60 protein-coding genes (1 of these 60 cut by a window edge) are annotated in these 54,604 nt (G+C 70.5%); 16 read left to right on the top strand and 44 right to left on the bottom strand.

The window, feature by feature from the left end; translation table 11 throughout:
* The 8 genes from Q9S36_RS39400 to infC all read right to left on the bottom strand — a co-directional run.
* Nucleotides 1-58 carry the 5' end (the start) of an amino acid ABC transporter permease gene (locus tag Q9S36_RS39400; protein ID WP_311290208.1) on the bottom strand. Its footprint begins 896 nt before the window's first position, so only the first 58 of its 954 coding nucleotides appear in the window; it begins with the start codon at nt 56-58; the stop codon falls past the left edge of the window.
* Nucleotides 55-702 (bottom strand): amino acid ABC transporter permease, encoded by a 648-nt coding sequence (locus Q9S36_RS39395; RefSeq protein ID WP_251449302.1) that lies wholly within the window; start codon nt 700-702, stop codon nt 55-57. Before Q9S36_RS39395 ends, Q9S36_RS39400 begins: the two co-directional genes overlap by 4 nt.
* Before the next feature lie 69 nt (nt 703-771).
* Nucleotides 772-1,641: a glutamate ABC transporter substrate-binding protein gene (locus Q9S36_RS39390; protein ID WP_251449300.1), complete on the bottom strand. Its 870-nt coding sequence runs from the start codon at nt 1,639-1,641 to the stop codon at nt 772-774.
* A gap of 81 nt (nt 1,642-1,722) precedes the next feature.
* Nucleotides 1,723-2,520: an amino acid ABC transporter ATP-binding protein gene (locus Q9S36_RS39385; protein ID WP_251449298.1), complete on the bottom strand. Its 798-nt coding sequence runs from the start codon at nt 2,518-2,520 to the stop codon at nt 1,723-1,725.
* Between the two features lie 81 nt (nt 2,521-2,601).
* Nucleotides 2,602-3,405, bottom strand: a complete 804-nt coding sequence (locus tag Q9S36_RS39380) for an RNA methyltransferase (protein ID WP_311290207.1) — start codon at nt 3,403-3,405, stop codon at nt 2,602-2,604.
* 68 nt (nt 3,406-3,473) lie between these two features.
* Nucleotides 3,474-3,857, bottom strand: a complete 384-nt coding sequence (gene rplT / locus Q9S36_RS39375) for a 50S ribosomal protein L20 (RefSeq protein WP_251449294.1) — start codon at nt 3,855-3,857, stop codon at nt 3,474-3,476.
* A 29-nt stretch (nt 3,858-3,886) separates the two neighbouring features.
* Nucleotides 3,887-4,081 carry a 50S ribosomal protein L35 gene (rpmI, locus tag Q9S36_RS39370; protein ID WP_191718014.1) on the bottom strand — a complete coding sequence of 65 codons (195 nt, stop codon included), beginning with the start codon at nt 4,079-4,081 and terminating at the stop codon, nt 3,887-3,889.
* A 70-nt stretch (nt 4,082-4,151) separates the two neighbouring features.
* On the bottom strand, nt 4,152-4,841 hold the full coding sequence (infC, locus tag Q9S36_RS39365; protein ID WP_311290206.1) for a translation initiation factor IF-3: 690 nt from the start codon (nt 4,839-4,841) through the stop codon (nt 4,152-4,154).
* 207 nt (nt 4,842-5,048) lie between these two features.
* On the opposite strand from infC, the gene Q9S36_RS39360 reads away from it, so the two are divergent.
* Complete coding sequence (locus Q9S36_RS39360) at nt 5,049-5,459, top strand: DUF1844 domain-containing protein (protein ID WP_251451403.1); 411 nt, start codon at nt 5,049-5,051, stop codon at nt 5,457-5,459.
* 31 nt (nt 5,460-5,490) lie between these two features.
* On the opposite strand, the gene Q9S36_RS39355 is transcribed toward Q9S36_RS39360, so the two are convergent.
* The 6 genes from Q9S36_RS39355 to Q9S36_RS39330 are packed head-to-tail and all read right to left on the bottom strand — an operon-like array spanning nt 5,491 to nt 9,806.
* Nucleotides 5,491-6,270, bottom strand: a complete 780-nt coding sequence (locus tag Q9S36_RS39355) for an SseB family protein (RefSeq protein ID WP_311290205.1) — start codon at nt 6,268-6,270, stop codon at nt 5,491-5,493.
* Entirely contained in the window at nt 6,254-7,000 is a 747-nt protein-coding gene (gene priA, locus Q9S36_RS39350) for a bifunctional 1-(5-phosphoribosyl)-5-((5-phosphoribosylamino)methylideneamino)imidazole-4-carboxamide isomerase/phosphoribosylanthranilate isomerase PriA (RefSeq protein WP_251449288.1), read from the bottom strand. The genes Q9S36_RS39355 and priA overlap by 17 nt, the downstream gene beginning before the upstream one ends.
* A gap of 55 nt (nt 7,001-7,055) precedes the next feature.
* Nucleotides 7,056-7,706 carry an imidazole glycerol phosphate synthase subunit HisH gene (gene hisH, locus Q9S36_RS39345; protein ID WP_311290204.1) on the bottom strand — a complete coding sequence of 217 codons (651 nt, stop codon included), beginning with the start codon at nt 7,704-7,706 and terminating at the stop codon, nt 7,056-7,058.
* Nucleotides 7,703-8,311, bottom strand: coding sequence for an imidazoleglycerol-phosphate dehydratase HisB (gene hisB / locus Q9S36_RS39340; protein WP_311290203.1), 609 nt, complete (start codon nt 8,309-8,311; stop codon nt 7,703-7,705). The genes hisH and hisB overlap by 4 nt, the downstream gene beginning before the upstream one ends.
* Nucleotides 8,308-9,393 carry a histidinol-phosphate transaminase gene (locus tag Q9S36_RS39335; RefSeq protein WP_311290202.1) on the bottom strand — a complete coding sequence of 362 codons (1,086 nt, stop codon included), beginning with the start codon at nt 9,391-9,393 and terminating at the stop codon, nt 8,308-8,310. Before Q9S36_RS39335 ends, hisB begins: the two co-directional genes overlap by 4 nt.
* Before the next feature lie 44 nt (nt 9,394-9,437).
* The gene (locus tag Q9S36_RS39330; RefSeq protein WP_311290201.1) at nt 9,438-9,806 is read right to left on the bottom strand and encodes a LysM peptidoglycan-binding domain-containing protein; all 369 of its coding nucleotides are present in this window, start codon (nt 9,804-9,806) and stop codon (nt 9,438-9,440) included.
* 251 nt (nt 9,807-10,057) lie between these two features.
* Here Q9S36_RS39330 and lexA point away from each other — a divergent pair, with 251 nt between their 5' ends.
* Nucleotides 10,058-10,732: a transcriptional repressor LexA gene (gene lexA, locus Q9S36_RS39325; protein WP_251449280.1), complete on the top strand. Its 675-nt coding sequence runs from the start codon at nt 10,058-10,060 to the stop codon at nt 10,730-10,732.
* 53 nt (nt 10,733-10,785) lie between these two features.
* On the top strand, nt 10,786-11,808 hold the full coding sequence (locus Q9S36_RS39320) for a hypothetical protein (protein ID WP_311290200.1): 1,023 nt from the start codon (nt 10,786-10,788) through the stop codon (nt 11,806-11,808).
* Here Q9S36_RS39320 and metE read toward each other — a convergent pair.
* Nucleotides 11,727-14,063: a 5-methyltetrahydropteroyltriglutamate--homocysteine S-methyltransferase gene (gene metE / locus Q9S36_RS39315; RefSeq protein ID WP_311290199.1), complete on the bottom strand. Its 2,337-nt coding sequence runs from the start codon at nt 14,061-14,063 to the stop codon at nt 11,727-11,729. The two genes, Q9S36_RS39320 and metE, sit on opposite strands and share 82 nt — an antisense overlap.
* Nucleotides 14,060-15,019 (bottom strand): methylenetetrahydrofolate reductase, encoded by a 960-nt coding sequence (locus Q9S36_RS39310; RefSeq protein WP_311290198.1) that lies wholly within the window; start codon nt 15,017-15,019, stop codon nt 14,060-14,062. The genes metE and Q9S36_RS39310 overlap by 4 nt, the downstream gene beginning before the upstream one ends.
* A gap of 297 nt (nt 15,020-15,316) precedes the next feature.
* On the opposite strand from Q9S36_RS39310, the gene Q9S36_RS39305 reads away from it, so the two are divergent.
* The gene (locus Q9S36_RS39305) at nt 15,317-17,227 is read left to right on the top strand and encodes a prolyl oligopeptidase family serine peptidase (RefSeq protein WP_311290197.1); all 1,911 of its coding nucleotides are present in this window, start codon (nt 15,317-15,319) and stop codon (nt 17,225-17,227) included.
* A gap of 15 nt (nt 17,228-17,242) precedes the next feature.
* Here Q9S36_RS39305 and hflX read toward each other — a convergent pair whose 3' ends face one another.
* Nucleotides 17,243-18,793 (bottom strand): GTPase HflX, encoded by a 1,551-nt coding sequence (gene hflX / locus Q9S36_RS39300; RefSeq protein ID WP_311290196.1) that lies wholly within the window; start codon nt 18,791-18,793, stop codon nt 17,243-17,245.
* 100 nt (nt 18,794-18,893) lie between these two features.
* Here hflX and Q9S36_RS39295 point away from each other — a divergent pair, with 100 nt between their 5' ends.
* Nucleotides 18,894-19,535 (top strand): methyltransferase, encoded by a 642-nt coding sequence (locus tag Q9S36_RS39295; protein ID WP_311290195.1) that lies wholly within the window; start codon nt 18,894-18,896, stop codon nt 19,533-19,535.
* 6 nt (nt 19,536-19,541) lie between these two features.
* On the opposite strand, the gene dapF is transcribed toward Q9S36_RS39295, so the two are convergent.
* The 17 genes from dapF to Q9S36_RS39210 all read right to left on the bottom strand — a co-directional run bounded on the left by dapF (nt 19,542) and on the right by Q9S36_RS39210 (nt 35,388).
* The gene (gene dapF, locus Q9S36_RS39290; protein ID WP_311290194.1) at nt 19,542-20,414 is read right to left on the bottom strand and encodes a diaminopimelate epimerase; all 873 of its coding nucleotides are present in this window, start codon (nt 20,412-20,414) and stop codon (nt 19,542-19,544) included.
* 39 nt (nt 20,415-20,453) lie between these two features.
* The gene (locus tag Q9S36_RS39285) at nt 20,454-20,876 is read right to left on the bottom strand and encodes a GNAT family acetyltransferase (protein WP_311290193.1); all 423 of its coding nucleotides are present in this window, start codon (nt 20,874-20,876) and stop codon (nt 20,454-20,456) included.
* Entirely contained in the window at nt 20,873-21,820 is a 948-nt protein-coding gene (miaA, locus tag Q9S36_RS39280) for a tRNA (adenosine(37)-N6)-dimethylallyltransferase MiaA (protein WP_311290192.1), read from the bottom strand. Before miaA ends, Q9S36_RS39285 begins: the two co-directional genes overlap by 4 nt.
* A complete protein-coding gene (miaB, locus tag Q9S36_RS39275; protein WP_311290191.1) occupies nt 21,817-23,367 on the bottom strand; it encodes a tRNA (N6-isopentenyl adenosine(37)-C2)-methylthiotransferase MiaB in 1,551 nt (516 codons plus the stop codon). Before miaB ends, miaA begins: the two co-directional genes overlap by 4 nt.
* Before the next feature lie 45 nt (nt 23,368-23,412).
* On the bottom strand, nt 23,413-24,129 hold the full coding sequence (locus tag Q9S36_RS39270; RefSeq protein WP_311290190.1) for a regulatory protein RecX: 717 nt from the start codon (nt 24,127-24,129) through the stop codon (nt 23,413-23,415).
* Nucleotides 24,129-25,181 (bottom strand): recombinase RecA, encoded by a 1,053-nt coding sequence (recA, locus tag Q9S36_RS39265; RefSeq protein ID WP_251449258.1) that lies wholly within the window; start codon nt 25,179-25,181, stop codon nt 24,129-24,131. Before recA ends, Q9S36_RS39270 begins: the two co-directional genes overlap by 1 nt.
* 282 nt (nt 25,182-25,463) lie before the next feature.
* Complete coding sequence (locus Q9S36_RS39260) at nt 25,464-25,685, bottom strand: DUF3046 domain-containing protein (protein ID WP_311290189.1); 222 nt, start codon at nt 25,683-25,685, stop codon at nt 25,464-25,466.
* A gap of 22 nt (nt 25,686-25,707) precedes the next feature.
* The gene (locus Q9S36_RS39255; RefSeq protein ID WP_109211855.1) at nt 25,708-26,016 is read right to left on the bottom strand and encodes a helix-turn-helix domain-containing protein; all 309 of its coding nucleotides are present in this window, start codon (nt 26,014-26,016) and stop codon (nt 25,708-25,710) included.
* A gap of 153 nt (nt 26,017-26,169) precedes the next feature.
* Nucleotides 26,170-26,637: a nicotinamide-nucleotide amidohydrolase family protein gene (locus tag Q9S36_RS39250; protein WP_311290188.1), complete on the bottom strand. Its 468-nt coding sequence runs from the start codon at nt 26,635-26,637 to the stop codon at nt 26,170-26,172.
* Nucleotides 26,634-27,206 (bottom strand): CDP-diacylglycerol--glycerol-3-phosphate 3-phosphatidyltransferase, encoded by a 573-nt coding sequence (gene pgsA, locus Q9S36_RS39245; RefSeq protein ID WP_311290186.1) that lies wholly within the window; start codon nt 27,204-27,206, stop codon nt 26,634-26,636. The genes Q9S36_RS39250 and pgsA overlap by 4 nt, the downstream gene beginning before the upstream one ends.
* Entirely contained in the window at nt 27,203-29,896 is a 2,694-nt protein-coding gene (locus Q9S36_RS39240; protein WP_311290185.1) for a DNA translocase FtsK 4TM domain-containing protein, read from the bottom strand. The genes pgsA and Q9S36_RS39240 overlap by 4 nt, the downstream gene beginning before the upstream one ends.
* A gap of 70 nt (nt 29,897-29,966) precedes the next feature.
* Nucleotides 29,967-30,461 (bottom strand): GNAT family N-acetyltransferase, encoded by a 495-nt coding sequence (locus tag Q9S36_RS39235; RefSeq protein WP_311290184.1) that lies wholly within the window; start codon nt 30,459-30,461, stop codon nt 29,967-29,969.
* A gap of 37 nt (nt 30,462-30,498) precedes the next feature.
* Nucleotides 30,499-32,175, bottom strand: a complete 1,677-nt coding sequence (locus tag Q9S36_RS39230; protein ID WP_311290183.1) for a ribonuclease J — start codon at nt 32,173-32,175, stop codon at nt 30,499-30,501.
* A 72-nt stretch (nt 32,176-32,247) separates the two neighbouring features.
* On the bottom strand, nt 32,248-33,225 hold the full coding sequence (gene dapA / locus Q9S36_RS39225; protein WP_251449243.1) for a 4-hydroxy-tetrahydrodipicolinate synthase: 978 nt from the start codon (nt 33,223-33,225) through the stop codon (nt 32,248-32,250).
* A 57-nt stretch (nt 33,226-33,282) separates the two neighbouring features.
* A complete protein-coding gene (locus Q9S36_RS39220; RefSeq protein ID WP_311290182.1) occupies nt 33,283-34,047 on the bottom strand; it encodes an SDR family NAD(P)-dependent oxidoreductase in 765 nt (254 codons plus the stop codon).
* Between the two features lie 4 nt (nt 34,048-34,051).
* Nucleotides 34,052-34,576, bottom strand: a complete 525-nt coding sequence (locus tag Q9S36_RS39215) for a dihydrofolate reductase (protein ID WP_311290181.1) — start codon at nt 34,574-34,576, stop codon at nt 34,052-34,054.
* Complete coding sequence (locus Q9S36_RS39210; protein ID WP_251449237.1) at nt 34,573-35,388, bottom strand: thymidylate synthase; 816 nt, start codon at nt 35,386-35,388, stop codon at nt 34,573-34,575. The genes Q9S36_RS39215 and Q9S36_RS39210 overlap by 4 nt, the downstream gene beginning before the upstream one ends.
* 82 nt (nt 35,389-35,470) lie before the next feature.
* On the opposite strand from Q9S36_RS39210, the gene Q9S36_RS39205 reads away from it, so the two are divergent.
* The 4 genes from Q9S36_RS39205 (at nt 35,471) to Q9S36_RS39190 (ending at nt 37,933) form a co-directional block, all read left to right on the top strand.
* Entirely contained in the window at nt 35,471-35,908 is a 438-nt protein-coding gene (locus Q9S36_RS39205) for a thioredoxin family protein (RefSeq protein WP_311290180.1), read from the top strand.
* The gene (locus tag Q9S36_RS39200) at nt 35,901-36,488 is read left to right on the top strand and encodes a DUF4395 domain-containing protein (protein WP_311290179.1); all 588 of its coding nucleotides are present in this window, start codon (nt 35,901-35,903) and stop codon (nt 36,486-36,488) included. The genes Q9S36_RS39205 and Q9S36_RS39200 overlap by 8 nt, the downstream gene beginning before the upstream one ends.
* Nucleotides 36,489-36,597: 109 nt before the next feature.
* A complete protein-coding gene (locus Q9S36_RS39195) occupies nt 36,598-37,023 on the top strand; it encodes an OsmC family protein (RefSeq protein WP_251449231.1) in 426 nt (141 codons plus the stop codon).
* The gene (locus Q9S36_RS39190; protein WP_311290178.1) at nt 37,016-37,933 is read left to right on the top strand and encodes a TIGR01777 family oxidoreductase; all 918 of its coding nucleotides are present in this window, start codon (nt 37,016-37,018) and stop codon (nt 37,931-37,933) included. Before Q9S36_RS39195 ends, Q9S36_RS39190 begins: the two co-directional genes overlap by 8 nt.
* Before the next feature lie 9 nt (nt 37,934-37,942).
* Here Q9S36_RS39190 and Q9S36_RS39185 read toward each other — a convergent pair whose 3' ends face one another.
* Both Q9S36_RS39185 and dapB read right to left on the bottom strand, forming a co-directional pair.
* Entirely contained in the window at nt 37,943-38,389 is a 447-nt protein-coding gene (locus tag Q9S36_RS39185) for a hypothetical protein (RefSeq protein ID WP_251449227.1), read from the bottom strand.
* Nucleotides 38,386-39,198 carry a 4-hydroxy-tetrahydrodipicolinate reductase gene (dapB, locus tag Q9S36_RS39180; protein ID WP_311290177.1) on the bottom strand — a complete coding sequence of 271 codons (813 nt, stop codon included), beginning with the start codon at nt 39,196-39,198 and terminating at the stop codon, nt 38,386-38,388. The genes Q9S36_RS39185 and dapB overlap by 4 nt, the downstream gene beginning before the upstream one ends.
* 57 nt (nt 39,199-39,255) lie before the next feature.
* On the opposite strand from dapB, the gene Q9S36_RS39175 reads away from it, so the two are divergent.
* Complete coding sequence (locus tag Q9S36_RS39175; protein ID WP_311290176.1) at nt 39,256-39,747, top strand: GNAT family N-acetyltransferase; 492 nt, start codon at nt 39,256-39,258, stop codon at nt 39,745-39,747.
* Here Q9S36_RS39175 and Q9S36_RS39170 read toward each other — a convergent pair.
* The 3 genes from Q9S36_RS39170 to Q9S36_RS39160 form a co-directional block, all read right to left on the bottom strand.
* Nucleotides 39,735-40,337 carry a histidine phosphatase family protein gene (locus tag Q9S36_RS39170; protein WP_285814528.1) on the bottom strand — a complete coding sequence of 201 codons (603 nt, stop codon included), beginning with the start codon at nt 40,335-40,337 and terminating at the stop codon, nt 39,735-39,737. The genes Q9S36_RS39175 and Q9S36_RS39170 overlap by 13 nt on opposite strands.
* 120 nt (nt 40,338-40,457) lie before the next feature.
* A complete protein-coding gene (locus tag Q9S36_RS39165; protein ID WP_311290175.1) occupies nt 40,458-41,495 on the bottom strand; it encodes an aldo/keto reductase in 1,038 nt (345 codons plus the stop codon).
* 207 nt (nt 41,496-41,702) lie between these two features.
* Nucleotides 41,703-43,994, bottom strand: coding sequence for a polyribonucleotide nucleotidyltransferase (locus Q9S36_RS39160; RefSeq protein WP_251449219.1), 2,292 nt, complete (start codon nt 43,992-43,994; stop codon nt 41,703-41,705).
* A gap of 287 nt (nt 43,995-44,281) precedes the next feature.
* Between Q9S36_RS39160 and Q9S36_RS39155 the strand changes: the two genes are divergently transcribed.
* Complete coding sequence (locus tag Q9S36_RS39155) at nt 44,282-44,464, top strand: DUF5302 domain-containing protein (protein WP_251449217.1); 183 nt, start codon at nt 44,282-44,284, stop codon at nt 44,462-44,464.
* Nucleotides 44,465-44,515: 51 nt separating this feature from the next.
* On the opposite strand, the gene Q9S36_RS39150 is transcribed toward Q9S36_RS39155, so the two are convergent.
* A complete protein-coding gene (locus Q9S36_RS39150; RefSeq protein ID WP_311290174.1) occupies nt 44,516-45,916 on the bottom strand; it encodes a cation:dicarboxylate symporter family transporter in 1,401 nt (466 codons plus the stop codon).
* Nucleotides 45,917-46,061: 145 nt separating this feature from the next.
* On the opposite strand from Q9S36_RS39150, the gene Q9S36_RS39145 reads away from it, so the two are divergent.
* Together Q9S36_RS39145 and Q9S36_RS39140 are read left to right on the top strand one after the other, a co-directional pair.
* Nucleotides 46,062-47,324, top strand: a complete 1,263-nt coding sequence (locus Q9S36_RS39145; protein WP_311290173.1) for an ATP-binding protein — start codon at nt 46,062-46,064, stop codon at nt 47,322-47,324.
* Nucleotides 47,321-48,007, top strand: coding sequence for a response regulator (locus Q9S36_RS39140; protein ID WP_311290172.1), 687 nt, complete (start codon nt 47,321-47,323; stop codon nt 48,005-48,007). Before Q9S36_RS39145 ends, Q9S36_RS39140 begins: the two co-directional genes overlap by 4 nt.
* A 13-nt stretch (nt 48,008-48,020) precedes the next feature.
* Here Q9S36_RS39140 and Q9S36_RS39135 read toward each other — a convergent pair whose 3' ends face one another.
* Nucleotides 48,021-49,991: a GDSL-type esterase/lipase family protein gene (locus Q9S36_RS39135; protein WP_311290171.1), complete on the bottom strand. Its 1,971-nt coding sequence runs from the start codon at nt 49,989-49,991 to the stop codon at nt 48,021-48,023.
* Between the two features lie 136 nt (nt 49,992-50,127).
* On the opposite strand from Q9S36_RS39135, the gene Q9S36_RS39130 reads away from it, so the two are divergent.
* Nucleotides 50,128-50,328, top strand: coding sequence for a hypothetical protein (locus tag Q9S36_RS39130; RefSeq protein ID WP_311290170.1), 201 nt, complete (start codon nt 50,128-50,130; stop codon nt 50,326-50,328).
* A 22-nt stretch (nt 50,329-50,350) separates the two neighbouring features.
* The gene (locus Q9S36_RS39125) at nt 50,351-51,169 is read left to right on the top strand and encodes a DNA/RNA non-specific endonuclease (protein WP_311290169.1); all 819 of its coding nucleotides are present in this window, start codon (nt 50,351-50,353) and stop codon (nt 51,167-51,169) included.
* A gap of 70 nt (nt 51,170-51,239) precedes the next feature.
* Here Q9S36_RS39125 and Q9S36_RS39120 read toward each other — a convergent pair whose 3' ends face one another.
* Nucleotides 51,240-51,887, bottom strand: a complete 648-nt coding sequence (locus Q9S36_RS39120) for an FMN reductase (protein ID WP_311290168.1) — start codon at nt 51,885-51,887, stop codon at nt 51,240-51,242.
* Nucleotides 51,884-53,098: an LLM class flavin-dependent oxidoreductase gene (locus Q9S36_RS39115; RefSeq protein WP_251451400.1), complete on the bottom strand. Its 1,215-nt coding sequence runs from the start codon at nt 53,096-53,098 to the stop codon at nt 51,884-51,886. Before Q9S36_RS39115 ends, Q9S36_RS39120 begins: the two co-directional genes overlap by 4 nt.
* A 135-nt stretch (nt 53,099-53,233) precedes the next feature.
* On the opposite strand from Q9S36_RS39115, the gene Q9S36_RS39110 reads away from it, so the two are divergent.
* Nucleotides 53,234-54,421 carry an acyltransferase family protein gene (locus Q9S36_RS39110; protein ID WP_311290167.1) on the top strand — a complete coding sequence of 396 codons (1,188 nt, stop codon included), beginning with the start codon at nt 53,234-53,236 and terminating at the stop codon, nt 54,419-54,421.
* A 77-nt stretch (nt 54,422-54,498) separates the two neighbouring features.
* Here Q9S36_RS39110 and Q9S36_RS39105 read toward each other — a convergent pair.
* A partial coding sequence (locus tag Q9S36_RS39105; RefSeq protein WP_311290225.1) for a 30S ribosomal protein S15 occupies nt 54,499-54,604 on the bottom strand: 106 nt, incomplete at its 5' end.

Below are 54,604 nucleotides of genomic sequence, written 5' to 3'. Positions count from 1 at the left end.
GCGACACCCGCTTGGCCCGGGGACCGGGGACGTCGAACAGGACGCTGTTGCCGCTCATCGGCTGACCACCCATCGCTTCTCGAGTTGCCCGGCGGCCAGGCCGAGCGGCACCGTGATGACCAGGTAGAGCGCTGCCGCCACGAGGAGGAGCGGGATCACGATGTTCCCGTTGTCGTTGGCCAGCTGGCGCGTGGAGGCGAAGAGCTCCACGACGAAGAATCCACCCGCCACCGATGTGTTCTTCGTGAGGGCGATGAAGACGTTGATGAGCGGCGGGACCGTCATGCGGAACGCCTGTGGCAGGACCACGAGCGATACGGTCTGGCCGAAGCCGAGTCCGATGCTTCGAGCGGCCTCGGCCTGACCGACCGGCACACCGTTGATGCCGGACCGCAGCGCCTCCGCGACGAACGGCGAGGTGTAGTACGTGAGCGCGATGAAGGCCAGCAGCAGATACGGGGCCCGCACGCCCAGCATCGGCATCACGAACGCGGTGAAGAAGAAGACCAGCGTGAGCGGGGTGTTGCGCGCGATCTCGGTCCAGAACGCCGCGAAACCGCGCAGGACGGGAACCGGCGATATCCGCATCGCGGCGATCACGGTTCCGAGGACGAGGGCCAGGATGCCCGAGACGGCCAACAGCAGCAGCGTGACCCGGAAGCCCTCCCAGAATTCGGGCATGAGCGACCACAGCTGGTCCATGCGGTGTCCTTTCGCGTGCGAGGGGATCGCCTCCCGCCGGCATGCGGCGGCGGGAGGCGATCGGGTCGATCAGTAGCGGTCGGGCGCCGGCGGGTCGACGAACGGCAGGACCGTTCCCGCGGTGCTGTTCCACGCCTCTTCGTACCGGCCGTCCTCGTACGACTCCTCGAGCACGTCGTTGATCCACATGCGGAAGTCGGTGTCGTCCAGCGCGAGGCCGATGCCGTAGGGCTCCTCGGTGAACGGCTCGCCGGCGACCTTGAACTCGCCCTCGTTCTGCGCGGCGAGGCCGGCCAGGATGACGTTGTCGGTCGAGACGGCCACGACGGTGCCGTTGCGCAGCGGCTCGAGGCAGTTCGAGTACGTGTCGGTGAGGACCGGCTCGGCGCCGATCTCCTCGAGCATGGCGGCCGGCGTCGAGCCGGTCACCGAGCACACCGGCTGGCCGACGAGGTCGTCCTCGGTGGTGATGTCGTCGTTGTCCGCCAGGACGAGGATCGACTGACCGGCCATGTAGTACGGCCCCGCGAACGACACGACCTCCTTGCGCTCGTCGTTGATCGTGTAGGTCGCGATGACGATGTCGACCTGGCCGTTCTCGATGAAGGGCTCACGGTTGGCCGAGACCGTCTCGACCCACTCGATGTTGTCTTCGGAGATGCCGAGCTCGGAGGCGATGATCTTGCCGATCTCGACGTCGAAGCCCTCCGGGACGCCCGAGGGGCCCATAAGGCCGAACAGCGGCTGGTCGAACTTGGTGCCGATGGTGATGGTGCCCGCCTCATTGAGCTCCGCCATCGTGGTGCCCTCTTCGAAGCTGACGTCTTCGGGCTCGGGAGCGGCGTCGTCGCCCGGCGTGGTCGTGCCGCCGGCACATGCCGACAGTGCGAGCGCGCCGGCCGCGGCCAGCGCGATGAGGGGAAGTCTGGATCGCTTCATGTTCTCGTCCTTTGCTGTGGTGCGGGCCGCGCGTGGCGGCCACCTCCGGTTTCCCGTCGCTGATGGCGGCGGGGGTCTGGGTCAGTGCTCGAGGATCTTCGAGAGGAAGTCCTTGGCCCGATCACTCTGCGGGTCGGTGAAGAACTTCTCGGGGGTCGCCTCCTCGACGATGGCGCCGTCGGCCATGAAGAGCACGCGGTCGGCGGCCTTGCGGGCGAAGCCCATCTCGTGGGTGACGACGATCATCGTCATACCCTCCGACGCGAGGCCCACCATGACGTCCAGGACCTCGTTGATCATCTCCGGGTCGAGTGCGCTGGTGGGCTCGTCCATCAGGATCAGCTTCGGGTTCATCGCGAGCGAGCGGGCGATCGCCACTCGCTGCTGCTGTCCGCCCGAGAGCTGAGCGGGCATCTTGGACGCCTGATTGGCCACTCCCACGCGGTCCAGAAGCTGCATGGCCTTCTGATCGGCATCCTTCTTCTTCATCCCCCGCACGCGCATCGGCCCGAGGGTGACGTTCTCGAGGACGGACTTGTGGGCGAACAGGTTGAACGACTGGAACACCATGCCGACGTCCGCGCGCAGGCGTGCCAGGTCCTTCCCCTCGGCGGGGAGCGGCTGCCCGTCGATCGTGATGACGCCGGAGTCGATCGTCTCGAGCCGGTTGATCGCGCGGCACAGGGTGGACTTCCCCGATCCCGAGGGACCGATGACCACGACGACCTCACCGCGGTTGACCACGGTGTTGATGTCGCGCAGCACGTGCAGCTGGCCGAAGTGCTTGTCGACGTTCTCCACGACGACGAGGGGCTCGCCGCGACGGACGTTGATGTTCGAGGTGCGCGGCGAAGCCGCCGGGGCATCAGGAGTCGCCATGGGGTTCACCCTAGGACCGCGAGGCATGCCGCCGCAGGAGCCCACGCAACCCTTTACCGATCTGAAACAAACGGGGGCGGGTCAGATCCCGGCAGCGCGCTGGGCGAACGCGGTCTCGTACAGGCACACACTGGCCGCCGTCGCGAGGTTCAGCGACTCCGCCTTGCCGAAGATCGGCAGGCGCAGCGCGTCGTCGGCAAGGGCGAGCGCGTCTTCGTCGAGGCCTCGCGCCTCGTTGCCGAAAAGCCACGCGGTCGGCTCCGCCAGGCGGTCGCGGGCAGCGAGGAAGTCGCCGCCGCCCACGTCAGCGGCGATGACGCGCATGCCTGCGCCGTGCGCTCGCTCGATCGCGGTCGACAGCTCCACCCCGACGGCCACGGGCAGGTGGAAGAGCGAGCCGGTGGTGGCCCGCACCACCTTGGGGTTGTACGGGTCGACCGTCCGACCGGTCAGCACGACGGCGTCGGCCCCGGCCGCGTCGGCCGCGCGGATGATGGTGCCCAGATTGCCCGGGTCGCGGACCTCCTCGCAGATCGCGACGAGACGGGGCGATGCCGCGAAGACGTCACGGACGGAGGTCGGGGACTGGCGCGCCACCGCGACGATCCCCTGCGGTGTTACGGTGTCGGCCATGGCGTCGATGACCGCCTCGGCGGCGAACACGATCTCGATCCCCGCCTCGTCCGCCCCGGCACGGACGTCCGAGTGCCTCTCGAGCGCCGTCGGCGTCGCGTAGAGCTCGACCAGCGTGTCAGGGCGATACGCGAGGGCCTCGCGCGCGGATTGGGGGCCTTCGAGGAGGAACAGCCCCGTCTCCTGCCTGGCCGCCCGTTTGGTCAGCTTCGCGACGGCGCGCACGCGCGGGGACCGGGGGTTCTCGAGCACGCGACCAGTCTAGAGACACCGAAGGCGCCCTCCGTATGGAGGACGCCTTCAGTGAGGAGAACTGCGGGTCAGGCGCTCTTGGGAGCGTTGACGTTCTCGGGCAGCGCGTTCTTCGCGGTGGCGACCAGCGACGCGAACGTGGCCGGCTCGTTCACGGCGAGCTCGGCCAGCATTCGACGGTCCACCTGCACGCCGGCAAGACCCAGACCCTGGATGAAGCGGTTGTAGGTGAGGCCGTTCTGACGGCTCGCGGCGTTGATGCGCTGGATCCACAGACGACGGAAGTCGCCCTTGCGCTTGCGACGGTCGCGGTACGCGTAGACGAGCGAGTGGGTGACCTGCTCCTTCGCCTTGCGGTACAGGCGCGAACGCTGACCCCGGTAACCGGAGGCGCGCTCGAGGATGACGCGACGCTTCTTGTGGGCGTTGACAGCCCGCTTGACTCTAGCCATTTCTTCTGTTTCCTATCGTGCGTCGGCGCTCAGAGGCCGAGGAGCTTCTTGGCGACCTTCGCGTCACCGGGGGCCAGGACCTGCTCCTGGTTGAGGCGACGCGTGCGACGGCTCGACTTGCCCTCGAGGTTGTGCCGCATGTTGGCCTGCTGCTTCATCAGCTTGCCGCTTCCGGTGACCTTGAAGCGCTTCTTGGCGCCCGAGTGGGTCTTCTGCTTCGGCATCTCTTCTTCCTTCGTTTCACTTCCCGCCCAGGCGGGAGTCGGTGTCCCGCGGTGCGGGAGTTCGTGGGTCCTACTCGGCGGATGCCGGCTCGGACGTGGCTTGGGGCTCGTCGTCGGCGTCCGGGGCGCCGCTGCGGGCGGACCGCGCGGCTTCCTTGTTCGCTGCGCGCTGAGCGTTCTGCTCGGTCTTCACCTCGGACTTGTTCTTGTGCGGGGCGACCACCATCACCATGTTGCGGCCGTCGATCGTGGGGTTCGACTCCACCGTGCCGAACTCCGCGACGTCCTCGGCGAACTTGCGGAGCAGCCGCACGCCCTGCTCGGGACGCGACTGCTCGCGACCGCGGAACAGGATCATCGCCTTGACCTTGTCGCCGGCCTGCAGGAAGCCCTCGGCGCGCTTGAGCTTGGTGATGTAGTCGTGCGCCTCGATCTTCAGTCGGAACCGGACCTCCTTGAGGACCGTGTTCGCCTGATTGCGACGCGCTTCCTTGGCCTTCTGCGCAGCCTCGTACTTGAACTTCCCGTAGTCCATGATCTTGACCACGGGGGGCTTCGAGTTGGGGGCCACCTCGACGAGATCGAGGTCGGCCTCCTGGGCCAGGCGCAGCGCCACCTCGATGCGGACGACGCCGACCTGCTCACCCGCGGGTCCGACGAGGCGGACCTCGGGGACGCGGATGCGGTCGTTGGTGCGGGGATCGCTGATGCGGAACTCCTCTTTCATGCGGGTGATGACCACCGCGACACGGGCTTGCATCGCGAGTGGAAGAGGAGTCCATTCCACCCGCACGGCGATCGAGCGCCGGCTGCACCCTGGTCGACCCCGGCCGCAAGCGGTCGGGGCGGAGTGCGTGACCCGGTAGCCTGGAGCGGCAAGCGCGGGTGGGATGTGATCCTCTTTCGATTCCGAGACACATGGCCTCGGAGCCCGCCATAGTCTAGCAGAGAGCAGCACGTGGACACGATTCGGGATGCCGGCACCCCCTCGCACGACGAGCAAGGCCCACGCGACGCGTCGCGCGAGGCCCGGTGGGAGGAGCAGGAGCGCGCCGCCGCATCGGCCACGCGCGACATCGCCGACGTACCGGCGGTCGAGGTCATCACCACCACCGCCGTTCACCTGATGAGCGCTGCCGCAGTGAAGACCGGCCTCGCCGACGACCCCGCTCACCAGCTCGATCTGGACGAGGCGCGCAAGCTCATCAATGCCCTCGCGGGCCTCATCACCGCCGGAGCCCCGGAGATCAGCGACATGCACGCCCGTTCGCTGCGCGACGGACTCCGCTCCCTCCAGCTGGCCTTCCGCGAGGCATCCACGATCCCCGATCCGATCGGGAAGGGTCCCGGCGAGAAGTGGACCGGACCCGTCACCTGAGACGGACCGCCCCTGGCCGGCGTTGCCCCCTTCAGCGGCTGCGCACCAGCTTCACCGTCAGCGAGTCCACCAGCACGGCGATGCGGTCATCGGCCGCCCAGCGCTGAGCCAGCCGTGCGAGGACGGCGTCCAACGCGTCCTTCTCGAGGCCGTGGACGAGCTCCAGTCGCACGATGAGCTCCGGTCCGCGCAGCCGCGCGTCGGGGTCGCCGGCCTGCACCGCCAGGTCGAGCACCGCCAGCTCCGATCCGATGCTCTCCTGCAATCCGGCGTAGACCTCGGGAGACGTGAAGCTGGGCTCCCAGCGCTGGCCCTGGGCGATCGCCCAGACCGCGGGGCGGCGCAGCACGAACTCGGTGTCGCTGCCCGGGTCGACGACGATCAGATCGGTGTCGTCCTGCATCGCCGCAGCGGCCGTCCGCACACCCTCGGCGGGGATGGGCCGGGCGGTCGGATCCCACACGCCCATCGTCGCGACCGAGGTGAACACCGGCAGCACGCGGCGACCGTCGGGAGACGCGACGGTGACGATCGACAGCTCCTGCGTCTTGTCCACCGTCAGCCCACTGGGCGCGGTCCCCTCGTCGCCGCGTTCGGCCACGAGAGGAATCAGCAGGCGTGCCCGGCGGTACGCTTCGACGACCGACTCTTGGTCGCCGGACCCCTCGCGGAACGAGGTCAGCGCCGCCAGCAGCTCCGCGTCCGCCGAGCCGTCGTCGGACGCGTGGGGATTGCTCTGGAAACTCCGCCCCTCCCACGGCACACCCGCGGAGTCGGACGGACGCGAGTGCGGGTCAGTACCCGGCGACATCCAGCGCCTCGGCGAGCGTGAACGCGCCCGCGTACAGGGCCTTGCCCATGATGGCCCCCTCGACGCCCAGCGGCACGAGCTCGCGGAGCGCGGCGATGTCATCCAAGCTCGAGATCCCGCCCGAGGCGACGACGGGCTTGGGCGTGCGCGAGGTGACCTCGCGCAGCAGATCGAGGTTCGGGCCTTTCAACGTTCCGTCCTTGGTGACGTCGGTGACGACGTAGCGGCTGCACCCGGCCGCTTCCAGCCGCTGCAGGACGGTCCACAGGTCGCCGCCCTCCTGCGTCCAGCCCCGCGCGGCCAGCGTCGTGCCGCGAACATCCAGCCCCACGGCGATGACATCGCCGTAGCGCCCGATGACGTCGGCCGCCCACTCGGGGTTCTCGAGCGCGGCGGTACCCAGGTTGATGCGGGCGGCGCCCGATTCCAGGGCCGCCTCGAGCGAACGGTCATCGCGGATGCCGCCGGACAGCTCCACCTGAACGCCCTTGACCTGCTTGATGACCTTGCGCAGAAGGCCGGCGTTGCTGCCGCGACCGAACGCCGCGTCGAGGTCCACGAGGTGGATCCAGTCCGCCCCCTGCCGCGCCCATTCCAGAGCGGCGTCGACCGGGTCGCCGTAGTTGGTCTCGGTCCCCGCCTCTCCCTGAGTGAGGCGGACCGCCTTGCCTCCCGCGACGTCGACGGCGGGCAGCAGGGTCAGCATGGGCGTGGACGCGAAATCGTTCATGGCTCCTCGTGCGGGCAGGATCACGGGAGCGGACGCTCCCCGGGACGGCACGAACTCAGAGGGTAGCCCCGCTGAGCCCGTCGATCCAATTGGAGAGAAGTCGGATGCCGGCGTCGCCGGACTTCTCGGGATGGAACTGCGTCGCCGCGAGCGGTCCGTTCTCGACCGCGGCGAGGAATGGCTCTCCGTACCGACACCACGTCAGCACTGGCTCGGGGAAAGGCGGCTGGACCTCGAGGGTCCACTGCCTGGCCCCGTACGAGTGGACGAAGTAGAAGCGCTCGTCCTCGAGGCCCGCGAACAGCCGCGAGCCGGAGCCTGCCTCGACGGTGTTCCAGCCCATATGGGGCAGGACAGGCGCCTCGAGCTGCGTCACCGCCCCGGGCCACTCCCCCAGGCCTTCGGTGTCGACGCCGCCTTCCACGCCGTGCTCGAACAGCACCTGCATGCCGACGCAGATGCCGAGGACGGGGCGCCCGCCGGCCAGCCGGCGACCGATCAGCTCGTCGCCGCGGCTCGCGCGCAGCGCCGCCATGACCGCCTGGAACGCACCCACGCCCGGGACGACGAGACCGTCCGCGTCCATGATGAGCCGGCGGTCGGCCGTGAGCCGCGCGTCGGCCCCCGCGGCGGCGAGGGCCTTCACCGCGGAGTGTACGTTGCCCGAACCGTAGTCGAGGACCGCCACGAGCGGCTTCGAGGTCACAGAGCGCCCTTCGTGCTCGGGATGCCCTCGACCTGCGGATCGAAGGCCTTCGCCTGACGGAACGCCCGGGCGAACGCCTTGTACTCCGCTTCGGCGATGTGGTGGGGGTCGCGGCCGCCGAGGACGCGGACATGGACGGTCAGCGCCGCCTGGTACGAGATCGCCTCGAACGTGTGACGGACGAGGCTCCCGGTGAAGTGCCCGCCGATGAGGTGGTGCTCGAAGCCGTCGGGTTCGCCGGTGTGAACGAGGTACGGCCTGCCGCTGATGTCGACCACGGCCTGGGCGAGCGCCTCGTCGAGGGGCACCAGCGCGTCGCCGTAGCGGGAGATGCCCGCCTTGTCGCCCAGCGCTTCGCGGACCGCCTGCCCGAGCACGATCGAGATGTCCTCGACGGTGTGGTGCGCGTCGATGTGCGTGTCGCCCGAGGCCCGCACCGTGAGGTCGGTCAGCGAGTGCTTCGCGAACGCCGTCAGCAGGTGGTCGAAGAACGGGACGGAGGTGTCGATGCGGCTGCGGCCGGTGCCGTCCAGATCGAGGTCGAGCTCGACCGTCGACTCGCTCGTCGCGCGCCGGACGGACGCGGTGCGGTGCGCTGCGTTCATGAGCCCGAGTCTATCGACGCCAGCGCATCGAGGAATGCCGTCGTCTCGCTCTCGGTGCCCGCGGAGACCCGCAGGTGGTGAGGGATGCCGACGTCGCGGATGAGCACCCCCCGGTCGTAGAGTCGCCGCCACGTGTCGGCCGGGTCGTCGACGTCGCCGAACAGGACGAAGTTCGCCCACGACTCGTACGGCGCGTACCCCAGCGCTTCGAGTGTCGCCGAGATCCGGTCGCGCTGTTCGACGATCTCATCCACCATCCCGAGCATCGTCGGAGCGTGAGCCAGAGCGGCGACGGCTGCGGCCTGGGTGAGCGCGCTGAGGTGGTACGGCAGCCGCACCAGACGCAGCGCGTCGATGAGCGCGGGGTCGGCCGCGAGATACCCGACCCGAGCCCCGGCGAACGCGAACGCCTTGCTCATCGTCCGCGACACCACCAGTCGCTCACGGCCGGGCAGGAGAGTCAGGGCGGACTGCTGCTCGTGCGGTGCGAACTCGTGATAGGCCTCGTCGACGATCACGACGCCGGGCGTCGCGTCGTACACCGCCTCGATGACGTCGAGCGACATGGGGGTGCCCGTCGGGTTGTTCGGCGAGCACAGGAACACCACGTCCGGCAGCGCGTCCGCCACCTGCGCGGCGGCGCTGTCGGCGTCGAGCGTGAAGGAGGCCCCGCGCACCCCCTCGACCCACGCTGCGCCGGTCCCCCGTGTGAGCAGCGGGTACATGGAATAGGTCGGAGAGAAGCCGAACGCCGTCCGTCCCGGTCCGGCGAACGCCTGGAGCACATGCTGCAGGACTTCGTTCGAGCCGTTGGCCGCCCAGATCTGCTCGCGGGAGAGCCCGTGGCCGAGGTACTCGGCGAAGGCCTCGCGAAGCGGGGTGAACTCGCGATCGGGGTAGCGGTTCACGTCCCGCAACGCCCGCGCGATGCCGTCGAGGATGTCGTCGGCGACCTCCTGCGGAACGGGGTGGGTGTTCTCGTTCACGTTCAGAGCCACCGGCAGGGACGCCTGAGGCGCGCCGTACGGGGTCCGGCCGCGAAGATCGTCGCGAAGAGGGAGGTCGTCGAGTCGAGCGCTCATCCCCACCATGGTAGGGCCGCCCGGCCTTCCGTCCGCGACGCGGCTCAGCCGGCGGGAGCGTACTCGGCCGGGATCGCGAGCCGCTGCCCCGCCTGCAGCCCGACGCCGTTCAGGGCGTTCAGGCTGGAGATCGCGGCCACGACGTCGCGCGGGTCAGCCGACGGCGCGACCTCTTCTGCGATCGACCACAGCGAGTCACCCGGGTCCACGGTCACCGTCGCGAACGTTCCTGCAGGAGCGCCTTCTTCGCGACCCGCCAACGCGGACCCGCCCCCGATGATCGCGCCCGCCAGCACCGTCGCCGCAGGAACGGCCGCGAGGACGGCCAGGACGCGGCGTCCGCGCGTCGTCAGGCGCAGCCGGGTCTCGGGCACGCGGTCGGTCAGGGGGATGTCGATGCTCAGTGCGGTCATTTCTCCTCCAACGGGGAAGAGTTCGCATCCGTCGATCGGCCGGGACCGGCGGATGCGAACCTCTCTTCCGAAGCTATCTTCGATACAATCGGGTGTCAAGCGACGAATCGGCGATCCTTCCGTCGAAGCGACACGCGGGGCGTCCTGCCCTGTGCCGCCCGGCGAACCGGATACCGTTTCGATAGCGACAGCCCACCACGGGCCTCCGACATTCGAAGAGACGCAGCGGAATCAGGGCGAGAGGAGCCGACATGAGCGAGGCGACCGGGACAGGGCGGACCCGTCGGCGCAAGAGCCTGAGCGACAAGCAGATGGCGATCCTGGAGGTCATCCAGCGCTCCATCGGCAAGCACGGCTACCCGCCGAGCATGCGCGAGATCGGGGACGCCGTGGGCTTGAAGTCGCTGTCGAGCGTCACCCACCAGCTGAACCAGCTCGAGCTCAGCGGTTATCTCCGGCGCGACCCCGGAAAAACGCGCGCCATGGAGGTGCTGATCGACCTGCCCGGGTCGGCCGCCGAGAACCCTGCCGACTCCGCTCCGTCGGTCGGCGACGCGGCACTGGTGCCCCTCGTCGGCCGCATCGCCGCCGGCGTTCCCATCACCGCCGACCAGCAGGTCGAGGAGATCTTCCCCCTCCCCCGCCAGCTCGTCGGCAAGGGCGACCTGTTCATGCTGAAGGTGTCGGGCGAGTCGATGATCGACGCCGCGATCTGCGACGGCGACTGGGTGGTGGTGCGCTCCCAGGCCACCGCCGACAACGGCGACGTGGTTGCCGCGATGCTCGATGGCGAGGCGACGGTCAAGACGTTCCGTCAGCGCGACGGGCACACCTGGCTGCTGCCCCGCAACTCCGCGTTCGAGCCGATCCTCGGCGATGAGGCGGTCGTGCTGGGCAAGGTCGTCGCCGTGCTCCGCGCCGTCTGACGCCCGCCGCCGCGTGCGGCTAGGGTGGGCCCAGCAGCCGAGAGGAGCCCCGCATGACCCGGTTCCGGCGCGTGGTGTCCCTGGTCTGCGTCATCCTGATCGCACTCCTCGCCCCCGTGTCTATCGCCGCGAGCTGGGTGCGGGCGCAGCTGGTGGACGAAGACGCGTTCGTCGCCACTCTCGCACCGTTGGCGGACGACGCCGACGTGCGCGGACTCGTCGCCGATCGCACGTCGGAGGTGATCCTCGAGACCGCCGACGTCCAGGGCCTGACCGACGACCTCTTCGACGGGCTGCAGACACTGGACCTCCCCCGGCCGGCTCTCCGGGCGCTGGACCTGCTCCGCGAGCCCGCCGCGGTGGGGGCCACCCGGATGGTCGAGGATGCCGTCGCGCGAAGCATCGAGTCGGATGCCTTCCCTCGGGTGTGGAACGCGGCACTGGTCGCCAGTCACCGGGCCCTCGTCCTCACGGCGACAGCCGAGGGCGACGGGGCGCTCGCGATCGACGAGGAGGGGACGGTCAGCATCCGGCTCGGACCGGTGGTCGAGGCGGTCACCGAGCGCCTGGTCCGCGAGGGCGTCGCCCTCGCCCGCGTGATCCCCGCGACCGATCGATCCATCGTCGTGCTGCAGTCCGACGCGCTGCCCGCCATCCGCGCCGGCTACACCGTCGCCGTGGCCGCCGGGCTCTGGCTCCCCGTCCTCACGCTGGCTGTCGGCGCGGCGGCGGTGGCGATCGCCCCCGGGCGCGGCCGCGCCCTGCGCGACGTCGGCATCGCCGTCACGCTCGGCGCCCTCGTCCTCCTGGCGCTGCTGTCGGTCGGCGACGCGGCACTGGCGGGTCGGAGCGAAGCCGCCGCCCTCCCGCCAGCCGCCACCGACGCCCTCTACGACACGGTCGTCGCGGCGATGCGCGCCTCAGCCCTGTCCGTCGCGGTCATCGGGGTCGTCCTGGCCGCCGCGGGCGGGCTCGTGGCGGCCAGGACGAGGCGCTACACCGGGACCGACACCGACGCGCGCACCGAGCCGGCCGCGTCCACCATGTTGCGAAGCGACGCGACCGTCTCGTCGTAGCCGCGTGTCTTCAGCCCGCAGTCCGGATTCACCCAGATCTGCCGCAGCGGAAGCTCTCGCGCCGCACGCTCGAGCAGCGCGGTGATCTCACCGACGGACGGCACACGCGGGGAGTGGATGTCGTAGACCCCGGGACCGACGCCGTGAGCGAAGCCCGACTCGGCGATGTCGGTGATCACCGAGCCGCGGCTGCGGGCCGCCTCGATCGACGTCACATCGGCGTCGAGTCCCGCGATGGCGTCGATGACGACGTCGAACTCCGAGTAGCACAGGTGCGTGTGGATCTGGGTGCGCGGCGCGGCACCCGCCGTCGCCAGGCGGAACGAGGTCACCGACCACTCGAGATACGCCGCCTGGTCTGCGACCGCGAGCGGCAGCAGCTCCCGCAGCGCCGGCTCATCCACCTGGATGATCCCGATGCCGGCAGCCTCGAGATCGGCGATCTCATCGCGCAGGGCGAGTGCCACCTGATCGGCGGTCGCGCTCAGCGGCTGATCGTCGCGCACGAACGACCACGCCAGGATCGTCACCGGCCCCGTCAGCATCCCCTTGACCGGGCGCGGAGTGAGCGACTGGGCGAACGTCGCCCAGTCGACGGTGATGGGCGCGGGGCGCGAGACGTCGCCCCACAGGATGGAAGGCCGGGTGGCGCGCGACCCGTACGACTGCACCCACCCGTTGCGGGTGACCGCGAAACCGTCGAGGTGCTCGGCGAAGTACTGCACCATGTCGTTGCGCTCGGGCTCCCCGTGGACGAGGACGTCGAGCCCGAGCTCTTCCTGCAGCGCGATCACCCGGCGGATCTCGTCACGGAGGAAGCCCTCATACGCGGCCGTGTCGATCTCGCCGCGGACGTGCGCGGCCCGGGCGCGACGGATCTCGCCGGTCTGCGGGAACGAGCCGATCGTCGTCGTCGGAAGCGCGGGCAGCTCCAGCGCTGCGTCCTGCGCGGCGGCGCGCTCGGCGTCGTCGCCGCGGACGGCGTCCGCCGTCGAGAGCGCCGCCGTCCGCGCGCGCACGGCCGGGTCGGCCACGCCGGGTGCGCGGCGACGGTCGTCGAGCGCCTCGGATGCCGCGTCGAGCGCCGCCGCGATCGCGGCGGCGCCGCTGCGCAGACCGCGGGCGAGCGTGACCACCTGATCGACCTTCTGGTCGGCGAACGCGAGCCAGCTGCGCAGGCGCGGATCGAGGTCGGGCTCGTCGTCGACGTCGTGGGGAACGTGCTGGAGCGAGGTCGACGTGCCGGCTGCCACATGGGCGGCACCGAGTGCGCGTGCGGCGTCCAGCCGCTCCCATGCGCCGCGCAGGTCGCCGCGCCACACGTTGCGGCCGTCGACGACACCGGCGACGAGCACCTTGTCGGCCAGGCCGGCGTGAGCGTCGGGGGTTCCGCCGCGGTGCAGGTCGATCGCGATGCCCTCGACGTCCGAGCGCGACAGCGTCTCCCAGGCCGCGGCCGAGAGCGGACCGTATCCGGCGGCCACGAGGATGGCAGGACGGTCCTCACCCGCCGTCAAGGTCGCGTAGGCCCGCTCGGCTGCATCCGCCAGGGCGGCGGGGGCGGCCGGGAGGCTTTCGCTGACGAGCGCCGGTTCGTCGAGTTGCACCCACTCGGCGCCGGCCGCGCGCAGCGACGAGAGCAGACGGGCGTATACCGCGACGACGTCGTCCAGTCGCGACAGGGGGTCGAAGCCGTCGGGTGCGGCATCCGTCGCCTTCGCCAGCGCCAGGAGCGTGACCGGGCCGACGACCACGGGACGCACCGTCACGCCGTCGGCCACGGCCTCGGCGACCTGACGTGCGAACCGGTCGCTCGCGAGCGAGAACGTCGTCTCGGGGCCGATCTCGGGCACGAGGTAGTGGTAGTTGGTGTCGAACCACTTGGTCATCTCGAGCGGTGCGTGGGCGCCCTCGCCGCGGGCCGCCGCGAACAGTGCGCGCAGTCCGATGGCCCCGTCCGGCTCGCGCAGGTGGGCGAAGCGCTCGGGAAGCGCGCCGACCGTGAGGGCGGCGTCGAGCACCTGGTCGTAGTACGAGAAGGCCTCGGGGATCGACGAGTCGCCGCGCCCGAGTCCGCGCGTGGCGAGTCGGTCCCGCGTGGCGCGGCGCAGCTGCGCGGCGGTCTGCTCCAGCGCCGCCTCGTCGAGGGCTCCGGCCCAGTGCGCCTCGACGGCGCGCTTGAGCTCGCGGCGGCGTCCGATGCGGGGATAGCCGAGGATCGTGCCGGAGGCGAAGGCGGGCGTGGGTGCGGTCATCGTGCGTTCTCCTGGCTGAGGTGGTGGTCGAGGATGCCGACCTCGCGGAGCACCGCGAGGACCGTGTCGTGGGTGTTGAAGGCGTAGAGGTGGATGCCGGGCGCGCCGCCTTCCAGCACCTCGCGGGCCAGGCCCGCCGCGTGGGCGAGGCCGATCTCGCGCTGGGCGTCGGCGCGGGGCTCCACCTCGAGCGCCACGGCGAGCTCGCCGGGCAGCGCCTCGCCGGTCAGCTCGAGCACGCGTCGCAGCCGCTGCGGCGAGGTGATGGGCATGATGCCCGGCAGGATCGGGATCGTCACCCCCGCATCCCGCGAGCGCTGCACGAAGGCGAGGTAGTCGTCGGCGTGGAAGAACAGCTGAGTGATGGCGAGGGTGGCGCCGGCGGCCTGTTTGGCCAGCAGCGCATCGATGTGCTCGTTCGGATGCCGCGAGCGCGGGTGTCCGGTCGGGAATGCCGCGACGGCGATGTCGACCTTCGCCCCCCGCGCGACCCGTGCGGCTCCCGGGACTCCAGGGATCGGCGCCTCGGTGTACGGAGCCCGGGCCGCCTGCACACGGTCGATGAGCTGGACGAGCTGGGCAGCGGATTCCAGGTCGCCCAGGAACGCGTCCCCTTCGGCCATCCCCGCGGGCGGGTCGCCCCGCAGCGCGAGGAAGCTGGTGATTCCCGCATCCAGGAACTCGCGGATGAGCGCCGTCGCGTCGTCGTAGGTGCTGCCCACGCACGTCAGGTGGGCGAGGGGCTCGATGTCGGTGTTGCGCAGGATGTGCCGGAGGAGGTCGAGGGATCGCTCCGCGGTCGAGCCGCCGGCGCCGTACGTGACCGAGATGAAGCGCGGTCCCGCCGCCGCCAGATGCGCGATCGTCTCGTGCAGGGTGCGGGTGGCGGCGTCGGTGCGAGGCGGGTACACCTCGAACGAGAACGGGACCGGCGGCGCGGTGAGGTCGATCGACATGGCGAGCTCTTCGGTAGCGGGCGAGGGGGCCGGGCGGCCGCGGACGATCCGCCCCGGCAGAGCCGGAAGGGCGGTGTCATCGCGGGCGGGTGCCGGGCTCGGCTGTCGCTCCTGCCCGGTCCCGAGGGTTCGGGGACCGTCCGTGGGGACGACCGGGCGACGATGGCTCCACGCTAACGGAGCATCCGGGGGCGGTGAGGCGTATGACGGTCTGTTGCGTCCTCGGCCGGCGCCGCCCGCGAGCCGTCGGGATGCCGCGGGATGCCGCACGGTGACGACGCGGCGTAGCGTTGACGCATGCCGATCGCACTCCCCTACGGATCCTGGCCCTCGCCGATCTCGGCCGCCGACGTCGCGCAGGCGTCGCCGCGCCTCGAGGGCGCCCGCTTCGCCGGGGACGAGGTCTGGTGGGGCGAGACGGTCCCCTCCGAAGGCGGTCGCACGACCGTGCGGCGGCGGCGCGTCGACGGAACGACAGCCGAGCTGCTGCCGGCGCCGTGGAACGCCCGCTCCCGCGTGCACGAGTACGGCGGCGGCGCGTGGACGGCGGCCGGCGGCGAGCTCGTCTTCGTCGAGAAGACCGACCAGCGGGTGTGGGCGATGACACCCGGCGAGGCGCCGCGGGCCCTCACTCCAGCCGATCCCACCGCACGGTACGGCGGTCTGGTGTTCCAGGAGGACACGCTCCTCGCGGTGCGCGAAGTGCACACCGGCCACGGCGGGCCGCGCCGCCACATCGTCTCGATCCCGATGGACGGCACCGGTGAGGTCCGTGACCTCGTGGGCGACAGCGACTTCCTCGCCCAGCCGGCCCTCTCGCCGGGCGGCTCCCACCTGGCGTGGGTCGCGTGGGACCACCCCGCCATGCCCTGGGACCGCACGCAACTGCGGGTCGGCCGGCTCGCCGACGGGACGGTGTCGGAGTGGACGACCGCGGCCGGGGGCGCCACCGCCCCGTTGCAGCCGGCGTGGCTCGACGCCGAGGACCTCGTGTACGTCGACGATCCGACCGGCCGGTGGAATCTGCGCCGGCTCCGCCTCACCGCCGACCTCCTGTCCGAGGAGCTCGCCCCCGCCGACGCCGACACCGGCGGCCCGCTGTGGTCGCTCGGCATGCGGTGGCATGGGCTGCTCGATGACGGCCGCGTCGTCGCGGTGCGCACCGACGGGTCGGACGAGATCGTGGTCGTCGACCCGCGCGCCGGCACGACCGGCATCCTGGACACTCCCGTCGTGGCGGGCGCCAACATCGAAGACACCGCCGGAACGCGCGTCCTCGTCTCAGGCTCGAGCCGGTGGGCACCCTCGGGCCTGTGGGTGGTCGACGTCGACGCGCCCGAGCAGGCGGTCTCCGTGCGCGGCGACGAGACACCGTGGGGTGAGGAATGGATGCCGGTGCCCCGATCCGTCACCTACGCCGGCCCGCATGGCGACGTGCACGCGTTCGCCTACGCCCCGACGAACCCCGACGTGGTCGGCCCGGCGGACGAGCGACCGCCCTACGTGCTGTTCGTGCATGGCGGCCCGACCGGCCATGTGGGGGGCGGGCCGTCCGCGAAGATCGCGTACCTCACCAGCCGCGGAATCGGGGTCCTCGACGTCAACTACGGCGGCTCCAGCGGCTACGGCCGCGCCTACCGTGAGCGGCTGCTCGGTCAGTGGGGGGTCGTGGACGTCGACGACGTCGTCGCCGCCGCACGAGGGCTCGCGGCCGACGGCGCCGCCGACCCGGAACGCCTCGCGATCGCGGGAGGTTCGGCCGGAGGGTGGACGGTCCTGTGCGCTCTGTCACGATCGGATGCCTTCGCCGCGGGGATCAGCCGCTACGGGGTGGCCGATCTGCTGCGTCTCGCGGAGGACACGCACGATTTCGAAGCCCACTACCTCGACGGGATGGTCGGGCCCCTGCCGGAGGCGGAGGCCACGTACCGGGAGCGCTCGCCGCTGTCCCACCTGAGTGGCTTCACCACCCCGATGCTCATCGAGCAGGGGCTCGAGGACGAGGTGGTGCCGCCGTCGCAGTCCGAAGCGGTGCGCGACGCCCTCGCGGCCAACGGGGTGCCCCACGCGTACCTCGCGTTCGAGGGCGAGGGACACGGCTTCCGGCGAGCCGAGACGATCGTCGCGACGCTCGAGGCGGAGGTGTCGTTCCTCGGGCAGGTGCTGGGGTTCGCACCCGAGGGCATCACGCCGCTCGACCTGGAGTGAGCCGGCAACGCTCTGTCAGCGGAGGTAGTCGCCCAGGCGGGCCGCGAGGTGCTCCGACACGTGCGCGTGGATGGCGGTGCCCGTCTCCTCGTGCTCCTGCGAGACGATGATCCCCTGCTCGTGCACCGCAGAGACGAGGTCGCCGCGCTCGTACGGCACGAGTGCGTTCACCTCGACGGCCGGCATCGGCAGGGCCGCCTCGACCGCAGCCCTCAGCTCGGCCACGCCCTCACCGGTGCGCGACGACACGAACACCGCACGCGGCTCGAGTCCGCGCAGCAGCAGCCGCGTGTCGTCGTCGACGAGATCGGCCTTGTTGAAGACGACGATCTCGGGGATGTCGCGCGCGCCCACGTCGCCGATGACGTCGCGGACCGTCGCCAGCTGCGCAGCCGGATCCGGGTGCGAGCCGTCGACCACGTGGACGATGACGTCGGCCTGGCCGACCTCTTCGAGCGTCGATCGGAACGCCTCGACCAGCTGGTGCGGGAGGTTGCGCACGAAGCCGACCGTGTCGGTGAGGGTGAAGATGCGGCCGTCCTCGGTCTCGGTGCGCCGCACCGTCGCGTCGAGGGTGGCGAACAGAGCGTTCTCGACGAGGACGCCGGCGCTGGTGAGCCGGTTCAGCAGGCTGGACTTGCCCGCGTTGGTGTAACCGGCGATGGCGACCGACGGGATCGTGTTGCGCTTGCGCTCGGCGCGCTTGGCATCGCGGGCGGGTGCGAAATCGCGGATCTGACGGCGCAGCTGCGCCATGCGGGTGCGGATGCGGCGGCGGTCCAGCTCGATCTTCGTCTCACCGGGTCCGCGGGAGCCCATTCCCGCGCCGCCCGCACCGACCTGGCCACCGGCCTGACGGCTCATCGAGTCACCCCAGCCGCGCAGGCGCGGCAGGAGGTACTCCAGCTGCGCGAGCTCGACCTGGGCCTTGCCCTCGCGGCTCTTGGCGTGCTGGCTGAAGATGTCGAGGATGACCGTGGTGCGGTCGATGACCTTCACCTTCACGACGTCCTCCAGAGCACGGCGCTGGCTGGGGGCCAGCTCGGTGTCGGCGATCACGGTGTCGGCGCCGACGGCGGCGACGATGTCGCGCAGCTCTTCGGCCTTCCCGCGGCCGACGTAGGTGGCGGGGTCGGGGTGGGGCCGCCGCTGCAGCACGCCGTCGAGCACCACCGCTCCTGCGGTCTCGGACAGCGCGGCGAGCTCGCGCAGCGAGTTCTCGGCGTCCTCCTGCGCACCCTGGGGGTGCACGCCGACGAGCACGACGTTCTCGAGCCGCAGCTGCCGGTACTCGACCTCGGTGACGTCCTCGAGTTCGGTGGAGAGACCGGGAACGCGGCGCAGCGCCGCTCGCTCCTCACGGTCCCATTGCTCGCCGTCGGAGTCGCCGGCACCGATGGTCGCGGCATCCTGCAGCGCCTGCGCCGCGCCCATGCCGCGGTCGGACCCGCGCTCGGTGAACGTGCTGACGCGCCGTTCCGATCGCGCCTGGGCGCGTGAGAGCACGCGATCCACCGGGTCCACCGGCGTCTCGTCGGTGCTTCCCGGAGTGGTCGTGTCGGTCATGTGTTCCTTTCACCGGCGCCGCGCCCGGCGTGCGCCGGGTGAAGCATCCGTAAACTCTACGCTCCCGGGTCCGGGCGGACCTCCGCTACGCTCGACAGCCATGGGGGAGGACCACTACTTCAGCGCGTCGCCCGCCAGCGCTGAGAACCTCCGTCGTATCCGGGTGACCCTCGCCGGCCGCGACCTCGAGGTGACGACCGCGGGCGGGGTCTTCAGTCCGGCGCACGTGGATGACGGCACGGCCGTTCTCCTGGCCAACACCCCTCCCCCGCCACCGGGCGGCAACCTGCTGGACCTCGGCTGCGGGTGGGGGCCCATCACGCTGACGCTCGCGATGGATGCGCCGCACGCGACCGTGTGGGCCGTCGACGTCAACGAGCGCGCGCTGGACCTCGTGCGCCGGAACGCCGATGCCCTGGGTCTGCAGAACATCAACGCCGCTCTCCCGTCGGATGTTCCCGAGGACGTCGTCTTTCGCACCATCCGGTCCAACCCGCCCATCCGGGTCGGCAAAAACGTCCTCCACGGACTCATGGAGCAGTGGATCCCCCGGTTGGACGAGCGGTCAGACGCGTGGCTCGTCGTGCAGAGAAACCTCGGCTCGGACTCCCTGCAGCGCTGGCTCGCCGCGACGTTCGACCGGGGGTACAGCGTGCACCGCGCCGCCACGGGCCGTGGATTCCGCGTCCTCAAAGTGCGCAGGCACGGGACGCCGCCGACGGCTGCCATCCCCCTCCCCTGAGTCCGCTCAGGCGAGGGCGACCTGGCCCGAGTACACCAGGGTGGCCGGGCCCGACAGCAGCACATGGCGCTCGCCGTCGACCTCCGGCATCCGCACCCCGAGCGTGCCACCCGGGACGTCCACGCTCCAGCGGTCGGGCGCGGCGGCACCGGCCCACTCGCGCACGGCAAGCGCGGCCGCGGCGACACCCGTGCCGCATGACAGCGTCTCACCGACACCGCGCTCGAACACGCGCATGCGGATGAGGCCGACGCCGTCCCGGACGAGCGGGTCGCTCGGCACGACGAACTCCACGTTCGCGCCGGCGGGCGGCTCGGGATGCAGCTGGGGCAGCGCGGTGAGATCGAGTGCCTCGAGTTCGCCCTCGTCGGGCAGCGCCACGACGACGTGCGGGTTGCCCACGTCGATGCCCAGCCCCGGTCGCGGCGCGCCGATGCCCCTGGCCCGCACGAGGACATCGCCCGGCTCCACCCGCCACGGGCCGAGATCCACCTCGAAGCCGAGATCGCTCGACGTGACCGCCTTGACGCCGGCGCGCGTGCCGATCGCCAGCGGAGCGTCGCCGAGCATCGCCCACCCCGCCTCGAGCAGGTAGCGCACGAACACCCGGACGCCGTTCCCGCACATCTCGGCGCGGGAGCCGTCGGCGTTGCGGTAGTCCATGAACCACTCCGCGCCGACCTCGGCCGCGTGCGCGCCCTCGTCGATCGCCGCCGAGCGGACGACGCGCAGGATGCCGTCGCCGCCGATGCCGAATCGACGGTCGCAGAGGATCGCCACCTGATCATCGGTCAGGTCGAGCTCGCCGTCCGCATCGGGGATGATCACGAAGTCGTTGCCGGTGCCGTGGCCTTTGGTGAACGCGATCGTCTGCGGCATCGTCCCAGTCTACGGGCGGGGGGCGAGGAGCCCTCGGCCTCAGTCGGCGATCAGCCGCTTCCCGGTCGCCCATACCTCGAAGGGAACGTAGTCGAGCGACTCGTAGAAGCCCTGGGCGATGCCGTTGTCGGGCCTCACCATGAGCTGCACCTTCGGGCAGCCGAGCGCGAGCAGCCGATCCTCGGCCTCCTCGACGAGGCGCCGCCCGATCCCCTGGCCGCGACGGGACGGGTCGCTCGCGAGGTAGTAGAGCCAGCCGCGGTGCCCGTCGTAGCCCGCCATCACCGTCCCCACGATCTCGCCGTCGGCGACGGCGACGAGGAAGAGCTCGGGCTGCACCGTCAGCTTGCGGCTGATGTCCTGGTGCGGATTGTTCCAGGGGCGGGTGAGCCCGACGGCGTGCCAGAGTGCGACGACGGCCTCGGTCTCGGCGACGTGGAAGGGTCGGATCTCGACAGTCATGGCGCCGAGTCTGCCAGGGTCCCGGCATCCGCGCCCGGTTCCACCCACCGGATCTCGACGTATCGCCGGAACCACGAGACCTGGCGCCGGGCGTAGCGACGCGTCAGGGCCTGGGTCTCGGCGACGGCCTCGGCCTCGGAGAGGCGGCCTTCGAGCTGTGCCAGCGCCTGGGCGTAGCCGATGGCGCGCCGTGCCGTCACGCCCCGCTCGAGCCCCCGCGGCAGCAGAGCCCTCACCTCGTCGACGAGCCCGCCGCGCCACATGCCCTCCACCCGCGCGTCGAGCCGCGGGACGAGTCGGTCGCGGGGCACCTCGACACCGATGATGCGTGTGTCGGCGTGCCACAGGACCGGGGCGGCCGGCAACGCGGCGCCGTGCGTCGCAGACCCCTGCGCGAGGATCTCGAGGGCCCGGACGATGCGTCGGCCGTTGCGGGGATCCACACGCTCAGCCGTGGCGGGATCGACCGCGCGGAGGCGGGCGTACAGTGCCCCCGGGCCGTCGCGCTCGAGGTCCGCCTCGAGCTCGGCGCGCAGGGCGTCGTCGTGAGGGGGGAAGCGGAAGTCGTACGCGACGCTCGACACGTACAGACCCGAGCCGCCGACGAGAATGGCGTCCGCACCACGGTCGTGCACCTCGCCGATCGCGCCCCGCGCGGCATCCTGGTACCAGGCGACGGCGGCCTCATCCGTCACATCGAGCACGTCGAAGAGATGATGCGGGATGCCGCGACGCTCGGCCGCGGGGAGTTTCGCAGTGCCGATGTCCATGCCGCGGTACACCTGCATCGCGTCGGCGTTGACGATCTCCGCGGGGATCCCCCGCGACGCCAGGGCCTCGGCCAGGTCGAGCGAGAGCGCCGTCTTCCCGGTGCCGGTGGCGCCGACCACGACCCACAGCCGCCCGCCGACCGGGCGAGGTGCGTCCGGGTCGGAGTGCGTCACACGCCGAGGCGGAGCGACGGGAGCCCGAGCGACACCGCGCGCGCAGCACCCGCTCCGCCGGAGGGCGCGGGAACCGCGCAGGACTCCGCCTGAGCCCGGTCCCACGCATCGCCGGACCTCGTCCGGCGGATGCGCAGGGGCCGACCCGCGGGAGCGTCGGCGAGGAGGTGGAAGGGCGCGGCATGGGTGACGACGACCGAGACGATGTCTCCGGGTCGCGGAACGGCCGAGCTCTCCGGGACCTCGAAGTGCACGAGGCGGTTGTCTTCGGCCCGGCCGGTCAGTCGCCGGGTCTCGGCGTCCTTCTTGCCCTCGCCGGTCGACACGAGCACGTGCACCTCGCGGCCGAGCTGGGCGTGGTTCTCCTCCAGCGAGATGCGCTCCTGCAGCGCCACGAGCCGCTCGTAGCGCTCCTGGACGACCGCCTTCGGAACCTGATCCGGCATGGTGGCGGCGGGGGTGCCCTCGCGGATGGAGTACTGGAAGGTGAACGCGCTCGCGAAGCGCGCCCGCTCCACCACGCGCAGGGTGTCTTCGAAGTCGGCGTCCGTCTCTCCGGGGAAGCCCACGATGATGTCGGTCGAGATGGCGGCGTGCGGGATGCGCTCGCGCACGCGGTCGAGGATCCCAAGGAAGCGATCGCTGCGATACGAGCGGCGCATCGCCTTGAGGACGCTGTCGCTTCCGGACTGCAGCGGCATGTGCAGCTGCGGCATCACGGCGGGGGTGTCGGCCATGGCGTCGATGACGTCGTCGGTGAAAGCCGCCGGGTGCGGGCTGGTGAAACGGATGCGCTCCAGTCCGTCGATCTCGCCGGCAGCGCGCAGCAGCTTGCCGAACGCCTGACGATCACCGAATTCCACACCGTAGGAGTTGACGTTCTGGCCGAGGAGGGTGACCTCGAGCGCGCCGTCGTCCACGAGCAGGCGGATCTCGCTGAGGATGTCGCCGGGACGGCGATCCTTCTCCTTGCCGCGCAGACTCGGGACGATGCAGAAGGTGCAGGTGTTGTTGCACCCGACCGAGATCGAGACCCATCCGCTGTGGACGCTGTCACGCTTGGTCGGGAGCGTGGAGGGGAAGACCTCGAGCGCTTCGAGGATCTCGAGCTCGGCCTCGCCGTTGTGCCGGGCGCGCTCGAGCAGGCTCGGCAGGGACCCCATGTTGTGGGTTCCGAAGACGACATCGACCCAGGGGGCCTTGTCGAGCACCGCCTGCTTGTCCATCTGGGCCATGCAGCCGCCCACGGCGATCTGCATCCCCTCGCGCTTGTCTTTGCGCGACTTCAAGTGCCCGAGGGTGCCGTAGAGCTTGCCGGCGGCGTTGTCGCGGACGGCGCACGTGTTGATCACGACGACGTCGGCCTCTTCGCCGCTCTCGGCACGGACATATCCCGCGTTTTCGAGCGAACCGGAGAGGCGCTCGGAGTCGTGGACGTTCATCTGGCAGCCGAACGTGCGGACCTCGTAGGTGCGCGCGCGGCCGTCGATGCTCGTCGCCGCCGCGGACGGCGAGATGAGCGTGGGGGTGCTGGAGGGCATCGACATGATGGGTGCCATTCTACGAGCGGTTGCCGGGACCCGCCCCCGGGATCAGTCGAAGCGGACGCGCCGCGGCTCGTCGTACTCGGCGAGGGCCTGCTTCGCCGCCGACATGGCGGCGGAACCGCCGTAGCCGCGGCGGGCGAGCTGGCCCAAGAGGCGGCGCAGGGCGGTGTCGCCGCCGAGCGAGGCCATGGACCGCGCCTTCGAGCGTGCGAACTCCAGGGCGCGCTCGGCGTCGTCGTCCGGAAGCGCCTCCAGGGCGGCATCGGCGACGTCCCGCGGGACGCCCCGCTTGGCGAGCGTCTGCGCGATGACGCGACGGCCGTGGCCCTTCCGGTCGACGGCCGCATGGGTGAGCTGCTCGGCCAGAGCAGCGTCGTCGAGATAGCCGCGATCGAGGAACGTCTGGAGGACGTCGTCGACCTCGTCGGCAGGAAGACCCTGTTCGCCGAGCACCGACCTCGCCTCGCGCACCGACAGCGAGCGGACTCGAAGCTTTCGCAGCAGCGTGCGCTCGGCCGCATCGCGCTCAGCGCCCTCGCGGCCTGTCTCGTCTCGATCGGTCTCGTCTCGATCGGTCCCGTCACGATCCCGGGCTTTGCGCGCCGCGCCGGCGGGTGGACGACGCCGGTCCTCAGCCCGCGTCGGCGCTATGGCCTCGTGCGTCCCACGGCGCTCGAACAGCGGAATGACGGGGGCGACGGGCCCGCCGGACGCCGTGTCGACGTCGGCGGGCTCGTCTCCCGCATCGATGAAGCGGACCATCACGCGGGGCGGCGCGCCGCCAGCTCGTCCTTCGTGGGCGCATCGACGGCCTTGGGCTGCCCGATGCCGAGCTTGACCTTGATCTTCGATTCGATGTCCGCGGCGATGTCGGCGTTCTTCAGCAGGAAGTTGCGGGCGTTCTCCTTGCCCTGGCCCAGCTGCTCGCCGTCGTAGGTGTACCACGCGCCCGACTTCTTCACGATGCCGTGCTCGACGCCGAAGTCGATCAGGCTGCCCTCGCGCGAGATGCCGACGCCGTAGAGGATGTCGAACTCCGCCTGCTTGAACGGCGGGGCCATCTTGTTCTTCACGACCTTGACGCGAGTCCGGTTGCCGACCGCCTCGGTGCCGTCCTTGAGCGTTTCGATACGCCGGATGTCGAGGCGGACCGATGCGTAGAACTTCAGCGCCTTGCCGCCGGCGGTCGTCTCGGGCGAGCCGAAGAACACGCCGATCTTCTCGCGCAGCTGGTTGATGAAGATCATGGTGGTGTTCGTCTGGTTCAGTCCACCGGTCAGCTTGCGCAGCGCCTGCGACATCAGGCGCGCTTGCAGACCGACATGGGAGTCGCCCATCTCGCCCTCGATCTCGGCCTTCGGCACGAGTGCGGCGACGGAGTCGATCACGACGAGGTCGATCGCGCCGGAGCGCACGAGCATGTCGGCGATCTCGAGCGCCTGCTCCCCCGTGTCGGGCTGAGAGACGAGCAGCGAGTCGATGTCCACGCCCAGCTTCTGCGCGTAGTCGGGGTCGAGTGCGTGCTCGGCGTCCACGAAGGCGGCGATCCCGCCCGCACGCTGCACATTCGCGATCGCGTGGAGCGTCAGCGTCGTCTTACCCGACGACTCCGGGCCGTAGATCTCGATGATGCGGCCCCGCGGAAGTCCGCCGATACCGAGGGCGACGTCGAGGGCGATGGAGCCGGTGGGGACGACCTCGACGGGAGCGCGCTCGTCGCTGCCGAGACGCATGACCGAGCCCTTCCCGAACTGCCGGTCGATCTGGGCGAGGGCCGATTCCAGGGCCTTCTCGCGGTCAACGGGTGATGGCATGGCGTGCTCCTTCTGCACTCGTCCCGTCTGCGGATGATTCCGCGAACGGAGATCCGTCGCCTATAGGCTGTCGCGCTCCGCCCGCCGGTGGGGCGGATGATGCGACAAGGCGTGGGGTGTCTTTGCGACTCCGTTCACGTTACGAAGGGGTTCCGACATCGGCCGTGGCCCCTCTCGCATTGTGGACAGAATCGTCCGCGACACCCGCTGTGCAGGAGCCTATGCGGTCATCGAACACATCTTCGACGACACGCCGTGACTCGGCAGCCCGAACGGCGAAGGTCAGCGTCGGGGCTCGAGGCGTCCCACACCGTATCTGCGGTCCGCCGGCACGTCGGTCTCGGCGCACAGCGCCGTCCAGATCTGGCGCGGCGGAACGCCTGCCGCCAGCGCCTGCTCCGCGGTCTGACCGCCCGCGCCGGGAAGGATCAGGTCGGCCAGGAGGGAGGTCGCTCGGGGACCGAACTCGTCGGAGACCGCGCGCTCGAACTCGCTTCGTCGCATGCCGATGAGAGGCTCGCGGTTGTCAGCGCAGCGAGAGCTCGGCGTCCACGGACGCCACCAGGTCGTCGGGTACGACGTCCGGGAAGGTCTGCAGGCCCTCGAGCACGGAGATGCGATCCCCGACCTCGCGCATGATGGTCGAGATGGGAACGTCCAGCGCCTCGGCCACGGAAGCCAGGATCTCGCTCGAGGCCTCTTTCTGGCCCCGCTCCACCTCGCTCAGGTATCCGAGAGCGACGCTCGCGCGACTGGCAACCTGACGGAGGGTACGACCCTTCTGCTGGCGGAAGTCACGAAGCACTTCGCCGATCTCTTGTCGAACCAGGATCATGGGTCCCCTCCTCACGTCTGATTCACCCGCTGCCCGGGTGGACAACAGTACAACGGTGCTGGATGCCAATCTAATCCCGCGCGCTGTGCAATGGGTGGGAATCGCGGAATGTAACGGCGACGAAACACCGATTGTTCCCGTCGGCGACGACTTTCACGACAGGTGGGCCACCACGGCCTCGAGAGCCCGCAACGTGCTCGCCGTGCGGATCTCGTGACGCGATCCCGCCAGCCGCAGGTCGACGACATGCGACCCTTCGGGGGTGGCGACGGCGACGAACACCGTTCCCACCGGCGTGCCGTCCTGGGCGTCCGGGCCGGCGACACCGGTCGTGGCGACCCCGACGTCCGCCGTCAGCAGACGGCGCGCTCCCGCCGCCATCTGGCGGGCCACCTCGGCGTCGACGGCGCCGCGGCGTCGCAGCAGTGCGCCGTCGACACCCAGGAGCGTGCGCTTGACATCGGTGGCGTAGGCGACCACGCCGCCGCGGAGATGGGCGGAGGCTCCGGGCACGGCGGCCAGCTCCGAGGACACCATGCCTGCGGTGAGGGACTCGGCCGTGGCGATCGTCCACTCGCGTCGCGCCAGGAGCGCCAGGACGGCCGCGGCAACCGAGGTCACGACGACCGGCTCCCCCGTCGCGCGCCGCGCACTTCCGAGATCACGTAGTCGATGCCGCTGGCGATGGTGAGGATCACCGCGACGGTCATCGTGACTCCGTTGACCCACCAGATCCACTCGCCGACGACGTCCCACAGCGGCAGCAGCGCGAGTGACAGCGCGAGAGCCTGGGCGACGGTCTTGAGCTTTCCCATCCATGCGGCAGCGAGCACATGGTCGCTGACCACCGCGAACCGGTAGACGGTGATGCCGATCTCGCGGATGAGCACGACGATGGTGATCCACCACGGCAGTTCGAGCAGGATCGACAGGCCGACGAAGGCCGCACCGGTCAGCACCTTGTCGGCGATGGGGTCGAGCAGCTTTCCGAGGTCGGTCACGATCTCGTGGCGACGAGCGAGGTAGCCGTCCAGGCCGTCCGTGGCGATGGCCACGATGAACAGCACGGCCGCCCACCACCGGAGCGGGCCGTCGGCGCCGCCGTCGGCCAGCAGCATCCATACGAAGACGGGCGCGCAGAGGATGCGGACGATCGTGATGATGTTCGGAAGCTGGCGGGGAACGCTCATCGGTCGCGTCCCGTCAGGCCCCAGGCGTCCTCGTCGTCGTCATCGACCTCTTCGACGGCGTACCCCTCGAACTGCTGCTCGACAGGGTCCGCCGCATAGGGGTCCGCGGGCTCGGACGACGGTGCGGGAGGCGTCTCGGGCACGTCGTCGCCGCGCATCCGCGCCATGACCCCCGGCAGCTGCTCGGCGGTGACCAGGACGTCGCGGGCCTTGGATCCTTCGGACGGGCCGACGATCTCGCGGGATTCGAGCAGGTCCATCAGGCGACCGGCCTTGGCGAACCCGACGCGCAGCTTTCGCTGGAGCATGGAGGTCGACCCGAACTGCGTCGACACCACCAGCTCGGCCGCGGCCAGCAGCAGCTCGAGGTCGTCGCCGATGTCGGCGTCGATCTCCTTCTTCTCCTGGGTGGCCTGAACGTCCGGACGGTATTCCGGGCGCGCCTGGGCGGTCACGTGGGCGACCACCTTCTCGATCTCCGTCTCGCTGACCCACGCGCCCTGCACACGGAGCGACTTCGACGCGCCCATCGGCAGGAACAGCCCGTCACCCTGGCCGATGAGCTTGTCGGCGCCCGGCTGGTCGAGGATGACGCGGGAATCGGTCACGCTCGTGACGGCGAACGCCAGACGGGAGGGCACGTTGGCCTTGATGAGGCCCGTGACGACGTCGACGCTCGGGCGCTGCGTGGCCAGGACAAGGTGGATGCCGGACGCTCGCGCCAGCTGCGTGATGCGCACGATCGAGTCCTCGACGTCGCGGGGGGCGACCATCATGAGGTCGGCGAGCTCGTCGACCACCACGAGCAGGTAGGGGTAGGGCTTCAGCACCCGCTGGCTGCCCTCGGGCAGCTTCAGCTCGCCCGCGACCACGGCCCTGTTGAAGTCGTCGATGTGGCGGAATCCGAACGACGCGAGGTCGTCGTACCGCATGTCCATCTCCTTCACGACCCACTGCAGGGCCTCTGCGGCCTTCTTCGGGTTGGTGATGATGGGGGTGATCAGGTGGGGAACGCCGGCGTAGCTGGTGAGCTCGACGCGCTTGGGGTCGATGAGCACCATGCGCACATCGGAGGGCTTCGCCCGCATCAGGAGGCTCGTGATCATGGAGTTCACGAAGCTGGACTTGCCCGATCCGGTGGAGCCGGCCACCAGGAGGTGGGGCATCTTCGCCAGGTTGGCCACGACGTACCCGCCGCCGACGTCCTTGCCGACGCCGATGGTCATCGGATGCGTGGACTGCGCGGCCGCCTGGGAGCGCAGCACGTCGCCGAGCGTGACGATCTCGCGGTCGGCATTGGGGATCTCGACGCCGATCGCGCTCTTGCCGGGGATGGGTGCCAGGATCCGCACCTCGTTGGAGGCGACCGCGTAGGCGATGTTGTTGGTGAGGGCCGTGATCCGCTCGACCTTCACGCCCGGGCCCAGCTCGATCTCGTACTGCGTCACCGTCGGTCCGCGTGAGAACCCGGTCACCCGGGCGTCGACCGAGAACTGATCGAGCACGCCGGTGATCGCGCGCACCGTGTCGTCGTTGGCCTGCGACCGGGCCTTGTGCGGCGTCCCCTGGGCCAGCGCTTGCACCGACGGCAGACGGTACGGCGTGTGGGGTGCGTCGTGCGGGCCTTCGGAGCCGAGCCCCGAGAGCCCGGGGAGCGTTCCGTCGTCCTGCGGGTCGGACGGCGAGTCGTCCTGCAGCGACGTGCCTCCCTTTCGCGCGCCCCTGGTGGCTCGAGCAAGGACGGCCGGGTCGATCACCTCGGTGAGAGCGTCGGGTGCCGCGGCCGCGGGAGCCGGCGGCTCGGGTTCGAGGGCCTGGTCGAAGCCGCCCTCCGCGTGTCCGGGAGTGAGCAGCTCGGTCAGGTCCTGCGACCCGAGCGTGCCGTCGGAGTCCTTCTCGCGCCCGGTCTTGTTCCGGCGCCACCACGGCAGCGCGTCATCCGCGTCGTCCGTGTCCGCGGCATCCGCGGCCGATGTCTGCGGACGGGGCTCGGCGCCGAACATCCAGGCGTACAGCTCGCCCAGCCTGGTGCCGATGCGGTTCGGCGGCGTCTTGGTGATGATGAGCACACTCAGCAGCGTGAGCGCGCTCAGCACGATGTAGGCACCGACATCGGTGAGGACCATCGCGAGCGGTTCGCCGACCATCCAGCCGAAGAGACCGCCGGCCTCGCTCAGGGCGGGCAGTCCCTGGTTGGGCTGCGGGCGGCCTCCGGCGACGTGGCAGAAGCCCGCGATCATGAGCACCAGCATCCCGAATCCGATGCCGATGCGTCCGTTGTCGTGCACGGACGAGGGATGCCGGAACATCCACCCGGCGAGGATGAGCAGGAGCACCGGCATCAGGAACGCCTCGCGGCCGAGCAGGCCGCCCACGGTGTAGGCGCTGATCGTGGCCGCGACCTCCGTGCCGATGAGGAACCACTCCACGACCGAGCCCGCGACGGCCAGCAGCACCAGGAGGAACGGGAACCCGTCGCGGCGCTCGTCCTTGGCGAGCGTCTCGGGGCCGAAGGCGCGGAAGAGTCCGCCGACGGCGTGAGCGAGGCCCAGCCATGCGCGCACGGCCACGGGCGGGCGCTCGGCGTCGCCGACGTACCGCTTGGGCGCCGGATCGGGCTTGCGGGCGCGCGAGGTCGAGCCCTTCGCGGGCGCGCGGCCGGCGGCGGGCGCACTGGAACTGCGTGGCATGCCTTCCACGGTAGGCCGGATCGCCGACTTTCACCGGTCACCACGCGGAGCGCCGACCCGGCGGGTGCCCTCAGCCCAGACGCTTGACCATCGTGCTGCGCCCCACGCCTGCCTGCGTCACGGCGAAGCCCTCGCTGCGATAGAGCGTCGCGGCGAAGTTGCCTCGCTCGACGCTGAGGCTGATCCGCCCGTACCCGTGCGCGTTCGCGTGCTCGCAGAGACGCTGCAGCAGCTCGCGTCCGACGCCGTGGGCGCGCCACATCGGCCGGACGCCGATGATCAGCTCGGGTACGCCCGTTCCGACGTAGCCGAATCCGGGATCGGATCGCGGGAACATGCGGTACCACGCGGCGCCGATGGCCTCGCCACTGGCGGCCTGGGCGACGAAGCCGGCGTCTCCCGGCCGCATCCATCCGGAGATGTAGCGACCGTGATCGGGGTCGGCGAGCACCTGGTGCTTGGGCCGCTCGCCGCCCGACCGCCAGTTCGCAGCCTCTACGACCATGTCGCCCAGGAACGCGCCGTCGGCCTGGGTGGCAGGTCGGAGGCGGAACGAGGCGGGCATGTCGCGATTGTACGGCCGCGCCGCCGCCGGGACCGGGTCAGGCCTCGATGACCAGCGGCACGATCATGGGGCGCCGACGCAGCCGCTGGTTGACCCACCGGCCGATCGTGCGCCGCACCACCTGCGACAGCGCATGCTGATCGCGGACACCCGACTGCGCCGCCTCGGCGAGAGCTGCGGCGATCTTGGGCTTGACGTCCTCGAAGACCGCGTCCTGCTCGGCGAACCCGCGGGCGTGGATCTCGGGCCCGGTGATGATGCGGCCGGTGGCGGCATCGACGACCACGATGACCGAGATGAACCCCTCTTCGCCCAGGATGCGGCGGTCCTTGAGGTCGGCGTCGGTGATCTCGCCCACCGTCGAGCCGTCGACGTAGACGAAGCCGAGGTCCAGCTGACCGACGACCGTGGCGTCTCCGTCGCGCAGGTCCACGACCGTGCCGTTCTCGCCGAGGATCGTGCGTTCGGACGGGATGCCGCTGTCCTGCGCCAGCCGTGCGTTGGCCATCAGGTGACGGTACTCGCCGTGGATCGGAAGCACGTTGCGGGGCTTAAGGATGTTGTAGCAGTAGAGCAGCTCGCCGGCGGCGGCGTGGCCCGACACGTGCACCTTGGCGTTGCCCTTGTGCACGACGTTCGCGCCGAGCTTGGTCAGACCGTCGATCACTCGGTACACGGCGTTCTCATTGCCGGGGATGAGGCTCGAGGCGAGGATCACCGTGTCGCCCTCGCCCGGCTCGATCTCGTGGTCGAGGTTCGCCATCCGGCTGAGGACGGCCATCGGCTCGCCCTGGGAGCCCGTCGACATGTAGACGATCCGGTCCTCGGGCAGGTCGCGCGCCTTCTTGTAGTCGATCAGCACGCCCTGCGGGACCTTCAGGTACCCGAGGTCCTCGGCGATCGTCATGTTGCGGAGCATGCTGCGCCCGAGCAGCGCGACGCGGCGTCCGTGGGCGGCGGCGGCGTCCAGCACCTGCTGCACACGGTGGACATGGCTCGAGAAGCTCGCGACGATGACCCGCCGCGGCGCCTTGCCGATGACCTGGTCGAGGACGGGCCCGATCTCGCGCTCCAGCGGAGTGAACCCGGGCACGTCGGCATTCGTGGAGTCGACCATGAAGAGGTCGACTCCCTCTTCACCCAGTCGCGCGAACGCGCGCAGGTCGGTGAGCCGGCCGTCCAGCGGGAGCTGATCCATCTTGAAGTCGCCGGTGGCGAGCACCATGCCGGCGGGCGTGCGGATCGCCACCGCCAGCGCGTCGGGAATGGAGTGGTTGACCGCGACGAACTCGAGGTCGAAGGGACCGAGGCGCTCGGTCTGCCCTTCGGCGACGGTGAGGGTGAACGGCTTGATGCGATGCTCTTTGAGCTTCGCCTCGACGAGGGCCAGCGTCAGGCCCGATCCGACGAGAGGGATGTCCTTCTTCAGCTTCAGCAGGTACGGCACGGCGCCGATGTGGTCTTCATGGCCGTGGGTGAGCACGACGGCGACGATGTCGTCGAGGCGTCCCTTGATGGGCTCGAAGTCCGGCAGGATCAGGTCGACACCGGGCTGGTGCTCCTCGGGGAAGAGCACGCCGCAGTCCACCACGAGCAGCTTGCCGTCGAACTCGAACACGGTCATGTTCCGGCCGACCTCGCCGAGGCCGCCCAGCGGTGTGACACGCAGCGTGCCGGCCGCGAGGGCGGGAGGGTCGTAGGGGGTGGTGGGCATGTCGGCCTCCTCAGGATGCCGCGGCATCCGTTCGCTTTCCGCCCCGTGGCCGGTCGGCCTCCGGGGCGAGGGTCATCTGGTCGTGCCCGAGACCTTCGGCAGCGCGCCACCGGCGGCGGCGTTGCGATCCGGGCGGAAGTTGGAGAAATCGACGCCGGGCACGCCGGTCACGGCGGCGAGCTCGTCCTCGATCATGGCGGCCTCCCACTCCTCGGGGCCGACCAGGGGCAGGCGCACGCGCGGGCTCCCGATCCGGCCGAGGCCGTGGAGGATGTACTTGGCCGAGACGGTGCCCGGCACGTGCGTCATCACCGCGCGCACGAGCGGCTCGAGCTGCTTGTGCGCGGCGGTCGCCGCCGACAGGTCGCCCCGGTTGACGGCATCCACGATGACGCGGTACGGCTGCGCGGCGATGTTCGCCGTGACGCCGATGAGGCCCGTCGCGCCGATCGACAGGTGCGGCAGGACGTTGGCGTCGTCGCCCGAGAAGTACATGAGATCGGTCTGGTTCAGCACGCGGCTGACCTCGCTGAAGTCGCCTTTGGCATCCTTGACCGCCAGGATGTTCGGGTGCTTGGCCAGGCGCAGGATGGTCTCGTACTTGATGGGCACGCCCGTACGGCCGGGGATGTCGTAGAGGATCACCGGCAGGTCGGTGGCGTCGGCGACGAGCCGGAAGTGGGTGAGGATCCCCGCCTGCGTGGGCTTGTTGTAGTACGGCGTGACGATCATGATGCCGTCCGCGCCGGCCTTCTCGCTCGCCTTGTAGAGCTCGATCGCGTGCGCGGTCTCGTTCGACCCGCCGCCGGTGATGATCGCGGCGCGCCCCGACGCGACGTCCTTTCCGACCTCGACGAGACGGATCTTCTCGGCGTCGGTGAGCGTCGAGGTCTCGCCGGTGGTGCCGGTGACGACGATGCCGTCGGCCCCCGCGGTGATGACGTCGTCGATGTGCTTCTCGACGGCGGGCCAGTCGACCTCGCCGTCGGCCGTCATCGGGGTGACGAGCGCGACGAGCACCTGACCGAAGGGATTGCCGGTGTGCGTCATGCACTCAGGGTATCTGCCGCGTGCGCGCCCCGCCGAACGGCTGCTGCTCGGGGCCGCTCAGCGGCCGGTGCCGCCCGCGGCCACCAGGATGCGGTCGGGAAGGAGCCCGGCGAGGCTCGTCAGCAGGCGGTAGCGCACGGACGGCACCGACACCGCCCGGCCGCGCGCGACGTCGCGCAGCGCGCTCGACACCACGAACGGGGCATCCAGCCACAGCGGACCGGGTACGCCCTCGCGCCCCGCCGCGAGGCCCATGCGGGCGTGGAAGTCGGTGTGGGTGAAGCCCGGACACACCGCGGTCACGGTGACGCCGCGGTCACGGTAGGCCACGTTCGCCCATCGGCTGACGTCGAGCACCCAGCGCTTGGCGGCGCCGTACGTGCCCCGCGGCAGGAACGCCGCCACCGATGCCACATTGACGATGCGGCCGTTCCCACGGGCCAGCATGGCGTCGAGCGCGGCGTGCATGAGCCGCAGGGTCGCCTCGACGTGCACGGTCAGATGACGGACCTCGTCGTCGATGTCGTTGCCGGCGAAGTCCAGCGGCAGGCCGAACCCGGCGTTGTTCACGAGGATCCCCACCGGACGCTCTGCGTTTCGGAGGCGCTGCGCGACGCGGGCGGTCTGCGCCGGATCGGCGAGGTCGGCGACGATGACCTCGTGACGGATGCCGTGCTCAGCCGTCAGGCGCCCGCCCAGCTCGTGCAGGGCGGCCTCGTCGCGCGCCACCAGCACCAGATCGGCGCCCTGCGCGGCGAGCTGCCGGGCGAACTCGGCGCCCAGCCCGGAACTGGCCCCGGTGATCAGCGCGGTGCGCGGCATCCGATCAGCTCTCCCGATCGGGGGTGCCGCGCCCGAGGGTCGAGAAGCGATAGCGGATGCCGGTGCGCGAGGTCGCCCACCCCTCCCCCGGTTCTGCGGCGACGACCCGCCAGCCGTCTGTGGGCGGCGCCGTCGTGTCCCCGGCGACCTCGAGGTCGATCTCGGTCACCTCGAGCCGATCGGCGCCGGCGATGGCCTCGCGGTAGAGCTGGCCTCCGCCGATCACCCAGATCTGCTCAGGTGACCCCTCGCTCGCCGCGGCGAGCGCCGAACCGAGCGAGTCCGCCCGCTCCGCGCCGTCCGCAGCCCACGAGTCCTGACGGGTGACGACGATGTTGCGGCGACCCGGAAGCGGCCGGAAGCGCTCGGGGAAGGACTCCCACGTCCGCCGGCCCATGATGACCGGGCACCCGAGCGTGAGCGCCTTGAAGTGCGCGAGGTCCTCGGGGACATGCCACGGCATCCCGCCGTCGGCGCCGATCACGCCGCCTCGCGCCTGCGCCCAGACCAGTCCGACTCGGGGCGTCATACCGCGACGGCCCCGCGGATCGCCGGGTGGTGCTGGTAGCCCTCGACGACGAAGTCCTCGTACGTGTAGTCGAACAGCGACGCCGGTGTGCGGGCGAAACGCAGGGTCGGGTAGGAGTAGGGCTCGCGCGAGAGCTGCTCCTCCACCTGGTCGCGGTGGTTGTCGTAGATATGGCAGTCGCCTCCGGTCCACACGAACTCACCGGGCTCGAGCCCGGTCTGCTGGGCGACCATCAGGGTCAGCAGGGCGTAGGAGGCGATGTTGAACGGCACGCCCAGGAACAGGTCGGCGCTGCGCTGGTAGAGCTGGCACGACAGGCGACCGTCGGCGACGTAGAACTGGAACAGCGCGTGGCAAGGTGCGAGGGCCATCTGCGGGATGTCAGCTGGATTCCATGCCGACACGATCAGCCGGCGCGAGTCGGGGTTCGTGCGGATCTGATCGACCACCTGCGAGATCTGATCGATCTGACCGCCATCCGGCGTCGGCCAGGATCGCCACTGCACACCGTAGACCGGGCCCAGTTCGCCCTCGGCGTCCGCCCACTCGTCCCAGATCGTGACGCCGTGCTCCTTCAGCCAGCCCACGTTCGAATCCCCGCGCAGGAACCACAGGAGCTCATAGGCGATCGACTTGAAGTGCACGCGCTTGGTGGTGATGAGCGGGAACCCCTGGGAGAGGTCGAAGCGGATCTGGCGCCCGAAGGCGCTCGTGGTGCCGGTGCCGGTGCGGTCCCCCTTCCGGATGCCGTGCGCGAGCACGTCGCGGAGAAGGTCCTCATAGGGAGTCGGGATCGCCGTCGTCGTCGTCACGCTCACACGATACCCGCGGCCGAATCCGTCATGCGCGGACACAGGGGATCGATGCGGCCGAAAGCATTTAGGCTGGTGTGTCGTGGACCTGTTGAGCGCTTTCATCGGCCTGGCCGCCCTTCTGGGGGTCACGGTGGCTGCCGGCGTGCTGCTGAGGTGGCGCCAGGGTCGTCCGCAGCGTCACATCGCGCACGAAGTGGTCGAGCCCCACCGGCTCGGCGCCGATGCGCTCGGCGAATCCGCCACCCTGCTGCAGTTCAGCACCGAGATGTGCGCCAAGTGCCCTGGAGTGCACCGTCTGCTCTCCACCGTCGCCGACGGCCGTGAGGGCGTGCGCCACCTCGACATCGATGTGACCCACCGACCGGACATCGCCCGCCACTTCCATGTGCTGCAGACGCCCACGACCCTCATGCTCGATCGACACGGCGTCGTGCAGACCCGGTTCGGCGGCGTCCCCACGCGCGATGTGCTCGAGCTGGAGCTCACCCGACTGACCGGATCCCCCGCCCATGCCTGACCCGACCCCCGCACGCCCGCGCGGCATCGATCCCCGCGGTCCGCGCTTCGTCGCGGCCATCACCGCGGTGCTGCTGCTCATCGACGTCTTCCTCGGCCTGATCGGCTTGTCCACGGCCCGGGACTTCGGGTGGTTCGCCTATCAGCCGCTCGCCGACGAGTCCTTCACACCGGGCGCCGCGTGGGCCATTCAGGCCGCCTCGCTGTCGCAGCGGGCGCTCGATCCGGCGTTCCTCCTCCTGCTCGCGATCGCGCTCCTGTTCGCCTGGGGCGTCGTCTCGCCTCGCACGGCACCCTGGGCGGTGCTGTACCGCACGCTCGTCCAGCCCCGCCTCCGTGCACCCCGGGAGCTCGAGGACCCCCGGCCGCCGCGCTTCGCGCAGGGTGTAGGCCTTCTCGTGACCGGCATCGGACTCCTCCTGCACCTCGCCGGGGTTCCGTGGGCGCTCCCGATCGCCGCCGCGATGGCGTTCGCCGCGGCCTTCCTCAACGCCGTCTTCGGACTGTGCCTCGGCTGCCAGCTGTACCTCGTCCTGCAACGCGCGGGTCTGGTCGGCCGGGAGCGTCCCGCCGCGGCCTGAGTGACAGCATCCTCATCGGCGTCCCTCTGTCAAGTCGGCCACCGGCCGTGCCCGGCTAGCTAGGCTGACCGCGAGAGCCCGGAACGCGGGCGCCGAAACGGAGGTTCAGATGACCGTCACGAGCGAAGCCACCACCGCCTGGAAGGGCGGCCTGACCGATGGATCCGGCGAAGTCAGCTTCGTCTCGTCGGGGCTCGGCACGTTCGCCGTCAACTGGAAGGCCCGCAGTGAGGGGTCGGGTTCGGTCACGACGCCCGAAGAGCTGATCGCCGCCGCCCACTCCGCGTGCTTCAGCATGGCGCTCTCGCACGCGCTGGCCGAGAACGGCACCCCGCCGGAATCGATCGAGACGGACGTGTCGGTCACCTTCAAGCCCGGCACCGGCATCACCGGGAGCCACCTGAACGTCAACGCGGTCGTTCCGGGCCTGGATCCCGAGGACTTCGAACGACTCGCCCAGGAGGCCAAGACCGGATGCCCCGTGTCCCAGGCGCTGGCGGGCGTCGAGATCACCCTCGAGGCCACACTTGCCTGACGGCTCGTCCGACCCGCGCCGGGTCGTCATCGCGGGCGCGTCCGGTCTCATCGGGCGCGCCCTCGGCGATGCGCTCCGGGCCGACGGGGTCGAGGTCACCGAGCTCGTGCGCCGCAGGCCCGAGGCGCCGCACGAGGTCGAATGGCTCACCGACGGCGAGGCGCTGGACCCCGGCGTGCTGGACGGAGCCGACGCGGTCATCGGGCTGAACGGCGCCAGCATAGGTCGCTTCCCGTGGACGGCGTCGTACAAGAACACGCTGCTGTGGTCGCGGATCACGCCCACGCGCGCGCTGGCCCGCGCGGTGCGGGAACTCGGACCGGACGCACCCGCGTTCGTGTCGGCCTCCGCCGTCGGCTACTACGGCTCCGCGCCCGGCGTGCGACTGACCGAAGACGCCCCGCGGGGCGAGACGTTCCTCGCCGACCTCTGCGGCGAGTGGGAGGCGGCCGCCCGTGGCGCCGGCGATGACGCGCGGGTCGCCCTGCTGCGTACCGCACCCATCGTCCACGCGGACGGCGTCCTCAAGCCGCTGCTCGTGCTCACGCGACTCGGTGTGAGCGGCCCCATCGGGCGCGGAACGCAGGCCTGGCCGTGGATCTCCCTCGAGGACGAGGTGCGGGCGATCCGGCACATCCTGACGAACGATCTCGACGGGCCGGTCAACCTCGCCGGACCTGAGCGGGCCACGGCGAACGATCTGGGCTTCGCGCTCGCGCGCCGGATGAACCGGCCCTATCTGCTGCGTGCCCCGGAATGGGGTCTGCGGACGGTTCTCGGCCGCGACGCCACCGAAGCGATCCTCACGTCGGACGCCGACGTCGTCCCCGCCGTCCTCGACCGATCGGGCTTCACCTTCACCCACGCACGGGTCGAGGACGCCGTCGCGGCAGCCGTTCCGGCCCGCTGAGCACGCGTGTCAGCCGCGGCGGCCAGATTCGAGTCGGATCGCCCGGCGGACCGCCTCACGCGCACGGCGGCGGTCACCCGCAGCGTCGTAGGCGAGACCGAGTCGGTACCACGCGGCCCAATCCTCGCGGTTGGCTTCGACGTCGGCGCGGTACGCGGGGAAGAGCGCGGTCGCCTCATCCCGGACGACCCGCCCGCTCGGCCGCAGGGTGATGGCGTCTGAGGGCAGAAGTCCCTCCGACTCGAGCCTGCGCCCCAGCTGCTGTGCGCGCACACCGAACCAGAGCTCGCGACCGAGCGCCCAGGCCCCGATGAGCGGGAGGACGATCAGCGCCACGCCCATCGCGATCGCCGCCGCGTCACCCGAGAACAGCAGGAGCCACGCGCGCTGCCCGACCAGCGCGATGTACAGCGCCAGCAGGACCGCCATGACGGCGACGCCGATGCGCGCGCTCATGCTCCGGTGCTTCGGGCGACCTGCCCGGCGCCGCCCCGCTCGCTGACCGCATCGTCCTCGGCGCGGCGGGAAGGGCCGAGCCCGATGTCGATGAGGCTGTCGAGCCCGATGACGACCCCCTTCGCGTCGCGCGCCGCCGCGAGGGCGAGACGGATGCCGGGGGCGTAGGCGAGGGCGGGCTCGGCGGTGTCATGGACGAGGCTCAGCGTCTCGCCCGGGCCGGACAGGATCGTCTCCTGCCGGGCGATCACCCCGGGGCGCCGGAGGGAGTGGATGGGTACGCTCGCGACCTGCTGGCCCCGCGCGCGCTGATCGACGTGCGGAGACGCGACGGGGCCGACGTCGGTGCGGGCGGCGGCGATGAGCTCTGCCGTGCGCACGGCGGTGCCGCTCGGCGAATCCACCTTGGTCTCGCGATGCGCCTCGACGATCTCGATCGACGGGAAGTACGGCGCCGCGGCGGCGGCGAGGGCCGAGCCGAGCACGGAGCCCAGAGAGAAGTTGGGGATGAACACCGCGCCTGTGCCCGCTGCCTCCACGAGCGGCCGCACGAGGGCGATGCGCTCGGCGGACCACCCGGAGGTCCCGACCAGGATGTTGATGCCGTGCTCGACGGCGGTGCGCACCACGTCGATCGACACGGCGGGCACCGAGGCGTCCACGACCAGATCTGCGCCGGCGATGTCGCTCAACGGCGACGCGGACGTGAGCGTCGCGACGATGTCGAACCCGGGCTGGGCCTCGACGACCTCTCGGATGATGGAGCCGAGCTTGCCGGTTCCCCCCACGATCGCCACGCGCGTTGTCATGGCCTCCATCCTAGGCGGGCGCACCGGCGCGGCCTCGCGGCGGCATAGCCTGGGACGGTGGTCAGCCTGCACGCCTCCCCCGTCGACGAATCCACCGCGCGAGGGCTCCTGACGGAGTACTTCCAGTCGCGCGAGATCGGCTTCGCCCACCAGGGGATCACCTACACCCCCGTGTTCCCGGACGCCGAGGCGTTCACACCGCCGCGCGGGGTGTTCGTGGTGGTCCGGGACGATTCCGGCGACGCCGTGGGCTGCGGCGGCATCCGGCTCATCGCCGACGGCCCGCACGGGCGCCGGTACGAGATCAAGCACCTGTTCCTCCGGCCCGAAACACGCGGCCGCGGATGGGGTCGCCTGCTGATGGCGGATCTCGAGAGCCGCGCCCGCGACCTCGGTGCCCGGGAACTCGTCCTCGACACGCATCACTCGCTCGAGGCGGCCGCCGCGCTGTATGCGGCGACCGGCTTCACCGGGATCGAGCGCTACAACGACAACCCCAACGCGACCCGCTGGTACGGCAAGGTGGTGGCCGGAACTCAGACCGGATAGACCTCGGGGAGCCCCGTCCGCAGCTCGACGGGCAGGTGCGCCATGTCGTTGTGCGAGAGCAGGGTCCACGGCCGACCCGGCTTCTGTGAGATGACGGTCAGGCCGCAGTGGGCCTGGTTGAGGGTCATCCAGCGCCACTCCTGAGCCTGGAGCACTTCCCGCACGAACCACGCGATGACGAAGTTGTGTGTGATGAGCAGCTCGTGGACCTCGCCCGCGCGGCGGACGAGGAACTCGCTCACGGCGTCGGCCATCTGCGCGCGACCCGCCTCGACCTCGGCCTCGGTGACCGAGCCGAAGAAAGGCTCGAACGCCGCCGGTGTCTCGGGTGTCATCCCCGTCGGGACGCAGTCGAACAGCAGCGCGGTCGGCTTGGGTGCGAGTGACGGCATGCGCTCGGCGACGGCGGCCGCCGTCTGGCTCGCGCGCTCGAGCGGCGAGTGCCACACACTGTCGAACGGCACGCCGCCCAGACGGTCCGCCAGGAGCGACGCCTGGCGGCGACCCCGCGGCGACAAGGGACCGTCGTCGACGCCGTGCTCGGCATCCTGGTGCTCTCCATGCCGCACGAGGTAGATGTAGTGCGTCACGGAACAGGGCTCGCTTCGTCGTCAGTCGCTTCGGCGTCGGTCATCGTCATATCGGGCGGCGCGAGGACGCCTCTTCCACCCTAAACGACCCCGCCGACAGGCCGGATCCGGTGTGGACAACTACTCCGCCGCCCGCGCGATGTCCGAGAGCTGGGATCGGCTCAGTCGCACACCGACGCCCTTCACGAGCTCTTCGACATGCTCGGGCGCGTAGGCGTTGACGATCGGTGCCGTCACGAGCTTCTGCGCGAGGAGCCACGCCACCGCGACGGCCGCGTCGGGCACGCCGAGCTGAGTGCCGACGGCATCGAGCGCACGCAGGGTGCGACTCCCCCGTCGGTTCAGGTTCGCCGCCAGCTGCGCACCGCGGTACGACAGGCTCCCCTTCTCGCGCGAGCGGTGCCGGCCAGAGAGGAAGCCGTGCTCGAGCGCGTGGGAGGGCGTGACGGCGATGCCCTGGGCACCGGCGACGAGACGGAGGTCGGCGTCGAACTCATGGCGTCGGAGGACGTTGAACGGGACGTCGAGGACGGTGATGCGCGGGAACCCGGCGGACGCGTAGATCCGCGCCTCGACCAACTGCGCGGCGGTGTAGCCGACCGCGCCGATCGCCCTGACCTTACCCGCCTCGACGAGCCATTCCGCCGTGGCGAGGGTGTCCTCGAGCACCGCGGTGGAATCGGCGACGGCGTCGAGGTAGAGGACGTCGATGCGGTCGGTGCGCAGTCGTGTGAGCGCCGCTTCCACCGCCCGGACGAGGTTGACGGAGCCGAGGCCGGGGTTGTCGGGGTGTCCGCCGATGCGGTCGGCGAGAACTACGTCGTCCCGGAGTCCACGCGAGTGCAGCCACTGCCCGATGATGTGCTCGCTGCGACCCCCCGAGTACCGATCGGCGGTGTGCACGACGTTGCCGCCCAGCTCGGCGTAGGTGTCGAGGATCTGGTGGCTCGACTCGAGGTCGACGTTCCAGCCGAACTCGGCGCCGCCCAGGATGAGGGGGAAGATCGTGGCGCCGCTCTCACCGAGCGGAACGCGCACGGCGTTGCCGATACCGGGGCCCTGAACGGGGATCGGGGCGGACGGGTGGAGGTACGGATCGGGCGCGATCCGACGCGCGCTCGCCGAGGGATTTCCGGTCTCGATGCCGATGGGTCCCATTCTCCACCCCCCGTAAGCCACCCGATTCTCGGTGACCCGTACACGTGCCCCCCGGCACGTACTCCGAGGTTAAGGCACCGGGCGACGGCATCCGGCCATTGAGCTGACCTGTCGGTGAAATCCGTGTAACGCTTTCATCACGACGCACCGAGACGACGGATGCCCGCCGCTCCGGGATGGAGGGACGGGCATCCGCGTGAGGTGGGATCAGCCTTCGGCCGGAGCCTCGGGGCCGGGGTTGGCGGCAGCAGAACCCTGCTGGTCGGCTGCCTCCTCCACGACGGGCTCGAGTGACAGCTTGCCGCGGTCGTCGATCTTCGTGATCTTCACGAGGATCTTCTGGCCGACGTTCAGGACGTCCTCGACGTTCTCGACGCGCTTGCCACCGGCGAGCTTGCGGACCTCACTGACATGCAGCAGACCGTCCTTGCCGGGCAGGAGCGAGATGAACGCACCGAAGGTCGCGATCTTCACGACCGTACCCAGGAACTGCTCGCCGACCTCCGGGTTGGTGGGGTTGGCGATGGCGTTCACCTGAGCGCGCGCGGCCTCGGCCGCCGGCCCGTCGGTGGCGCCGATGTAGACGGTGCCGTCCTCCTCGATGGAGATCTGCGCGCCGGTCTCATCCTGGATCGCGTTGATCGTCTTGCCCTTGGGGCCGATCAGCTCGCCGATCTTGTCGACCGGGATCTGAACGCTGATCACGCGAGGCGCGGTCGGGGCCATCTCATCCGGCCCGTCGATCGCGGCGTTCAGAACGCCCAGGATCGTCAGGCGGGCGTCGCGGGCCTGCTGCAGAGCGGCGGTCAGCACCGACGACGGGATGCCGTCGAGCTTCGTGTCGAGCTGGATCGCGGTGACGAACTCGCTGGTTCCGGCGACCTTGAAGTCCATGTCGCCCAGGGCGTCTTCGGCACCGAGGATGTCGGTCAGCGCGGCGTAGCGCGTCTGGCCGTCGACCTCGTCCGAGACCAGGCCCATCGCGATGCCGGCGACCGGCGCGCGCAGCGGCACACCGGCGTTCAGCAGCGACAGAGTCGAGGCGCAGACCGAGCCCATCGACGTCGAGCCGTTGGAGCCGAGGGCCTCGGAGACCTGGCGGATCGCGTAGGGGAACTCCTCGCGGCTGGGCAGCACGGGCACGAGGGCCCGCTCGGCCAGGAAGCCGTGACCGATCTCGCGGCGCTTGGGGCTTCCCACGCGACCGGTCTCACCGGTCGAGTACGGCGGGAAGTTGTAGTGGTGCATGTAGCGCTTGCTCGTGACCGGCGACAGCGAATCGATCTGCTGCTCCATCTTGAGCATGTTCAGCGTGGTGACACCCAGGATCTGGGTCTCTCCGCGCTGGAAGATCGCCGAGCCGTGAACGCGCGGGATGACCTGCACCTCGGCGTCGAGCGGGCGGATGTCGGCCAGGCCGCGGCCGTCCATGCGGACGCCCTCGGCGAGGATGCGACCGCGCACGATGGTCTTGGTCACCGACTTGTACGCAGCCGAGAACTCCAGCGGCGCCGCCGGGGGCAGCTCCCCCGCCTCGACGGCGGTGATGAGCTCGGCCTTGACGGCGTCCTTCAGCTCGTCGTCGGCGTTCTGACGTTCCTGCTTGTCGGCGATCTGGTAGATCGGGACGAGCTTGTCGTAGGCGCGGTGCGCCACGAAGTCGTACGTCTCCTGGCTGTAGGGCAGGAAGACCGGGAACTGCTTGACCTCTTTGGAGGCGGTCTTGGCGACCTCGTTCTGCGCAGCCACGAGCTGCTTGATGAACGGCTTCGACGCTTCGAGACCCTCGGCGACGACCTGCTCGTTCGGCTTGGTGGCGCCGCCCTTGATGAGGTTCCAGGAACCCTCGGTGGCTTCGGCCTCGACCATCATGATCGCGACGTCCTCGTTCCCGTCGGCGTCGGTGACGACGCGACCGGCGACGATGAGGTCGAAGACGGCCTCTTCGAGCTGGGTGACGGTGGGGAACGCGATCCACTGGTCGGGGGTGTCGCCGTGGCCGGGGATGAGCGCGAGGCGCACACCGGCGATCGGGCCCGAGAACGGCAGACCCGAGATCTGGGTCGACAGCGACGCGGCGTTGATCGCGAGGGCGTCGTAGAACTCGCCCGGAGCGATCGAGAGGATGGTGACGACGATCTGGACCTCGTTGCGGAGGCCGTCGACGAACGACGGGCGCAGCGGACGGTCGATCAGACGGCACACCAGGATCGCCTCGGTCGAGGGGCGACCCTCGCGGCGGAAGAACGAGCCGGGGATCTTGCCGGCAGCGTACGAGCGCTCTTCGACATCGACCGTGAGCGGGAAGAAGTCGAAGCCCTCGCGGGGGTGCTTGCCGGCGCTGGTGGCCGACAGGAGCATCGTCTCTTCGTCGAGGTACGCGGCGACCGCGCCCTGCGCCTGCTGCGCGAGTCGTCCGGTCTCGAAGCGGACAGTGCGGGTGCCGAAGCGGCCGTTGTCGAGAACGGCTTCAGCGGCGGTGATTTCAGGACCTTCCAAGAGGTCTCTCCTTCTTTGTTTTGACTCGCACGCCCGTATGGCGGGCGAGTTCATGCGAAGGAGCAGGAACAGGCAGATCTCGACGCGCGGCTGCGCCGCGTGGATTCGTCAGCGCTGGCCACCAGTAGAAGATCACCGATCGACGATCGGGAACCCACCACAGGGGACCAGCTTCCTGCCGGCCTGCTCCGTGAGCTCATATGTAGTTGAGCGGATGCCGCAGGGGCAACCTTCACGATCCTATCAGTGCCTACCGTTCACGCCGCCGGTGCGCCTAGGGTGGGCGCATGAGCACCGACGAGAAGCCGTCCGGCGCGGCATCCGATGAGATGAAGCGCAAGTTCAAGGAAGCGCTCGAGAAGAAGAACGCGCAGCACCGCGATGGCGAGGCGCACCTGGACGGGGATTCCGCCGTCCACGGCACCCACGGCGCGGTGACCAAGCGGGAGTTCCGACGCAAGAGCGGCTGAGCCGACGACGAGCGGGGCGACCGGTGATCCGGGCGCCCCGCTCGCTCACCCTCAGCGGCTGAGTACCGCGTCGCCGCGCTGCGGGTCTGCGGCAGCGGGCGCAGGGACGGAGGCCGTCTCGTGCGCGTCACCGGTGAGGGCGGCCTCGTCGAACGGCACCTCACCCGCCAGGACCCGTCGTGCGCGGTCGCGGTCGAACTCGCGCGTCCAGGTGCCGATCAGCACCGTCGCCACCGCGTTGCCGGTGAAGTTCGTCACCGCGCGGCCCTCGGACATGAAGCGGTCGATGCCGACGATGACCCCGACGCCGTCGACGAGATCGGGCCGGTATGCCTGCAGACCGCCGGCGAGTGTGGCCAGTCCCGCTCCGGTGACCCCCGCAGCACCCTTCGAGGCGATCACCATGAACAGCAGCAGACCGATCTGCTCCCCGATCGACATCGGCATCCCCATGCCGGCGGCGATGAACAGCGACGCCATGGTGAGGTAGATCGCGGTTCCGTCGAGGTTGAAGGAGTAGCCGGTGGGGACGGTGATGCCCACCACGGGCTTCGCAACGCCCAGGTGCTCCATCTTGGCGATGAGACGCGGCAGCGCGGACTCCGAGGACGACGTGCCCACGATCAGGAGGTACTCGCGACCGAGGTACTTCATGAGCGTGAGGATGTTGATGCGCGTCACCGTGTACAGGAGCGTTCCCAGCACCGCGAAGATGAAGACCGCGCAGGTGATGTAGAACGCGATCATGAGGATGCCGAGGCTCACGATCGCCGCGACGCCGGTCTTGCCGACGACCGCCGCGATGGCCCCGAACGCGCCGAGAGGCGCCAGCCACAGGATCATTCCCAGGATGCGGAAGACCAGAGACTGCAGGTGCTTGACCGCGGTCATGATCGGCTCGCCCTTCGGGCCCATCTGCTGCAGCGCGAAGCCCACGAGCAGCGCGACGAACAGCACCTGCAGCACGCTCTCGCCGGTGAACGCCGAGAAGATCGTGGTGGGGATGATGCCGAGGATGAACTCCTGCGTCGTCTTCGCCTCACCCGTCGTCTCGTAGGTCGAGGAGGTCATGTTGAGACCCTCGCCCGGGTGGATGAGGTTGCCGACCACCAGTCCGATCGCCAGGGCGAACGTGGTCATGACCATGAAGTACAGCAGGGCCAGACCGCCGATGCGGCCGACGGTCGCCGCCTTGGCGATGGAGCCGACGCCGACCACGATCGTGCAGAAGATGATCGGCGCGATCATCATCTTGATGAGGGCGACGAACCCCTTGCCGACGGGCTCGAGGGCGACGCCGATCTCGGGGGCGGCAAGGCCGACGATCGCGCCGAGTACGACGGCGACGATGACCGAGACGTAGAGCCACGTGTGCCGATCCCAGGATCGGCGCCTTCCGCGCGGACTCCACGCGGGGAGCCGGAACGTCGTGGTGCGGGTCGAAAGAGCCATCATCGCCTCCAGGGGTGAACGGTCGTTGTTCGGATGCTGTGGCCGTCGCCGGCCTGAACACAGCGTGTGCCCGTGTCCTCCGCCGCGCGATTTGTGGTCGTATTGTTCGCAGAGGGATGCCGGGCCATCCCGGTCAGGAGAAGCGGTGACCGCTCGGGAGGGACGAAGCGCCGCGGCGCGCGTGTTCGTCGCCGTGGCTCTGGCTGCACTCCTGGTGACGGTGCTGCTGGCGGTCCTGCTCGTGCTGGACGCCCAGCGCGCCGAGCGGGCGGAGGCCGAGACCGTGACCCGCGCGGCAGCGGTGGCTCTGGCCGCCGACCCGACCGTTGCCGCAGCTGTCGACTCCGACGACGCGACGGCGCTGCTGCAGCCGGTCGCCGAGCAGGTCATGGCGCGGGCTCCCGTCGACTTCGTGAGCATCCTGACGCCGGCGGGCGTGCGCGTCACGCATCGCGATCCCGCTCAGATCGGCGGGACGTATCTGGGCACCGTGCCGGTCTCCCCGGCCACCATGACCGAGGAGTTCACCGGCACGCTCGGACCGTCCGTGCGGACGATCACCCCGATAGAGGACGGCGACATCCTGGTCGGATGGGTGTCGGTGGGAGTGACGGTGGACAGCATCGCGGGCGGCATCGTTCCGCGACTCCCCTACGCCTTCGCCATAGCCGCGGCCGTCCTGGCGGCCGGCCTCATCGGTGCGGCGCTGGCTCGGCTGTCGACCCGGCGCGTGGCCGGTGACCTCCCGGCCGGCAGCATCCGCGACACCCTCTCCTCCTACGAGTCGATGCGCACCCTCGGCGAGGCGCTTCGCGCCCAGACGCACGAGCACGGCAATCGCATGCACACCGCCGTCGCCCTCATCGAGCTGGGACGCACCGACGAGGCCGTGGAGCTGCTCACCGCCGCCTCGCAGCAGAGCCAGGATCTCGTGGACCAGGTCACCGCCCGCGAGGACGGCGACCCCACACTCGGCGCACTGCTGCTGGGCAAGGCCTCCCAGGCGGCCGAGCGCGGCATCCGATGGGAGGCCGAGATCGCGGCCGACGCGCCGCAGTCCACGCTCGCGCCCATCGACCAGGTCGCGCTCCTGGGCAACCTCATCGACAACGCGCTGGACGCCGCCGCGGCGGCGGCCCCGCCGCGCTGGGTGGCCGTGACGCTCGCACGCGATGACGACGGCCGCCTGGCGATCGCCGTTGCCGACAGCGGCGCGGGGGTGCCGCCGCACCTGGTCCCGCGCATCTTCGAGGCGGGTTTCTCGACCAAGCCCGCGGGTCCCGCGGGACGCGGAGTGGGACTCGGACTGGTCCGTTCCCTCGTGCACGGCGCCGGTGGGCAGCTGACGCTCGACGACGGTCGCCCCACCACCTTCCGGGTGACGCTCCCCTCGCGGAGGTCCGCGTGATCGGCGTCCTGCTGGTCGACGACGAGGCACTCACCCTCGAACTGCACCGCCGCTACGTCGAGCGGGTCGACGGCTTCCGGGTGGTCGGCGAGTGCGGGCACGCGCGCGCGGCTGTCGCAGCGGTGCTGGACGACAACCGTCGGTCGCAGATCGACCTGGTGCTGCTGGACATCACGATGCCCGACGGCACCGGAGTCGACGTGCTCCGCCACATCCGCGCCCGCGGCTCGGATGTCGACGTGATCGCCGTCACCGGCGTCCGCGACGCCGACACCGTGCGCCGGATGGCGAGCCTCGGCGTGGCCCAGTACCTGGTCAAGCCGTTTTCGTTCGCGACCTTCCGCGAGCGCCTGGAGCGCTATCGCGAGGTCCGGGCGCGCACACAGGCTGCGGCGACCGTGCCGACGCAGTCCGAGATCGACGAACTGCTCGGCGCGCAGCGCCCCGCCCCCGCTCCGCCATCGCTTCCGAAAGGCCTGTCGGTCGACACTCTCGGCGCGATCGAGCAGCACATCCGCACCCGTGGTCCGCTCTCAGCCCGTGAGGCCGCGGAGGGTGTGGGGATGTCACGCGTGTCGACTCGACGCTACCTCGAGCACCTCGCGGACACAGGGCTCGTCGTGCGCAGTCCCCGGTACGGCACCCCCGGTCGTCCCGAGGTCGAGTACCGGTGGAACGGATGAGTCCCGGAGCGGATCATCCTGCCGCCACGTCGGATCGGACCCCGTCGTCTCCGATGACGATGTAGTCGGCATGCTTGGCGGTGAGCCCGTCACCCGCGGTGCGCCCTCGCACCCGTCGCCACAGCCACGGCAGCACGTCCCGCACGAGCCAGCTGCGCGGATCGGACGGAGCGTCCTCTTCGGAATGGAGGGCGGCGTCCAGCCGTGCCAGCGCCGCCGCGTCGGGAACGCCCAGGGTGTCTGCGGCACGGTAGGCCACGAAACGGTGTCCGGCTGGCCGCAGGTGCACACGGTCGTCTGCCCACAGGGCCGGGTCGGCGATCTCGGGATGCGCGTCGAGATCGAGCAGACGCGCTCCGGTGCGCTCGGCGACGCGACGGAGGTGGGCATTGAACGCGGCGAACCTCGGCGCGAACACGCGGGCTGCGGGCCGGTCGGGCAGGAAGACGGTCACGAGCAGCACGTCGCATCCGCCCTCATGCAGCTGACGGACGGCGACCTCGACGTCCGCGGCGAGCGCGGCGGGATCCGGGCGGGGGGTCAGCAGATCGTTGGCGCCGATGAGGATGGACACGAGGTCCGGCGCCAGACGCAGCGCCGCCGGGACCTGGGTGTGCACGAGGTCCTGCATGCGACGACTGCGGACGGCGAGGTTCGCATAGCGGAAGGGGCCGTCCTGGGCGTGGGCGAGCAGCTGCGCCAGACGGTCGGCCCACCCGCGGTGCTGACCGTCGATCATGCGCGAGGTGTCGCACAGGCCCTCGGTGAGCGAGTCTCCGAGGGCGACGTAGCGCGTCCAGTCCGCCGCGGGCTCGACGGCACGCCCTCCCGGGTCGGGGCGTCGGTCGCTGCGCGAGCGCAGTCCGTCGTCGATGGCGCGCAGGGCGATCGCGTGCCGGTAATGGCCCAGCAGCGCGTCGACCGTGCGCTCCCACGACCGTTCGACGACGGCCGCGCGCGCGGCGAGCCCGAACGCGAGGCGCTTGGCGGGGTCGCCCACGAGGTCGACCACCCGCGCCCGGAGGTCGTCGAGATCGCCCGGCCGATACAGCCAGCCGTCGATGCTGGATCGGACGAGGTCCACCGGGCCGCCGACGCCCGTCGCCACGACGGGCACGCCGCTGGCGAGCGCCTCCTGGATCGTCTGACCGAAGGTCTCGCTCTCTCCGGGGTGAACGAACACGTCGAAGCTCGCCAGCGCGCGCGCGAGCTCCCCTCCGGCGAGATGACCGGTGAACACGGCGTCCGGCAGCTGCTGCTCGAGCTCCGCCCGCGACGGCCCGTCGCCCACCACCACCAGGCGAGCGCCGGGGATCCCGCGGAGCGCCGCGAGGTCGGCGACCTGCTTCTCGGGCGCCAGACGCCCGACGTAGCCGATGACCACGACGTCATCGGCGGCGATGCGCCGTCGCCATGCCGTGCTCCTCCGGTGCGGGGCGAAGCGGTCGGCGTCCACTCCCCTGCCCCACAGCCGCAGGCGATCCACGCCGAGGTCTCCGAGCTGCCGGAGCGACGCGCCGCTCGGGGCGAGTGTGAGCGTGGCCCGCCGGTGAAGCCTCGCGACGTGGGACGACACCAGCGCTGTCGCGTGCGGCATCCCGTACTTCTGCGCGTACGCGACGACATCGGTCTGGTACACCGCGACGACCGGGATGCGCAGGGCGTCCGCCGCCACGGCGCCCTGCCAGCCCAGAACGAAGGGCGAGGCGAGGTGGACGACGTCCGGCGCGAAGGCGCGCAGGATGCCGCCGAGGTGGGCTGCGCGCGCGAAGACGACGCGCACCTGCGGGTAGGTGGGGAGTGGGACCGACCGCAGCAGCGCGGTACGCGCGCCGTGGAGATCGGCGTCCACCTCTCCGGCGCGGGGCGCGATGACGAGCGTCTCGTGACCGGCTGCGGCCAGATGGCGCAGGATCTGCAGCACGGACCCCGTCACGCCGTTCATGTGAGGGAGGAAGGACTCTGCCAGGATCGCGACTCTCACGATTCCAGCGTGGAGCGTCGGCCGAGCCCGCGGGACCCGGCGGACCGCCTTTCGCCGAGAGTTCATCCGATGCACCGCGCCGCGACACCCTTCGGGTGCCGTTTCGTCGCCGTTCACACGCGCGGGCGCCACGCGCATGTCCGCCCCTCGTCACCTGGGCATCGCCGCCCTCGCGGCCATCGTCTGGGCGCTGTACCAGGGCCTGGTCGGCGCCGCGGTCGCCCGATTCGTCCCCGGCGGGCCGCTGGTGGCCGTGGCGGTATCGATCGTCGCCGCCATCGGTCTGGGTATCGTGCTCGATCTCGTCCTCGCGCGCGTCACCCGACCGCGCACCTGACCGACACGAAAGGATGGCTCCCGTGACGGATGCTTTCGCGGACGACGGCTATCAGAGCGGGTTCCTCGGGCCCGAGGTGCCCTTGCCGCGCCCGGTCGATCCCCTGGCCACCGTGGTGGACCTGACCTACCCCCGTTTCTCGGTCCTGCTGGACCCCGAGCGCCGCCTGGCGCGCATGACCGGGGTCAACATCGACGGCGAGGCCTTGCAGGACATCCCCCGCACCGGCACGTGGCGACTGGATCCCCGCGTCGCCGACGAGGACCAGGCCGGCCCCGACCTGTACGCGCGCAACGACCTCGACCGCGGACATCTGGTGCGTCGCCGCGACCCCGGGTGGGGCGACGAGGCGCAGGCGCGCCGCGCGACCGAGGCGACGTTCTTCTACACCAACGCGGCGCCGCAGGCGGCGGTCTTCAACCAGTCGAAGGACCTCTGGCTGGGACTGGAGGACCACATCCTCGCGCACGCCGAATCGCGGGACGCGCGGTTGTCGGTGTTCACCGCGCCGATCCTCGCGGCAGACGATCCGCCGTATCGCGGCATCCGCATTCCCCGCCGCTTCCTCAAGATCGCGGCCTGGTCCTCCGACGCAGGACTGGCGGCCACCGGCTTCGTGCTGGATCAGACCGACCTGCTGGACATCCGGCAGGGGATCCTCGGGGTCGACGGCGTGGGGGCCTTCCGCACCTTCCAGGCGCCGCTGGCGGACATCGCCGAGGCGGCGGCCGTCGACCTCGGACCGCTCATCGACGCCGACGTGCTCACCCCGCCCGGCGCGCGCGCGCCGGACGGGGACTGGCGGAGCCTGACGGCGGCCGAGGAGATCATCTTGGGCTGAGGACTGCCGGGCGCTCTCGCTCTGCGGCGATCACGCCTCGGCGTTCACTCGGGGCGTTCACTCGGGGCATTCACTCGCCGGCGAGGCCTCCCAGCAGATGTCCGAAGGAGCGCCCCTCGCCCAGATAGGTCGCCGGATCGAACGGGTCCTCGATGAGAGCCGGAGCGCGCCGGGTGACCGCCGCAGCGAGCTCTCGCGCCCCCCGCTCGATGCGCTCCGCCAGCGGTGAGACCTGGTCGGCGGAGCCGCCCCAGTCGCTCGAGGCCGCGAAGACCCCCGTCGACACCGGTTCGGCGTGGAGATAGGTGAACAGCGGACGGATCGCGTAGTCGATCGCCAGCGAATGCCTCGCCGTCCCCGCATTGGCGCCGATCAGCACCGGCGTGCCCGTGAGCGCGTCCGGGTCGAGCACGTCGATGAACGACTTGAACAGACCGGAGTAGCTCGTCGAGAAGATCGGGGTGACCGCGATGACCGCGTCGGCCGACACGACCGCGTTGATCATCGACTCCAGCGCCGGCGGCGCGAATCCGGTGAGCAGATTGTTCGTGATGTCGTGGGCGAGGTCGCGCAGCTCGAAAACATCGACGTCCACCTGCTCTTCGCCGCTCTCCGCGAGGGCCGCCACGGTGGCCGCGGCCATGCGATCGGCGAGCATCCGCGTCGAGGAGGGATTCGACAGTCCCGCCGAGACGACGGCGATCCGGCGGGCGGTCATCGTCCCGCTCCCGTCGTGGTCTGCGCGCTGACGCCGAAGGCGGCGCCGGCAGCGGGTCGGGCGTCCTGGTACGGCGACCCCGCGGTGAGGTTGTCGCCCCGGTTGGCGCCGGGGACCGCCTGCCGTGGCACATCGTCACCGTAGGCGGCGCGCACGAGGCCCGCGTGGGTCGGAGCATCCGGCACCTCGGCCGGGCGGCCCTGGGCGAGCTCGCGACGGAGCGCGGGGACGACCTCGCCACCGAGGATGTCCAGCTGCTCGAGGACGGTCTTCAGGGGAAGACCCGCATGGTCGATGAGGAACAGCTGCCGCTGGTAGTCGCCGTAGTGCTCGCGCATGCCCGCGTAGCGGTCGATCACCTGCTGCGGCGAGCCCACGGTGAGCGGGGTCATCTCGCTGAAGTCCTCGAGACTCGGGCCGTGGCCGTAGACGGGGGCGTTGTCGAAGTACGGGCGGAACTCCCGCACCGCCTGCTGGGAGTCGGCGCGCATGAACACCTGACCGCCCAGCCCCACGATCGCCTGCTCCGGGGAGCCGTGCCCGTAGTGCGCGTACCGCTGCCGGTACAGGGTGATGAGGCGCTGGTAGTGCTCCTTCGGCCAGAAGATGTTGTTGGCGAAGAATCCGTCGCCGTAGTACGCGGCCTGCTCGGCGATCTCGGGTGTGCGGATCGATCCGTGCCACACGAACGGAGCCACGCCGTCGAGCGGCCTCGGCGTCGAGGTGAAGCCCTGCAGGGGCGTGCGGAACTGGCCCTCCCAGTCGACGACGTCCTCGCGCCACAGCCGGTGGAGCAGGTTGTAGTTCTCGATCGCCAGCGGCAGTCCCTGTCGGACGTCCTTGCCGAACCAGGGGTACACCGGCCCGGTGTTCCCCCGGCCGAGCATCAGGTCGACGCGACCGCCCGAGACGTGCTGGAGCATGGCGAAGTCCTCGGCGATCTTCACCGGGTCGTTCGTGGTGATGAGGGTCGTGGCCGTCGAGAGGACGAGTCTCTCGGTCTGGGCGGCGATGTACGCCAGGGTCGTCGTGGGTGAGGACGACCAGAACGGCGGATTGTGATGCTCTCCCAGCGCGAAGACGTCGAGGCCGACGTCTTCGGCGTGACGGGCGATCGTGATCGTGTCGCGGATCTTCTCAGCCTCGCTGAGCGTGCGGCCCGTGGTGGGGTCCTGGGTGATGTCGCTCACCGTGAAGATGCCGAACTGCATCCCGGGCCAGGTGGTGGTGTCGTTCACGATCGCTCTCCGCTTCCGAATCTCAGATCCATGCAAATGAATGTATCTGGTGGAACGCCTGCGCGCCCACACTATTCCCGACATCTGGACGCTAGTGTGGCGATGCCCATGAAAGAGCCCTCGACGACTCCCTCGCCCGCTTCGCCGCCGACCGGAGGCATCCGCACCGCACGGCCGAAGAAGCGCCTGCCGTTCTGGGACAACGCGCGGTTCGCCTGCATCGTCCTGGTCGTCCTGGGGCACGCCATCCAGCGACTCACCTACGACAGCGACGTCGCCCTCGGGCTTTATCTGCTCGTGTACGCCTTCCACATGCCCGCGTTCGCCCTGATCTCGGGGTACTTCTCGAAGTCCGACCCGCCGAGCCGTCGGCAGATGGCCCGCGTCGTCACCGACATCCTCGTGCCCTACGTGATCTTCGAGGGGCTGTGGTTCCTGACCAAGCTGGTCGTCGAGGGCCAGGCCGATCCCAATCTCACACGGCCGTCCTGGACACTGTGGTTCCTGCTCGCGCTGGGCATCTTCCGACTGGTCCTGCCCTATCTGGCGCTGCTGCGCTGGCCGCTCGCGTGGACCCTCGTCATCTCGATCGGCGCGGGCTACCTGCCCAACATCGACTCCACCTTCTCCCTCTCGCGGACCCTCGGCCTGCTGCCGTTCTTCGCCCTCGGATGGTGGCTCAACGAGCGCCGGATCGTCGACCGCTTCGACCTGCTGCGGCGACGCGCATGGTGGCTGCCGCTGGCGTCGCTGGCGATCTTCGCCGTCGCCGGCTGGGCCGCATGGTACTTCGTGGACTTCTGGCGCGAGATGAGCCTGCGCGACTGGCTCTTCTACGACGAGAGCTACGCGGCGATCGGCGGCACGCAGTGGTGGGCCGGGGGTGTGCGGCTCGCCCTGATGGCCATCGCGCTCCTCCTGAGCGTCGCGTTCTTCGCCCTCATCCCCCGTGACGGACACTGGTGGACGCACTTCGGCCAGTACACGATGTACGTCTACCTGCTCCATTCGTTCGTGCTCTACCCGTTCCGCGAGTCGGGGGTGCTCCGCGGACTGGATCCGACCTGGATCTGGCTTCCGATCGTCATCGTGCTGTCGGTCGGCATCGCCCTGGGCCTGGCCACCAAGCCGGTGCGTCGGGTCCTGCGCCCCCTCATCGAGCCGCGGCCGGGCTGGCTGTTCCGCGATCCCACCCTGGCCTCGCGCGAGGGGCGCCGCGAAGACCCCACGGGATCCCGGCGCCCCCGGGAGACGCCGCGTGTGGTCTCCCACCCGGACCCGCGTCAGAACGGCTGACGAAACGTACGACGAAGGCCGCCCCACACCGTGGGACGGCCTTCGGAAGAAGTGCGATTGAACGCTGGCGCGATGCCTTAGCGGCGAAGCCCGAGACGCTCGATCAGCGAGCGGTAGCGCGCGATGTCGATGTCCTGGAGGTAGCCGAGCAGACGACGGCGCTGACCCACCATCAAGAACAGA

It is taken from the genome of Microbacterium sp. ARD31, assembly GCF_031844425.1.
The sequence above is the reverse complement of the archived record's forward strand: the minus strand, read 5'-3'. Positions and strand labels throughout refer to the sequence as shown.

What these genes read in the sequence shown, in the direction of transcription:
- Q9S36_RS39395 (WP_251449302.1), bottom strand. Translation starts at nt 702, where the DNA reads ATGGACCAGCTGTGGTCGCTCATGCCCGAATTCTGGGAGGGCTTCCGG.
- Q9S36_RS39390 (WP_251449300.1), bottom strand. Translation starts at nt 1,641, where the DNA reads ATGAAGCGATCCAGACTTCCCCTCATCGCGCTGGCCGCGGCCGGCGCG.
- Q9S36_RS39385 (WP_251449298.1), bottom strand. Translation starts at nt 2,520, where the DNA reads ATGGCGACTCCTGATGCCCCGGCGGCTTCGCCGCGCACCTCGAACATC.
- rplT (WP_251449294.1), bottom strand. Translation starts at nt 3,857, where the DNA reads ATGGCTAGAGTCAAGCGGGCTGTCAACGCCCACAAGAAGCGTCGCGTC.
- rpmI (WP_191718014.1), bottom strand. Translation starts at nt 4,081, where the DNA reads ATGCCGAAGCAGAAGACCCACTCGGGCGCCAAGAAGCGCTTCAAGGTC.
- infC (WP_311290206.1), bottom strand. Translation starts at nt 4,841, where the DNA reads ATGCAAGCCCGTGTCGCGGTGGTCATCACCCGCATGAAAGAGGAGTTC.
- Q9S36_RS39355 (WP_311290205.1), bottom strand. Translation starts at nt 6,270, where the DNA reads ATGTCGCCGGGTACTGACCCGCACTCGCGTCCGTCCGACTCCGCGGGT.
- priA (WP_251449288.1), bottom strand. Translation starts at nt 7,000, where the DNA reads ATGAACGATTTCGCGTCCACGCCCATGCTGACCCTGCTGCCCGCCGTC.
- hisB (WP_311290203.1), bottom strand. Translation starts at nt 8,311, where the DNA reads ATGAACGCAGCGCACCGCACCGCGTCCGTCCGGCGCGCGACGAGCGAG.
- Q9S36_RS39335 (WP_311290202.1), bottom strand. Translation starts at nt 9,393, where the DNA reads ATGAGCGCTCGACTCGACGACCTCCCTCTTCGCGACGATCTTCGCGGC.
- Q9S36_RS39330 (WP_311290201.1), bottom strand. Translation starts at nt 9,806, where the DNA reads ATGACCGCACTGAGCATCGACATCCCCCTGACCGACCGCGTGCCCGAG.
- lexA (WP_251449280.1), top strand. Translation starts at nt 10,058, where the DNA reads ATGAGCGAGGCGACCGGGACAGGGCGGACCCGTCGGCGCAAGAGCCTG.
- Q9S36_RS39320 (WP_311290200.1), top strand. Translation starts at nt 10,786, where the DNA reads ATGACCCGGTTCCGGCGCGTGGTGTCCCTGGTCTGCGTCATCCTGATC.
- metE (WP_311290199.1), bottom strand. Translation starts at nt 14,063, where the DNA reads ATGACCGCACCCACGCCCGCCTTCGCCTCCGGCACGATCCTCGGCTAT.
- Q9S36_RS39310 (WP_311290198.1), bottom strand. Translation starts at nt 15,019, where the DNA reads ATGTCGATCGACCTCACCGCGCCGCCGGTCCCGTTCTCGTTCGAGGTG.
- Q9S36_RS39305 (WP_311290197.1), top strand. Translation starts at nt 15,317, where the DNA reads ATGCCGATCGCACTCCCCTACGGATCCTGGCCCTCGCCGATCTCGGCC.
- hflX (WP_311290196.1), bottom strand. Translation starts at nt 18,793, where the DNA reads ATGACCGACACGACCACTCCGGGAAGCACCGACGAGACGCCGGTGGAC.
- Q9S36_RS39295 (WP_311290195.1), top strand. Translation starts at nt 18,894, where the DNA reads ATGGGGGAGGACCACTACTTCAGCGCGTCGCCCGCCAGCGCTGAGAAC.
- dapF (WP_311290194.1), bottom strand. Translation starts at nt 20,414, where the DNA reads ATGCCGCAGACGATCGCGTTCACCAAAGGCCACGGCACCGGCAACGAC.
- Q9S36_RS39285 (WP_311290193.1), bottom strand. Translation starts at nt 20,876, where the DNA reads ATGACTGTCGAGATCCGACCCTTCCACGTCGCCGAGACCGAGGCCGTC.
- miaB (WP_311290191.1), bottom strand. Translation starts at nt 23,367, where the DNA reads ATGTCGATGCCCTCCAGCACCCCCACGCTCATCTCGCCGTCCGCGGCG.
- Q9S36_RS39270 (WP_311290190.1), bottom strand. Translation starts at nt 24,129, where the DNA reads ATGGTCCGCTTCATCGATGCGGGAGACGAGCCCGCCGACGTCGACACG.
- recA (WP_251449258.1), bottom strand. Translation starts at nt 25,181, where the DNA reads ATGCCATCACCCGTTGACCGCGAGAAGGCCCTGGAATCGGCCCTCGCC.
- Q9S36_RS39260 (WP_311290189.1), bottom strand. Translation starts at nt 25,685, where the DNA reads ATGCGACGAAGCGAGTTCGAGCGCGCGGTCTCCGACGAGTTCGGTCCC.
- Q9S36_RS39255 (WP_109211855.1), bottom strand. Translation starts at nt 26,016, where the DNA reads ATGATCCTGGTTCGACAAGAGATCGGCGAAGTGCTTCGTGACTTCCGC.
- pgsA (WP_311290186.1), bottom strand. Translation starts at nt 27,206, where the DNA reads ATGAGCGTTCCCCGCCAGCTTCCGAACATCATCACGATCGTCCGCATC.
- Q9S36_RS39240 (WP_311290185.1), bottom strand. Translation starts at nt 29,896, where the DNA reads ATGCCACGCAGTTCCAGTGCGCCCGCCGCCGGCCGCGCGCCCGCGAAG.
- Q9S36_RS39235 (WP_311290184.1), bottom strand. Translation starts at nt 30,461, where the DNA reads ATGCCCGCCTCGTTCCGCCTCCGACCTGCCACCCAGGCCGACGGCGCG.
- Q9S36_RS39230 (WP_311290183.1), bottom strand. Translation starts at nt 32,175, where the DNA reads ATGCCCACCACCCCCTACGACCCTCCCGCCCTCGCGGCCGGCACGCTG.
- dapA (WP_251449243.1), bottom strand. Translation starts at nt 33,225, where the DNA reads ATGACGCACACCGGCAATCCCTTCGGTCAGGTGCTCGTCGCGCTCGTC.
- Q9S36_RS39220 (WP_311290182.1), bottom strand. Translation starts at nt 34,047, where the DNA reads ATGCCGCGCACCGCGCTGATCACCGGGGCCAGTTCCGGGCTGGGCGCC.
- Q9S36_RS39215 (WP_311290181.1), bottom strand. Translation starts at nt 34,576, where the DNA reads ATGACGCCCCGAGTCGGACTGGTCTGGGCGCAGGCGCGAGGCGGCGTG.
- Q9S36_RS39200 (WP_311290179.1), top strand. Translation starts at nt 35,901, where the DNA reads ATGCCTGACCCGACCCCCGCACGCCCGCGCGGCATCGATCCCCGCGGT.
- Q9S36_RS39195 (WP_251449231.1), top strand. Translation starts at nt 36,598, where the DNA reads ATGACCGTCACGAGCGAAGCCACCACCGCCTGGAAGGGCGGCCTGACC.
- Q9S36_RS39185 (WP_251449227.1), bottom strand. Translation starts at nt 38,389, where the DNA reads ATGAGCGCGCGCATCGGCGTCGCCGTCATGGCGGTCCTGCTGGCGCTG.
- dapB (WP_311290177.1), bottom strand. Translation starts at nt 39,198, where the DNA reads ATGACAACGCGCGTGGCGATCGTGGGGGGAACCGGCAAGCTCGGCTCC.
- Q9S36_RS39165 (WP_311290175.1), bottom strand. Translation starts at nt 41,495, where the DNA reads ATGGGACCCATCGGCATCGAGACCGGAAATCCCTCGGCGAGCGCGCGT.
- Q9S36_RS39155 (WP_251449217.1), top strand. Translation starts at nt 44,282, where the DNA reads ATGAGCACCGACGAGAAGCCGTCCGGCGCGGCATCCGATGAGATGAAG.
- Q9S36_RS39150 (WP_311290174.1), bottom strand. Translation starts at nt 45,916, where the DNA reads ATGGCTCTTTCGACCCGCACCACGACGTTCCGGCTCCCCGCGTGGAGT.
- Q9S36_RS39130 (WP_311290170.1), top strand. Translation starts at nt 50,128, where the DNA reads ATGTCCGCCCCTCGTCACCTGGGCATCGCCGCCCTCGCGGCCATCGTC.
- Q9S36_RS39120 (WP_311290168.1), bottom strand. Translation starts at nt 51,887, where the DNA reads ATGACCGCCCGCCGGATCGCCGTCGTCTCGGCGGGACTGTCGAATCCC.
- Q9S36_RS39115 (WP_251451400.1), bottom strand. Translation starts at nt 53,098, where the DNA reads ATGCAGTTCGGCATCTTCACGGTGAGCGACATCACCCAGGACCCCACC.
- Q9S36_RS39110 (WP_311290167.1), top strand. Translation starts at nt 53,234, where the DNA reads ATGAAAGAGCCCTCGACGACTCCCTCGCCCGCTTCGCCGCCGACCGGA.